The 57,142-nt window shown below is 58.0% G+C and carries 53 protein-coding genes, 2 tRNA genes and 1 pseudogene (1 of these 56 cut by a window edge); 26 read left to right on the plus strand and 30 right to left on the minus strand.

What is annotated here, in order from left to right; genetic code table 11:
• Both H7848_RS06745 and H7848_RS06750 read left to right on the plus strand, forming a co-directional pair.
• Window positions 1-160, plus strand: a pseudogene (locus H7848_RS06745) (IS5/IS1182 family transposase); the annotation flags it as partial.
• 131 nt (window positions 161-291) lie between these two features.
• Window positions 292-531, plus strand: coding sequence for a hypothetical protein (locus H7848_RS06750; protein ID WP_208349260.1), 240 nt, complete (start codon window positions 292-294; stop codon window positions 529-531).
• 10 nt (window positions 532-541) lie between these two features.
• Here H7848_RS06750 and H7848_RS06755 read toward each other — a convergent pair whose 3' ends face one another.
• Window positions 542-1,186 (minus strand): thiamine diphosphokinase, encoded by a 645-nt coding sequence (locus tag H7848_RS06755; RefSeq protein ID WP_208349262.1) that lies wholly within the window; start codon window positions 1,184-1,186, stop codon window positions 542-544.
• Between the two features lie 147 nt (window positions 1,187-1,333).
• Between H7848_RS06755 and H7848_RS06760 the strand changes: the two genes are divergently transcribed.
• The 4 genes from H7848_RS06760 to ettA all read left to right on the plus strand — a co-directional run bounded on the left by H7848_RS06760 (window position 1,334) and on the right by ettA (window position 7,407).
• Window positions 1,334-2,773: a hypothetical protein gene (locus H7848_RS06760; RefSeq protein ID WP_208349264.1), complete on the plus strand. Its 1,440-nt coding sequence runs from the start codon at window positions 1,334-1,336 to the stop codon at window positions 2,771-2,773.
• Window positions 2,774-2,919: 146 nt separating this feature from the next.
• Window positions 2,920-4,713: a gamma-glutamyltransferase gene (gene ggt / locus H7848_RS06765; protein WP_208349266.1), complete on the plus strand. Its 1,794-nt coding sequence runs from the start codon at window positions 2,920-2,922 to the stop codon at window positions 4,711-4,713.
• 85 nt (window positions 4,714-4,798) lie between these two features.
• On the plus strand, window positions 4,799-5,623 hold the full coding sequence (locus H7848_RS06770; protein WP_208349268.1) for a hypothetical protein: 825 nt from the start codon (window positions 4,799-4,801) through the stop codon (window positions 5,621-5,623).
• 128 nt (window positions 5,624-5,751) lie between these two features.
• On the plus strand, window positions 5,752-7,407 hold the full coding sequence (ettA, locus tag H7848_RS06775; RefSeq protein WP_208349520.1) for an energy-dependent translational throttle protein EttA: 1,656 nt from the start codon (window positions 5,752-5,754) through the stop codon (window positions 7,405-7,407).
• Window positions 7,408-8,059: 652 nt separating this feature from the next.
• On the opposite strand, the gene H7848_RS06780 is transcribed toward ettA, so the two are convergent.
• The gene (locus H7848_RS06780; RefSeq protein WP_208349275.1) at window positions 8,060-8,746 is read right to left on the minus strand and encodes a rhomboid family intramembrane serine protease; all 687 of its coding nucleotides are present in this window, start codon (window positions 8,744-8,746) and stop codon (window positions 8,060-8,062) included.
• A 76-nt stretch (window positions 8,747-8,822) separates the two neighbouring features.
• Here H7848_RS06780 and trpS point away from each other — a divergent pair, with 76 nt between their 5' ends.
• Window positions 8,823-9,839 carry a tryptophan--tRNA ligase gene (gene trpS, locus H7848_RS06785; protein ID WP_208349277.1) on the plus strand — a complete coding sequence of 339 codons (1,017 nt, stop codon included), beginning with the start codon at window positions 8,823-8,825 and terminating at the stop codon, window positions 9,837-9,839.
• Window positions 9,840-9,972: 133 nt separating this feature from the next.
• Here the strand turns inward: trpS and H7848_RS06790 are convergent, their stop codons facing one another.
• On the minus strand, window positions 9,973-10,923 hold the full coding sequence (locus H7848_RS06790) for a LysR family transcriptional regulator (RefSeq protein ID WP_208349279.1): 951 nt from the start codon (window positions 10,921-10,923) through the stop codon (window positions 9,973-9,975).
• 118 nt (window positions 10,924-11,041) lie between these two features.
• Between H7848_RS06790 and H7848_RS06795 the strand changes: the two genes are divergently transcribed.
• Window positions 11,042-12,409 carry an aminotransferase gene (locus H7848_RS06795; RefSeq protein ID WP_208349281.1) on the plus strand — a complete coding sequence of 456 codons (1,368 nt, stop codon included), beginning with the start codon at window positions 11,042-11,044 and terminating at the stop codon, window positions 12,407-12,409.
• A gap of 255 nt (window positions 12,410-12,664) precedes the next feature.
• Here the strand turns inward: H7848_RS06795 and H7848_RS06800 are convergent.
• From H7848_RS06800 to H7848_RS06820, 5 genes are all read right to left on the minus strand, one after another.
• A tRNA-Glu gene (locus H7848_RS06800) sits at window positions 12,665-12,739 on the minus strand.
• A gap of 89 nt (window positions 12,740-12,828) precedes the next feature.
• Complete coding sequence (recJ, locus tag H7848_RS06805) at window positions 12,829-14,571, minus strand: single-stranded-DNA-specific exonuclease RecJ (RefSeq protein WP_208349283.1); 1,743 nt, start codon at window positions 14,569-14,571, stop codon at window positions 12,829-12,831.
• Window positions 14,572-14,581: 10 nt separating this feature from the next.
• Window positions 14,582-15,544 (minus strand): class II fructose-bisphosphatase, encoded by a 963-nt coding sequence (gene glpX / locus H7848_RS06810; RefSeq protein WP_208349285.1) that lies wholly within the window; start codon window positions 15,542-15,544, stop codon window positions 14,582-14,584.
• Between the two features lie 39 nt (window positions 15,545-15,583).
• Window positions 15,584-16,870, minus strand: a complete 1,287-nt coding sequence (locus tag H7848_RS06815; protein WP_208349287.1) for a homoserine dehydrogenase — start codon at window positions 16,868-16,870, stop codon at window positions 15,584-15,586.
• A gap of 136 nt (window positions 16,871-17,006) precedes the next feature.
• On the minus strand, window positions 17,007-17,291 hold the full coding sequence (locus tag H7848_RS06820) for a hypothetical protein (protein ID WP_208349289.1): 285 nt from the start codon (window positions 17,289-17,291) through the stop codon (window positions 17,007-17,009).
• 77 nt (window positions 17,292-17,368) lie between these two features.
• On the opposite strand from H7848_RS06820, the gene H7848_RS06825 reads away from it, so the two are divergent.
• Entirely contained in the window at window positions 17,369-17,956 is a 588-nt protein-coding gene (locus H7848_RS06825; protein ID WP_208349291.1) for a TetR/AcrR family transcriptional regulator, read from the plus strand.
• A 98-nt stretch (window positions 17,957-18,054) separates the two neighbouring features.
• Here H7848_RS06825 and H7848_RS06830 read toward each other — a convergent pair whose 3' ends face one another.
• The 13 genes from H7848_RS06830 to H7848_RS06885 all read right to left on the minus strand — a co-directional run bounded on the left by H7848_RS06830 (window position 18,055) and on the right by H7848_RS06885 (window position 32,207).
• Window positions 18,055-20,385, minus strand: a complete 2,331-nt coding sequence (locus H7848_RS06830) for a HAMP domain-containing sensor histidine kinase (protein ID WP_208349292.1) — start codon at window positions 20,383-20,385, stop codon at window positions 18,055-18,057.
• Window positions 20,382-21,287, minus strand: coding sequence for a phosphate/phosphite/phosphonate ABC transporter substrate-binding protein (locus tag H7848_RS06835; protein ID WP_208349294.1), 906 nt, complete (start codon window positions 21,285-21,287; stop codon window positions 20,382-20,384). The genes H7848_RS06830 and H7848_RS06835 overlap by 4 nt, the downstream gene beginning before the upstream one ends.
• Window positions 21,288-21,391: 104 nt before the next feature.
• On the minus strand, window positions 21,392-22,594 hold the full coding sequence (locus tag H7848_RS06840) for a DEAD/DEAH box helicase (RefSeq protein ID WP_208349295.1): 1,203 nt from the start codon (window positions 22,592-22,594) through the stop codon (window positions 21,392-21,394).
• Between the two features lie 324 nt (window positions 22,595-22,918).
• Window positions 22,919-23,806 (minus strand): helix-turn-helix transcriptional regulator, encoded by an 888-nt coding sequence (locus H7848_RS06845; protein WP_208349297.1) that lies wholly within the window; start codon window positions 23,804-23,806, stop codon window positions 22,919-22,921.
• A gap of 8 nt (window positions 23,807-23,814) precedes the next feature.
• Window positions 23,815-23,943 (minus strand): hypothetical protein, encoded by a 129-nt coding sequence (locus H7848_RS20170; RefSeq protein WP_272874387.1) that lies wholly within the window; start codon window positions 23,941-23,943, stop codon window positions 23,815-23,817.
• The gene (locus tag H7848_RS06850) at window positions 23,940-25,241 is read right to left on the minus strand and encodes a c-type cytochrome (protein ID WP_208349299.1); all 1,302 of its coding nucleotides are present in this window, start codon (window positions 25,239-25,241) and stop codon (window positions 23,940-23,942) included. The genes H7848_RS20170 and H7848_RS06850 overlap by 4 nt, the downstream gene beginning before the upstream one ends.
• Window position 25,242: 1 nt before the next feature.
• Window positions 25,243-26,454, minus strand: a complete 1,212-nt coding sequence (locus tag H7848_RS06855) for a formate dehydrogenase subunit gamma (protein ID WP_208349301.1) — start codon at window positions 26,452-26,454, stop codon at window positions 25,243-25,245.
• Between the two features lie 83 nt (window positions 26,455-26,537).
• Window positions 26,538-27,131, minus strand: a complete 594-nt coding sequence (gene fdh3B, locus H7848_RS06860; RefSeq protein WP_208349302.1) for a formate dehydrogenase FDH3 subunit beta — start codon at window positions 27,129-27,131, stop codon at window positions 26,538-26,540.
• A 13-nt stretch (window positions 27,132-27,144) separates the two neighbouring features.
• A complete protein-coding gene (locus tag H7848_RS06865) occupies window positions 27,145-30,039 on the minus strand; it encodes a formate dehydrogenase subunit alpha (RefSeq protein ID WP_208349305.1) in 2,895 nt (964 codons plus the stop codon).
• A 107-nt stretch (window positions 30,040-30,146) separates the two neighbouring features.
• Window positions 30,147-30,338: a ubiquinol-cytochrome c reductase iron-sulfur subunit N-terminal domain-containing protein gene (locus H7848_RS06870; protein WP_208349308.1), complete on the minus strand. Its 192-nt coding sequence runs from the start codon at window positions 30,336-30,338 to the stop codon at window positions 30,147-30,149.
• Between the two features lie 62 nt (window positions 30,339-30,400).
• On the minus strand, window positions 30,401-31,006 hold the full coding sequence (locus H7848_RS06875; protein ID WP_419555497.1) for a TorD/DmsD family molecular chaperone: 606 nt from the start codon (window positions 31,004-31,006) through the stop codon (window positions 30,401-30,403).
• Between the two features lie 44 nt (window positions 31,007-31,050).
• Window positions 31,051-31,644: a DUF3306 domain-containing protein gene (locus H7848_RS06880; protein ID WP_208349313.1), complete on the minus strand. Its 594-nt coding sequence runs from the start codon at window positions 31,642-31,644 to the stop codon at window positions 31,051-31,053.
• Window positions 31,641-32,207, minus strand: a complete 567-nt coding sequence (locus H7848_RS06885) for a DUF3305 domain-containing protein (protein WP_208349314.1) — start codon at window positions 32,205-32,207, stop codon at window positions 31,641-31,643. Before H7848_RS06885 ends, H7848_RS06880 begins: the two co-directional genes overlap by 4 nt.
• Before the next feature lie 328 nt (window positions 32,208-32,535).
• Here H7848_RS06885 and H7848_RS06890 point away from each other — a divergent pair, with 328 nt between their 5' ends.
• The 5 genes from H7848_RS06890 to H7848_RS06910 are packed head-to-tail and all read left to right on the plus strand — an operon-like array spanning window position 32,536 to window position 37,012.
• Window positions 32,536-34,494, plus strand: a complete 1,959-nt coding sequence (locus tag H7848_RS06890) for a 4Fe-4S binding protein (protein ID WP_208349315.1) — start codon at window positions 32,536-32,538, stop codon at window positions 34,492-34,494.
• 54 nt (window positions 34,495-34,548) lie between these two features.
• Entirely contained in the window at window positions 34,549-34,743 is a 195-nt protein-coding gene (locus tag H7848_RS06895) for a DUF6494 family protein (RefSeq protein ID WP_208349316.1), read from the plus strand.
• Between the two features lie 6 nt (window positions 34,744-34,749).
• On the plus strand, window positions 34,750-35,817 hold the full coding sequence (locus H7848_RS06900; protein WP_208349318.1) for an Mrp/NBP35 family ATP-binding protein: 1,068 nt from the start codon (window positions 34,750-34,752) through the stop codon (window positions 35,815-35,817).
• On the plus strand, window positions 35,817-36,527 hold the full coding sequence (locus H7848_RS06905; RefSeq protein ID WP_208349522.1) for a biotin/lipoate--protein ligase family protein: 711 nt from the start codon (window positions 35,817-35,819) through the stop codon (window positions 36,525-36,527). The genes H7848_RS06900 and H7848_RS06905 overlap by 1 nt, the downstream gene beginning before the upstream one ends.
• Window positions 36,524-37,012 (plus strand): DUF6505 family protein, encoded by a 489-nt coding sequence (locus H7848_RS06910; RefSeq protein WP_208349319.1) that lies wholly within the window; start codon window positions 36,524-36,526, stop codon window positions 37,010-37,012. The genes H7848_RS06905 and H7848_RS06910 overlap by 4 nt, the downstream gene beginning before the upstream one ends.
• 364 nt (window positions 37,013-37,376) lie before the next feature.
• On the opposite strand, the gene H7848_RS06915 is transcribed toward H7848_RS06910, so the two are convergent.
• On the minus strand, window positions 37,377-38,597 hold the full coding sequence (locus H7848_RS06915) for an FAD-binding domain-containing protein (RefSeq protein ID WP_336512072.1): 1,221 nt from the start codon (window positions 38,595-38,597) through the stop codon (window positions 37,377-37,379).
• A 171-nt stretch (window positions 38,598-38,768) separates the two neighbouring features.
• Between H7848_RS06915 and H7848_RS06920 the strand changes: the two genes are divergently transcribed.
• From H7848_RS06920 to H7848_RS06945, 6 genes are all read left to right on the plus strand, one after another.
• Window positions 38,769-39,407, plus strand: a complete 639-nt coding sequence (locus H7848_RS06920; protein ID WP_208349321.1) for an ATP-dependent Clp protease proteolytic subunit — start codon at window positions 38,769-38,771, stop codon at window positions 39,405-39,407.
• A 134-nt stretch (window positions 39,408-39,541) separates the two neighbouring features.
• A complete protein-coding gene (gene clpX / locus H7848_RS06925; RefSeq protein ID WP_208349322.1) occupies window positions 39,542-40,807 on the plus strand; it encodes an ATP-dependent Clp protease ATP-binding subunit ClpX in 1,266 nt (421 codons plus the stop codon).
• Complete coding sequence (locus tag H7848_RS06930) at window positions 40,797-41,162, plus strand: Rid family hydrolase (RefSeq protein ID WP_208349324.1); 366 nt, start codon at window positions 40,797-40,799, stop codon at window positions 41,160-41,162. Before clpX ends, H7848_RS06930 begins: the two co-directional genes overlap by 11 nt.
• A 242-nt stretch (window positions 41,163-41,404) precedes the next feature.
• Window positions 41,405-41,788 (plus strand): NADH:ubiquinone oxidoreductase subunit NDUFA12, encoded by a 384-nt coding sequence (locus H7848_RS06935; RefSeq protein WP_208349325.1) that lies wholly within the window; start codon window positions 41,405-41,407, stop codon window positions 41,786-41,788.
• A 14-nt stretch (window positions 41,789-41,802) separates the two neighbouring features.
• Window positions 41,803-42,252: an outer membrane lipid asymmetry maintenance protein MlaD gene (mlaD, locus tag H7848_RS06940; protein WP_208349326.1), complete on the plus strand. Its 450-nt coding sequence runs from the start codon at window positions 41,803-41,805 to the stop codon at window positions 42,250-42,252.
• Window positions 42,249-42,605 (plus strand): DUF2155 domain-containing protein, encoded by a 357-nt coding sequence (locus tag H7848_RS06945; RefSeq protein ID WP_336512073.1) that lies wholly within the window; start codon window positions 42,249-42,251, stop codon window positions 42,603-42,605. The genes mlaD and H7848_RS06945 overlap by 4 nt, the downstream gene beginning before the upstream one ends.
• On the opposite strand, the gene aat is transcribed toward H7848_RS06945, so the two are convergent.
• The 3 genes from aat to accB all read right to left on the minus strand — a co-directional run bounded on the left by aat (window position 42,569) and on the right by accB (window position 45,216).
• On the minus strand, window positions 42,569-43,213 hold the full coding sequence (gene aat / locus H7848_RS06950; protein ID WP_208349327.1) for a leucyl/phenylalanyl-tRNA--protein transferase: 645 nt from the start codon (window positions 43,211-43,213) through the stop codon (window positions 42,569-42,571). The two genes, H7848_RS06945 and aat, sit on opposite strands and share 37 nt — an antisense overlap.
• A 161-nt stretch (window positions 43,214-43,374) precedes the next feature.
• On the minus strand, window positions 43,375-44,721 hold the full coding sequence (gene accC, locus H7848_RS06955) for an acetyl-CoA carboxylase biotin carboxylase subunit (RefSeq protein ID WP_208349328.1): 1,347 nt from the start codon (window positions 44,719-44,721) through the stop codon (window positions 43,375-43,377).
• 9 nt (window positions 44,722-44,730) lie between these two features.
• Window positions 44,731-45,216, minus strand: coding sequence for an acetyl-CoA carboxylase biotin carboxyl carrier protein (gene accB, locus H7848_RS06960; RefSeq protein ID WP_208349329.1), 486 nt, complete (start codon window positions 45,214-45,216; stop codon window positions 44,731-44,733).
• 197 nt (window positions 45,217-45,413) lie between these two features.
• Between accB and H7848_RS06965 the strand changes: the two genes are divergently transcribed.
• Window positions 45,414-46,568, plus strand: a complete 1,155-nt coding sequence (locus H7848_RS06965; protein ID WP_208349330.1) for a FliM/FliN family flagellar motor switch protein — start codon at window positions 45,414-45,416, stop codon at window positions 46,566-46,568.
• A gap of 134 nt (window positions 46,569-46,702) precedes the next feature.
• On the opposite strand, the gene H7848_RS06970 is transcribed toward H7848_RS06965, so the two are convergent.
• Window positions 46,703-47,128: a protein tyrosine phosphatase family protein gene (locus H7848_RS06970; RefSeq protein ID WP_208349332.1), complete on the minus strand. Its 426-nt coding sequence runs from the start codon at window positions 47,126-47,128 to the stop codon at window positions 46,703-46,705.
• 111 nt (window positions 47,129-47,239) lie between these two features.
• On the opposite strand from H7848_RS06970, the gene H7848_RS06975 reads away from it, so the two are divergent.
• The 5 genes from H7848_RS06975 (at window position 47,240) to H7848_RS06995 (ending at window position 53,394) form a co-directional block, all read left to right on the plus strand.
• Window positions 47,240-47,313: transfer RNA gene (locus H7848_RS06975), tRNA-Gly, on the plus strand.
• Between the two features lie 99 nt (window positions 47,314-47,412).
• Window positions 47,413-49,206, plus strand: a complete 1,794-nt coding sequence (locus H7848_RS06980; protein WP_208349334.1) for an ABC transporter transmembrane domain-containing protein — start codon at window positions 47,413-47,415, stop codon at window positions 49,204-49,206.
• A 100-nt stretch (window positions 49,207-49,306) separates the two neighbouring features.
• Complete coding sequence (locus H7848_RS06985; protein WP_208349338.1) at window positions 49,307-51,196, plus strand: acyl-CoA synthetase; 1,890 nt, start codon at window positions 49,307-49,309, stop codon at window positions 51,194-51,196.
• A 102-nt stretch (window positions 51,197-51,298) separates the two neighbouring features.
• A complete protein-coding gene (locus tag H7848_RS06990) occupies window positions 51,299-51,748 on the plus strand; it encodes a thiol-disulfide oxidoreductase DCC family protein (RefSeq protein WP_208349340.1) in 450 nt (149 codons plus the stop codon).
• Entirely contained in the window at window positions 51,745-53,394 is a 1,650-nt protein-coding gene (locus H7848_RS06995) for a saccharopine dehydrogenase family protein (protein WP_208349343.1), read from the plus strand. The genes H7848_RS06990 and H7848_RS06995 overlap by 4 nt, the downstream gene beginning before the upstream one ends.
• 54 nt (window positions 53,395-53,448) lie before the next feature.
• Here H7848_RS06995 and H7848_RS07000 read toward each other — a convergent pair whose 3' ends face one another.
• The 4 genes from H7848_RS07000 to H7848_RS07015 all read right to left on the minus strand — a co-directional run.
• Window positions 53,449-53,562, minus strand: coding sequence for an entericidin A/B family lipoprotein (locus H7848_RS07000; RefSeq protein WP_208349346.1), 114 nt, complete (start codon window positions 53,560-53,562; stop codon window positions 53,449-53,451).
• A gap of 3 nt (window positions 53,563-53,565) precedes the next feature.
• Window positions 53,566-55,380 carry an extracellular solute-binding protein gene (locus H7848_RS07005; protein ID WP_208349348.1) on the minus strand — a complete coding sequence of 605 codons (1,815 nt, stop codon included), beginning with the start codon at window positions 55,378-55,380 and terminating at the stop codon, window positions 53,566-53,568.
• A 276-nt stretch (window positions 55,381-55,656) separates the two neighbouring features.
• A complete protein-coding gene (locus tag H7848_RS07010) occupies window positions 55,657-56,034 on the minus strand; it encodes a hypothetical protein (protein WP_208349350.1) in 378 nt (125 codons plus the stop codon).
• A 115-nt stretch (window positions 56,035-56,149) separates the two neighbouring features.
• Window positions 56,150-57,142, minus strand: the 3' portion of a protein-coding gene (locus H7848_RS07015) for a calcium-binding protein (protein WP_208349352.1). 201 nt of this gene lie beyond the right edge of the window; the window shows 993 of its 1,194 coding nt (coding positions 202-1,194); its start codon lies off the right edge, out of view; the stop codon is at window positions 56,150-56,152.

The following is a 57,142-nucleotide window of genomic DNA, read 5'->3' on the forward strand; positions in this document are numbered from 1 at the left end:
GATGCTCTTTGCTCACCTCAAACGCATTCTGGGACTGGGACGGCTGCGATTACGAGGACCGTGTGGCGCAAATGACGAATTCCTGCTCGCCGCCACCGCCCAAAACCTCCGTAAATTAGCCAAGATCCTTCCCGCACCGCAGCAAACGTGCGAAGCCTGATAGAAAAGGCGCTCGCGCTCTGTTCAGAACCACACTTTCTGCATCAGCAACACGTTGTTTTTCCACAGAATCGGCTCAAGATTATCTTTCGGTATGACGAACTTGCCCCGCACCTGACGGATGTGGATACCATGCGGCAGCGCGGTTTGCTGCGGTTCGTCCGGTTTTTGCCCGCCATTCAAATCGCCCGCGTAATTGCAGCCCTTGGCGGGGCCGAAGACGAAAATCAGCTTTATATGGCTTTGCGGCGCAAAAGGCTGGCGGGACGCTTTGCGCCGTCTGATACTGAAGTGGCTGCGTTACGGACACAGCTCGGGCCAAATCGTCGCCTGACACAACAACTGGATGCGATTTTGGGGGTGGGGCTTTAATTAAATGTAACTATTGCAGGTCGAGACGGATAATATCTTTAAGAGCATTGATCGGCACGACCACCAGCATTTGGTCGGTATCGAACTTAAGCTCAACCGGCCCGGTGGTTTCGTTTGATGTCCCCACGCGACCGCCGGGGGTGAAGTCTATGCCGTCGATCGGCCAGCGCAGGCCGGTGGACTGGCCCTGAACCGGCCCCATTGGAAACAGGGAAAACACTGTACCCGGGGTCAGATCAAGCCTCAGGTGGCGGGGGCTGCGAAAGATGATGTCCTGATCGCCCACCAGAATACAGCCGCCCCGCCGCACCAGAACATTCAGCGTGGCCAGGGTGTGGTCGGTGCGTTTGCCCAGAAAACCGGTGGCCAGCACCAGCGGGGCCGCGATGTTGCGCAGGGCCTTGTCAAAGTCCGTGCTGTCCTGTTCGGCGATGTGGAAAATCCTGTCTTGCGGGATCTGGGCGCGCATCTGATCTGTCAGGCTGTCCATGTCACCGATCACCGCATCGGGCATCTGACCTGATTCCAAAACCGCCTGCGCACCACCGTCTGCCGCAACAATTCGGTTCCCAAACGTCAACAATTGATGCAGAATATGACTGTCAACCTGTCCGCCCCCTACTAAAATAACGGGCTTTTCAGAGGTAATGATCATAGAAGTCCTTATTTTTGGCTGGTATTTTCACGAACTGAACATATTTAGGCCTTGAATTTAGTATCGAATGTATTTGTCGGCGCAATGGCTTTGTTTACCGGTTTTTGCGTTGTGCGCCAGGGGGCGTATTTGAAGAAGAGCTGAACTATGTCGGATAATAAAGCAAAATTGACAGTGTCTTATGGCCCATTCTCTATCGTGTTTGAGGGGTTCGTTGATCCGTTCAAACCGATGACTGCCGTGGCCGATTTCATATCCGATCTGGTCGAAGATCAAAGCCTGCACAGCATCCGTATCGGGGACCATCTGCAGCAGATCACAGCGATCACGCAGCAAATCGCAGGGTTTGAGATTGAAGCCGATGCCACCGGCAACGCCCTGGTTCTGCGTGAAAAGGGCATCATCGGACTGGACGCCATCCTTGCCGATGCAGTGCCCGAACCTGTGGTGCCGGCGCCTGCAAAAAACGATCTGCAGCCCATATTTGGTGCGAGGAAAGCGGCGACACGCCCCAAAGATCCGTCGGTTGATCAGGATATCAAATCGATCCTAAGCGCGATTTCGAAGTCCAAGATTGGGGCAGATGTTGCCCCCGAACCGATTGAGGTACCCGAAGAAGAAGCGCCCAAGACGTTAACCGACGTTGCGACCGATGACTGGACCGCACCAGGTGATTACGGCGACGACGATCAGAATCGGATCGTGTCGCAAGACGCGCCAGCCAAAGCGCCCGCGCCTGGCGACGCGCAGGATGATATGCCAGCAAGCGAACCGGTCGTCGAAGACCCGGCCCCTGTTTCCGAAATCGTGGAAGCCCCCCAAAGCATCGAAGCCCCTGCGGCCGAACAGGTCGAGGCATCGGATACTGCTGCGGAAGCCCAGCCCGTAAAACCGGCACGTCCACGCTTTGATACGATCGATGACGGCGCTGCGCGGGAAGAAATAATTTCACGTCTGTTCAAGACAACTGACCGACAGTTCGATGCCCCTGACACCGGGCGTCGCCAAAATGCACTGGCCCATCTGAAGGCGGCTGTTGCCGTAACCTCGGCCGAACGTGAAGATGGCATCGAATGGGCCGAAGACACCGAAACATTGGATCATTATCGCGAAGACCTGGCCCATGTGGTCGAAGGTAAGGATGATGAGCCGAAAAAGAAAAAACGCCTGGCCCCGCTAAAGCTGGTGGCCGAGAACCGCGTTGACGATACAAACATCCGCAAACCTTTGCGCCCCAGTCGCGCGGCTGTTGATCTTTACGCACGCGTCAACGTGACCGAAGCCGATGCCGAAGGCTTTGCGACCTTTATCAGCGAACTGAACGGGCTTGATCTGCCCGATCTGATCGAGGCCGCCGGGGCCTACATCACCTATGTTCAAAATCAGGTCAACTTCACCCGACCACATGCACTGAAATACGTGGCCCTGCACCTGAAACGTGAAGGTTTTTCGCGCGAAGAGGCCCTGTGCGCCTTTGGCCAACTGCTGCGTGAAGGCAAGATCAGCAAGATCAACGGTGGACAGTTTTCAATTTCGGAAAAAACACGCTTTCGCCCGACCGAACAACACCGCATCGCGGGTGAATAATCATTTGGATATGTGATCCCATCGGTTCACCCGAAACAATCTTCTGTTAATCCCGATGCTCAGAAATACGCGCATCGGGGTTTAACCCCTTCTATTCGCGTGAAACTACGCTACTCTTCCCTCAGTTGAACGTGGGGGACAGCACTATGATAATCAGAAAATTCATCTATCCGTTGGTCATCGGCTGCATGGCCTACTCGGCCCATGCGCAAGAGGCAGCGGATGCGGTTGAACCGGAAACAGCGGCAGAAACCGGCGCAGGGCAGGTGTCGCCCGCGGTTCAGGCCGCACTGGATGCCAAAGCGGCCGGGCAACCGGTTGAGGCCGATACTTGGATGGTTGCGGCGGCCAACCCCCTGGCGGTCGAAGCCGGTGCGCGCGTGCTAGAGGCTGGCGGGTCCGCCGCCGATGCCATGGTCGCCGTGCAGGCGGTTTTGGGTTTGGTTGAACCCCAGTCGTCCGGTCTGGGCGGCGGCGCGTTTCTGGTCTGGTATGATGCCGCATCGGGCGAGGTGACCACACTGGATGGCCGCGAAACCGCGCCACTGGCCGCGACGCCCACACTGTTTCAGGATGAAAACGGCGAACCGCTGGCGTTTTTCGATGCGGTGGTCGGGGGCCGGTCCGTTGGCACACCCGGCACACCCGCACTGATGGAGGAAGCCCATCGTCGTTGGGGCCGTGCCGATTGGGCGGGGCTTTTTGACGACGCGATCCGTCTGGCGGATGAGGGGTTCGAGGTTTCGCCGCGTTTGGCATCTATGGTTGCAGGCGGGGAAGAACGGCTGTCGCGGTTTGCGCCCACCCGCGATTATTTCTTCCCGGGCGGGCAGGCGATTGCCGAAGGTGACACGCTGATAAACGCAGCCTATGCCGACACCCTGCGCACGATTGCGGCTTTGGGGTCTGAGGCTTTCTATACTGGACCCATCGCCGAGGATATCGTGAAAACCGTGCGCACCGCGCCTGGTAATCCCGGTGTGCTGGCGCCTATTGATCTGGCGATCTATCAGGTCCGTGAACGCCCCGCCGTTTGTGTCGAATATCGCGACCACGATGTTTGTGGCATGGGTCCGCCGTCATCCGGCGCGCTGACTGTGGGGCAGACACTGGGGATGCTGAACAGCTATGATCTGGCGGCCTTGGGGGCTGACAGTGCCGAGGCGCTGCGCCTGATCGGCGATGCCTCACGCCTCGCCTTTGCTGACCGCGGTCGTTATATGGCCGACAGCGATTTTGTTCCGATGCCGACGCAGGGGCTGGTGGACCCGGACTATCTGTCTGGCCGGGCCGAGCTGCTGTCGGGCGATGATGCCTTGCCCGAGGTCGCACCGGGTGAACCGGAATTCGACCACGCGCTGAACTGGGCCGATGATCAGTCGATCGAATTCCCCTCGACCTCGCATATCTCGATCGTCGATGCGGAGGGCAATGCGCTGTCGATGACGACGACGATTGAAAACGGCTTCGGGTCGCGCCTGATGGTGCGGGGGTTTTTGCTGAATAATGAGCTGACCGATTTTTCCTTCCGCACCCATGCCGATGGTGTGCCGATTGCGAACCGGTTGGAACCGGGCAAACGCCCAAGGTCCTCGATGTCGCCCACGATTGTGTTGCGGGATGGCGAACCGGTGCTGGTCGTCGGATCGCCCGGCGGCAGCCGGATCATCGGCTATGTGACCAAGACGATCATCGCCCATCTGGACTGGGGTCTGGACGTGCAACAGGCCGTCGACCTGCCCCATTTCGTGAACCGCTTCGGCACCTATGATCTGGAACAGGGCACGCCTGCGGCGGAACAGCAGGCCGCGTTAGAGGGCCTGGGGTTTCAGGTCAACATCCGCGCTCTGACATCCGGTCTGCACGCAATCTCAATCGGTGAAGACGGACTACGCGGCGGTGCCGACCCGCGGCGTGAGGGGATTGCATTGGGACAGTAACTGCGGCAGGAACCGCTTGCGATGCTGCCGCAGCCGTGGCAGCATTTCAAAGCAGCTATCTATCTTAAGTTCTTGTGATGCAATCATGAAATTAAGATTTAGGAATTTAGTCTATTTTGGGATTGGCGCTGCTTTCGGTATGTCTGTGGCGGTGTTTGCAACGATTTTGGCGCAGTCATATTTATTTGGCTCTTCGAAGCGCAATGATGTTTTGGTCTTGAGATTGAATGAAGCAAATCAGGTAATGACCACGGAGCAAATTCTAGCCGAGCACGGAACATCAATAGAACAGTTGCAGGACCAAGCCGCCAATTTTACCCGTTGTATGCTTGAAGGTGGGCCAGACTGTGAAGTACAGCCAATTCGTCAAATAGAACCTCCTGATATAGAAATACCAATTGTTACACAACCTTTACAACCAATCGAAAGGCGAGAAACGCACAGACTATTGTCTGGTCCACCTTGGCCAGAATGCCTTGCAATACGAGATATTCCAGAATGGACATCACCAATCGAAATTGCCGAAATTACAATAGGATGTACGAAAGCCGAAGAATGGAAAAAAGCAGCGCATCTGCGTCACTTTCTTAATGAGCTTATAATGTACGATGCGGAACGTCTGAAGCTACATCCAAATATTGAACTCATTGAAGAAGTTGAAAATCAGACAAAGCAACAAGAAAGAGAAGCGATGCGTCCTATCTGGCGGGCGATTGCACAAGGCGAGGAGAACCCTACAGAACTCTTTGAGCTATGTCTGGAAATACGTTTCTTTGGTATACCGAGGCATCCGCCAGAATGGATGTATATGAATAATTGGACAGACTTACCCGAGAATCATATTGAATCAGAAGTTATCGATTGGTTTGATTTTCTGAGAGAACCATCATCCTTGCGCTGCAGTTTTTAAGCTAGCAGTCCCACTTTGGCAGTCTTGCAAAAAGCTGAAATCACTCTAACCGCCCGTTGTCTGCCCCCGCCGAACCGGCTATCTAGCGCAGCAACACACACGATACACCTATGCAGGAGATCCCCCCGATGGCGGCTTATCAGTATGTCTACCACATGGACGGCGTGTCCAAGACCTATCCCGGTGGCAAAAAATGCTTTGAAAACATCCGCCTGTCCTTCCTGCCGGGCGTCAAGATCGGCGTTGTGGGGGTCAACGGCGCGGGTAAATCCACCCTGCTGCGCATCATGGCGGGCATCGACACGGATTTCACCGGTGAGGCCTGGGCGGCCGAAGGGGCACATGTGGGATATCTGCCGCAGGAACCCGAACTGGACCCGTCACTGGACGTGCGCGGCAACGTCATGCTGGGGGTGAAGCCCAAGAAAGACATCCTGGATCGCTATAACGAACTGGCGATGAACTATTCCGATGAAACGGCCGAGGAAATGGCCGAACTGCAGGACAAGATCGACGCGGAAAACCTGTGGGATCTGGACAGCCAGATCGATGTCAGTATGGAGGCCCTGCGCTGTCCCCCCGATGACGCCGACGTCACGACCCTGTCAGGTGGCGAAAAGCGCCGCGTCGCACTGTGTAAACTGCTGCTGGAACAGCCCGATATGCTGCTGCTGGACGAACCGACCAACCACCTGGACGCCGAAACCATCGCGTGGCTGCAGCAGCATTTGATTGATTACAAAGGCACAATTCTGATCGTCACCCACGACCGCTATTTTCTGGATGATATTACGGGCTGGATTCTGGAACTGGATCGCGGCAGCGGTATTCCGTATGAGGGCAACTATTCCGCCTGGTTGGAACAAAAGGCCAAGCGTCTGGAACAGGAAGCGCGCGAGGATAAATCCAAGCAGAAAACGCTGGAGCGCGAACTGGAATGGATGCGCCAGTCGCCCAAGGCGCGGCAGGCCAAATCCAAGGCCCGGATCAACGCCTATAACGATCTGGCAAACCAGTCGGAAAAGGAAAAGCTGAGCCGCGCGCAGATCATCATCCCCAATGGCCCCCGTCTGGGCGGCAAGGTGATTGAGGTTGAGAACCTGAAAAAAGCCATGGGCGACAAGCTGTTGATCGAAGATCTCAGCTTTGCGCTGCCGCCCGGTGGTATTGTCGGCGTCATCGGCCCCAATGGTGCGGGCAAAACCACGCTGTTCCGTATGCTGACAGGGCAAGAACAACCGGACGAAGGCACAGTGACCTATGGTGACACGGTGCAGTTGGCCTATGTCGATCAGTCCCGCGATGCGCTGGATGCGAATAAAACCGTGTGGGAGGAAATCTCGGGCGGGGGCGAGGTGATCCAACTGGGTGATGCGCAAATGAACAGCCGCGCCTATTGCTCGGCCTTTAACTTCAAGGGCGGCGACCAGCAGAAAAAGGTGGGGCTTTTGTCTGGCGGGGAACGCAACCGGGTGCATATGGCGAAACTGCTGCGATCGGGCGGGAATGTGCTGCTGCTGGACGAACCGACCAACGACCTTGACGTCGAAACCCTGCGCGCCCTGGAAGACGCGCTTGTCGATTTCGCGGGCTGCGCCGTGGTTATCAGCCACGACCGCTTTTTCCTGGACCGCATCTGCACGCACATCCTGGCATTCGAGGGCGAGGCCCATGTGGAATGGTTCGAGGGCAATTTCGAGGACTACGAAGAGGATAAAAAACGCAGGCTTGGTCCCGATGCGGTCGAGCCGAAGCGGATCAAGTATAAGAAGTTTGCGAGGTGATTTGCTGTCAAGGGGTTGCGATTTTCTGTTTTGTAGCTACTATATAGAGCATGGCGTAAGCAGGCCCTCCAAAGTAGTCTTTGGGCGCACCCACTTACGAGGTAGCGCTTAGCAGCGCTGTGTGGAACTTAGCTAAGTTCTGCTAAGGTCGTCCGGGTAAACCCTTACTCTTTAGTAAGGACAATTATAGCGGGTAGCGATCGAGGCTATATCCAATCGGCCGTAGAGATATAGCAAACCGCCGTTTAAGGGGCGGTATATAAGTACTGAGCGAATTTTAATCGCTCAACCGGTTGAGCTTCGCAATGGAGAAACCCATGCGAAAATTGACCCGAATATTGGGCAATATGTCCTATGGCGATGCCATCGGTACAATTGCTTTAGTACTAACAATTATAGGATTTTTCCTATAATTTGGGCGGTCAATAGACCGCCCTTTCTATTAAATAACTAACGATTGTGGTCAGAGAAACGTCCGTCAAATAATCAGGCTGGTCGTTCCGTTGTGTACTGTAGCATATAAAATACACAGGACCACGTCGGCCCGAGGGTGGCGCAAACGCGCCGCCCTGGGGGGCGGGTCGGCGCGGCCCGGCGGTGCCCACCGGGCGGATGGGTTGGTGTCTTTGGTTTTACAGGGTTGAGTGGATATCTAGTCCCTGCGGATGCGGGCCAGCAGTTCGGACCAGCCCCCCGGTTTCAGGACGAACGACAGCAAAAATCCGAACACGAACCCTGCGATATCGGCGATCCAGACCACGGTGCCTCCGAACATCAGCGCGAAGATCAGTTTGATGCCCATCAGCACGCCGATCAGGCGAAAGGCGGCCAGTTGGTTTTGGCCCAGACTGTCCAACCTGATCCACAAAATATAGGTGAATGCTCCGATCAGACCGTAGGCTCCGGGAAAGGCGCCCGCCAGCGGGACGGCCGAATTCAGCAGCAGCCCATAGACAAAAGCGCCCCCGATGGCGGACCCGAAAAACACCGCCAGCACGGATAGGGGGCGAAAGATCTCACCCACGTATTTCCCAAGCGCGGCGATGAAGACGCAGCCAAAGACCGCGCTGGTGAAGTTGTAGTGGATGAACGAATAGGTGAAAAACCGCATGATCCGGTCCAGATCAATCTGCCCGCGGAACAGCAGATCGTCGACGATCTGGCCGTAAAACCCGTAATCCTGAATGGCCTGCAACCGCCACCCGATCGCGGCAGGCCAGGGCAAAATGCGTGAGGCACCAAGGCTGAAGATCGCCTCATTCACGATCATGATCAGCAACAAAACCATGACCACGGGGGGCAGCGGATTGACGGGGCTGATCTGGGGCGGTCTGCTCATCTACGGGCCTTCCTTGACGCGGGCTTTGCCCATCGTTAAGCCAGCCGGGCTAATAAATCCAGCCGGAGCGGCCCCCATGTCGGACACAAAATTCACCCCTCGCGTCTTTTCAGGCATCCAGCCGACCAACCATCTGCAACTTGGCAATTATCTGGGCGCGGTGAAGCGGTTTGTCGAGATGCAGAATTCCGGGGTTGAAACGATCTATTGCATTGTCGATCTGCATGCGATCACCGTCTGGCAGGACCCTGCTGATCTGACCCATGCGACGCGGGAACTGGCCGCCAGTTACATCGCCTCGGGTCTTGATCCTGCGAAATCGATCCTGTTCAACCAGTCTCAGGTGGCCGAGCACGCTCAGCTTGGCTGGATCTTCAACTGTGTGGCGCGGATGGGCTGGATGAACCGCATGACGCAGTTCAAGGACAAGGCGGGGAAAGATCGCGAAAAGGCCAGTGTGGGGCTGTTCAGTTATCCCACGCTGATGGCGGCGGATATTCTGCTTTATCACACGACGCATGTGCCGGTGGGCGAGGATCAGAAACAGCACCTTGAGCTGACGCGCGATATTGCGATGAAGTTCAATAATGACTTCGGCGTCGATTTTTTCCCCTTGACCGAACCCGTGATCGAAGGTGTCGCGACGCGCATCATGAGTCTGCGGGATGGGACCAAGAAGATGTCGAAATCCGATCCGTCGGATATGAGCCGGATCAACATGACCGATGATGCCGATACGATCGCCAAGAAAATCCGCAAGGCCAAGACGGACCCTGATCCCTTGCCTGAGGCTTTGGAGGGGCTGGATGACCGACCCGAGGCGCGGAATTTGGTCAATATCTACGCCGCTTTGGCGGAAAAACCGGCCGAGGATGTGATTGCCGAATTTGCCGGTCAGCAGTTTGGCACGTTCAAGCCCGCGCTGGCGGAACTGGCCGTCGAAAAACTGGCGCCCATTTCATCCGAGATGGACCGCCTTATGCAGGACCCCGCCGAAATTGACCGCATCCTGGCCCAAGGCGCCGCCCGCGCCCGCGAAATAGCCGCGCCCATTCTGGCGAAAACCTATGAGATCATCGGGATGGTGCGGTAAATTGTTATCCCATGGGTATAAGGGATAAACGCACAGATCAGAGGGCAGCGACCGTCCGCGGGTGGGCGGTCGGACGCTGCCCGGTGGTGCCCACCGGGCCTGACCTCTGAGTAATGCGCTGTCATTGCGCTGCTTAATCCTGCAACGGCTTCAAATTGCCCTCTAACCACGGATAGGCCGCAACAGCGGGTTCCACCACCAGATCCTGCAATAAGGGTCGCAGGCGTCCTGCTACGCTGCCGGGCATGTCGGCCAGGATACCGCTACGCGCGTTCAGGGAAATGGTTCGGGTCAGCGGATCATAGGGCAGGGGGATCAGGTCGACCTGATCGCGGAACCGTTGCGCGCGCATCCAGCCCAATGGTGTCAGGATCGTCCAGCCGCGACCCTCGGCCACCATGGCCATGATGGCATGATAGCTGTCCAGCTCAAAGCGATGGGACAGGGACAGGTTCTGCCGCGCCAGATGTGCGGCGATCTGGCGGCCCATGAAATGCCGCTGTGTGTATTGGATCAGCGGCAGATGATCAGGGGCATGCCTGTCGCCATGGGGTACCGCCGCGACAAAAGGTTCCTGCAACAGGGGGTGCACCTCCATCCAGTCCGCCGTGGCCCCCATATCAGCCGCCACGACCACATCCAGCGCGCGGGCGTCCAGCTGGTCGAACAAACGATGACTGGGGCCGGTTTCCAGCAGAAACTGACAGTCTTCCAGCATCACCGACATTTCAGACAGTAGCCCCGGCGTCACATCGGCATCGAAATCCTCGATCATACCTAGGCGAAAGCGGGTCAGGGCGGCCATATCCGACCGGGCCAGTTCGGCGCGGGCCAGGGCGGCCTCATTCAAAATCGACTGCGCGCGTTTGCGAAAGATCTCGCCCGCCGGGGTCAGGCGGACTGGGCGCGAGTTACGGTCCAGCAGGCGCACGCCCATCGCGGCCTCAAGATTGGTCAACTGCTGGCTGATCGTCGCGGGGCTGGCCCCCAAACGACGGGCGGCAGCGCTGATCGAGGCCTCTTCGGCGGTGGCGACGAACACTTCGATCCCCCATAGCGTGAAGCGGTCCGTTACATGTGCCATTTCGCTGCCCTTGACGTTAGTTGCGCCGCTGACGCTAGGCTGAATTCAGGGCCAGTGCAATGATCGCGATTGATCCGCCCTGCACCGCAGGATAGCTTTGCGATCAAGGAGGCCACCGATGACCGAACACAGCCCGAACAGTTGGGAAGCGCGCGCCGATGCGAACAGTTTTTACGGGTTTACCGACCTGCCCACGGTTCATGATCGTGGCACGGTCGTGCTGACCCACGGCAAGGGGCCCTATATCTATGATGTGCACGGGCGCGAATATTTGGACGCAAATTCAGGGCTTTGGAACATGGTCGCGGGGTTCGATCACCCCGGCCTGACCGCGGCGGCCAAGGCGCAGTACGATCGGTTTCCCGGCTATCACGCTTTTTTCGGGCGCATGACGGATCAGACCGTGATGCTGAGCGAACGGCTGATCGACGTGTCGCCCTTTGACCGCGGCAAGGTGTTTTACACCAACTCGGGGTCCGAGGCGAACGATACGCTGGTCAAGATGCTGTGGTTTCTGGCCCGGGCCGAGGGGCAGCCGCAACGGCGCAAGATTCTGACGCGGGTCAATGGCTATCACGGGGTGACGGTGGTGTCGGCTTCGATGACGGGCAAACCCTATAACGGCTTGTTCGGTCTGCCGCTGGACGGGTTCATCCACCTGACCTGCCCGCATTATTGGCGTGAGGGACAGCCGGACGAGACTGAAGCGCAATTCACTGCCCGCCTGGCGCAGGAATTGGAGGATACCATCGCACGCGAAGGGGCCGATACCATCGCCGCCTTTGTGGCCGAACCGGTTATGGGTGCCGGCGGGGTGATCCCGCCCTCGCAGGGCTATTTTCAGGCCATCGCGCCGATCCTGAAACGGCACGGCGTCCCGCTGGTGGCCGACGAAGTGATCTGCGGTTTCGGGCGCACGGGCGATGTCTGGGGCTGCCAGACCTATGATTTCATGCCCGACGCGATCATTTCGTCCAAAGCCTTGACCGCAGGGTATTTTCCCATGGGCGCCGTGATCCTGGGCCCCGATCTAAGCGACCGCCTGCAGGCCGCCAGTGAAGCGGTCGAGGAATTTCCCCACGGTTTCACCGCCTCGGGCCATCCTGTGGGCTGTGCGATCGCACTGAAGGCAATCGACATAATCCTGAACGAAGGACTGCTGGACAACGTCCGCGCCCTGACACCGGATTTTGAGGCCGGCTTGGCTGATCTGGCCCAGCATTCAAACATCGGTGAGGCCCGCAGCAAAGGCCTGATGGGCGCGCTTGAGGCCGTGTCAGACGAAGCCAGCAAAACACCCTTTCCTGCAGACCTGAGCATCAGCGAACGCATCGCGAATACCTGCACCGATCACGGCCTGATCTGCCGCCCCCTGGGCCAATCTATCGTCCTCTGCCCGCCGTTTATCATGACACCCGCGCAGATGGACGAGATGTTCGGCAAACTGCGAAAAGCACTGACGCAGGTTTTTAAAGATGTGACTTAGAACGCTGATGTTAAGCCTAAATATTCGGCTCAGTGCCAAAGGTCCGCCACGCAGCTAAGCTTTTGAATTATGAGTATTTGGACCAAGAAGAAGGACAAATAAACGCGTTGTTGTTCCAAAAATACTCACACTCGATCTGTCCAATTTTCCACCATCACGGACTGTAGAACATAAATTTCCACTATGCTGACTTAAAAAGACTTTCGTTTCGGTAATCTGCACTTCGTCAAACTTAAATATTCAGGGCAGATAGAATGGCAGCCCGTAGGGGAATCGAACCCCTCTTTCCAGGTTGAAAACCTGGCGTCCTAACCGATAGACGAACGGGCCATGCCGAAGCGTGAGACGCTAATTAGGCAATGCGGGCGATAAGGGCAAGAGGATTTTTGCATAACCCCGCGGAAAATTTTAAAGCGGCGTCAAAGAACGGGTGCGGCGTCTTCCAGGCGTAATTGGACGCTTTGCCGTCCGCCCCAGGTGTTCAACTCTAAGCGCCCGGCCAGATGAAAGCGTTGGCCCGCATGCTGCGTCAGTGCAGGGCCAAGTGCTGTTTCAAAGGCACCGAAGCAAATGGCGTCGATCCGGCTGTCTGGTGCGTTACCCAGGGTCAGTTTCAAATGGGTTTCGCCCACCTGCTTGGCGAAATGAACCTGCATGTCGGGGAAGGCATATCGCGGGGCAGGGGCGCCAGCACCAAAGGGGCCAGCGGATTCGATCCGATCAATCAGATCGACCGTTGCGGCGCCGGGCATCAGAATGCTGTCCAGCCTCAGATCAGCGGGGCCCGCGGTGCCCGCGCCTTGTTTGGCCAGCAGATCAGACAGCCGGGCCATCGCGTCTTCCAATTTGTCGCGGGCCACTGTCAGCCCCGCGGCCATCTTGTGACCGCCACCCTTGATCAAGTGACCCTCGGCCGCCAGACGCTGGATGGCGGCGCCCAGATCGACACCCGAGACGGATCGTCCAGACCCTTTGCCTTCGTCGTCATCCATCCCGATCACAACGGCGGGGCGATTGGTGGCCTCTTTCAAGCGCGCGGCCACGATGCCCACAACGCCGGGATGCCAGCCATCGCCCGCGGCCCAAACCAGTGGCGCATCCAGGCCCCGTTCTTCGGCCTGGGCCATTGCCTCGGCGCGAACGCGCTGCTCGATGTCGCGTCGGTCAGTGTTCAGCTGATCAAGGCGTTCGGCCAGTGCTGCGGCCTCGTTCGGGTTATCGGTCGCCAGAAGGCGTGCGCCCAGATCGGCCTGACCGATGCGCCCGCCTGCATTCACGCGCGGGCCAAGCAGGAACCCCAGGTGATAGCTGTTGGGGGCACTGTCCATGCGGGCGATATCAGACAGGGCCACCAAACCGGGGCGTTGACGGCGCGCCATAACGGTCAGCCCCTGCCGCACCAGCGCGCGGTTCACACCGGTCAGGGGGGCCACATCGGCGACGGTGGCCAGGGCGACAAGATCCAGCATTGCCATCAGATCGGGGCCTTTTTGTCCGGCCTCGCGCATCTGGCGGTTGACCTCGACCAGCATCAGGAACACGACCGCGGCGGCGCACAGATGGGCCAGATCGCCGGGCTCATCCTGTCGGTTCGGGTTCACCACGGCCAGCGCGGGGGGCAGGGTTTCGCTGCCCAGATGGTGATCCAGCACAACGACGTCAGCGCCTTTGGCCGCCGCAATCGCGTCATGGCTTAGCGTGCCGCAGTCGACGCAGATGATCAGATCATGGGTTTGCGCCAGATCAGCCATCGCGGACGCATTCGGGCCGTAACCTTCGTCGATGCGGTCGGGGACATAGAGCGTCGCGGCCAGCCCCATCTGCCGCAGCCATGTGATCAGCAAGGCGGCCGAGGACCCACCATCAACATCATAATCGGCAAAAATCGCGATGCGCTGGCGGTTCTGCACCGCCTGCAGAAAGCGCGCGGCGGCTTTTTCCATATCGCGCAATGACCGCGGATCGGGCAGCAGATCGCGCAACTGAGGCGTCAGGTATTGCTGCGCCTGATCTGCGGGCACGCCAAGCCGCGTCAAGGTGCGGCAGAGCGCATCAGGCAGGCCGGTTTGTTGCACCATGGCCTGTGCCAGCCTGTCCTGATCTGCGCTCAACCCCACCCAACGTCGCCCGGTCAGGGAAGATGTGACGCCCAAAAAACTCAAATCGGCAAGCTCAGGTCGGGTTGCGATAGGTCATGCGCCGCACCGATCCGGTTTTTGACCGCATCAGGATCGTGGTGGCGGTCAGATAGCCGACCTCGCGCTTGATGCCGGGCACAATTGATCCATCCGTCACACCTGTTGCGGCAAAGATCACATCCTGCGTGACCATATCATCGCGGCCATAAATCCGATCCAGATCGGTGATCCCGGCCTTTTCGGCGCGGCCACGTTCATCGTCATTGCGGAACATCAGCTGGCCGTAAATCTGCCCGCCCATGCATTTCAAGGCAGCGGCGGCCAGCACGCCCTCGGGTGCGCCGCCGGATCCCATATACATATCAATGCCGGTGATGTCAGCTTCGGCGCAGTGCATCACGCCGGCCACGTCGCCGTCGGTGATCAGACGGATGCCCGCGCCCGTGCTGCGGACCTCGGCGATCAGGTCTTCGTGGCGGGGGCGTTCCAGAATGCAGACGGTGATATCTTCGTGGCCGCAGCCCTTGGCTTTGGACAGAGCATCGATGCGTTCAGCGGGCGTCATGTCCAGCGTCACGACCCCCTGGTCATAGCCCGGACCGATGGCCAGTTTATCCATATAAACGTCAGGCGCGTGCAGCATGGACCCGCGCGGACCCATCGCGATCACAGCCAGCGCGTTGGGCATGTCCTTCGCGGTCAGCGTCGTGCCCTCCAGCGGATCAAGGGCGATGTCCACACCCGGGCCGTCGCCCGTGCCGACATTTTCACCGATGTACAGCATCGGCGCTTCGTCCCGTTCGCCTTCGCCGATCACGACCACGCCGTCGATATCCAGCATGTTCAGCTGAGTGCGCATCGCGTCGACAGCGGCCTGATCCGCCGCCTTCTCGTCGCCGCGTCCGATCAGCTTGGCCGAGGCCATCGCGGCGGCCTCAGACACGCGCGCCAGTCCAAGCGATAACATCCGGTCGTGAAATTCTACGGTGCCAGCCATATCAGTATCCTGTGTAAGTCATTGAAAGGGTGAGATTTCTCAAAGTGCTTCGATCCGCAGAGAAACCGGATCGCCCACAATCACATCGGTTTTCCGGAACCCGGCGGTCGCCTGATCAAGCGCTGCGGACGTCGTTTTGTGCGTCACGATCAACACCGGGGCCGTCGCATCAGCGTGTCCATACTGGCGCATCCGGTCGATTGACACGCCCGCCTCGCCCAGGATAGTCGCAACCTTGGCCAATGCGCCGGGTTTGTCCTGCAGCTCCATCCGCAGGTAATAGGGGGCGGGCACGGCTGACCCGGACACGGGCGCGTCTTTCAGCGACGCCGCCGGTTGGCCGAATGTCGACACCCGGATGCCGCGGGCAATGTCGGCCACGTCGGACATCACGGCACTGGCCGTTGGGCCTTCGCCCGCACCGGGACCGCGCAGCACGATCTGTTCGACGCTGTCGCCTTCCAGGACGACCATATTCGTTCCGCCCTCAAGCTGACCCAACGGTGAAAGCGCAGGCACCAGGCAGGGCGTCATGCGTTGTTCCAGCCCGCGCGCTGTCAGTTGTGCGACGCCAAGCAGCTTGATGCGAAAGCCCATGTCAGCCGCACGGGTGATATCATCCAGGCTGATCCGCTGGATGCCTTCCAGCACAACCTTGTCAAAACTGACCTTGGTGCCAAAGGCGATTGAGGCCAACAGCGCCAGCTTATGGCCTGCGTCAATGCCGCCGACGTCCAGATTGGGATCGGCCTCCAGATAACCCAGTTTGTCGGCCTCTTCAAACAGGGCGTTGTACCCCTGACCGGTGGCCTGCATCCGCGTCAGGATATAGTTGCAGGTGCCGTTCATAACGCCCATGACGCGGGTGATTTCATTGCCCGCAAGCCCTTCGGTCAGGGCCTTGACCACAGGGATGCCCCCTGCGACGGCGGCCTCAAACCGGATCACTGCCCCTTCGGCTTCGGCGGCTTCGGCCAGGTGCTGACCGTGAAGGGCCAGCATGGCCTTGTTGGCGGTCACCACGTCTTTGCCCGCAGCGATCGCTGTTTCAACGGCGGCCTTGGCCGGGCCATCGCTGCCCCCCATGAGTTCGACAAAAACATCCACATCGCCTCGCCGCGCCAGGGCGACCGGATCGTCTTCCCATTCGTATCCCGACAAAGAAACACCGCGATCCTTGTCGCGGGTGCGGGCCGAAACAGCGGTGATCACGATGTCACGGCCCGTGCGCTGTTGCAGCAGTTTCGCGTGTTTGCGCATAATCCGTACGACGCCGACACCAACGGTCCCCAGACCAGCGATACCAAGGCGTAGGGGTTGGGGCATGGGGGTCTCCGTCATCTGTCGTTCGACTGTCCTTTACCCCCATTCGCCCGGGGTCGCAATCATAGGGTTGGTGCTGTGGCCAGCTTGTGCCGGTCCCTGTACAATCATTTGCCAAGCTGCTGAGATTTTGGGATAATCAGGGACGATCCTTGATCTGCTGCTGCATATCCTGCCGCAGTGGGCGATCAATGACAGGGCGCGACAAGCGATCCGCACGGGCGCGCAGACTTTCGACGCGGGTTTCCATATCAGCAGTGAAATCCGGGGTGATCTGGGTGGTTTCGGACTGCGATATGATTTCATTGATCGGTAACACACGGGGGAAAGGGGCTGCATCGGCTTCGCTGACCAATTCGTCATCGAAATCGGGATAGCTGGCACAGGCCGCCAGGGTCAGGCAAAGTAAAATCAGTCGAACCATAGGGGTTCTTAGTCACACAGGTGGCCCCGACGCAAGCAAACCATTGCACTGAACGCCCGTTCAGTTAATTTATGCCAATGGCACGTAAACAGGGATCACATTCCGAAATCACCGGCCCGCGGGTTCACAGCGCGGCATTGCGGCTGTTTGCGCAGCATGGGTTTGCGGCCGTATCAATGCGTCAGATCGCGTCGGACGTGGGCGTGCAGGCGGGGGCGCTTTACAACTATACCCCTGATAAACAAAGCCTTTTGTTCGATCTGATGAAGGGCCATATGGATGAATTGCTGGCCGCCCATTCACAAGCCGACATCAGTGGCGATCCCTTGCAACGGCTTGAGGCCTTTACCCGTTTTCACATCGACTTCCATCTTGAAAGGCCCGATCACGTCTTCATTTCGTATATGGAGCTGCGCAATCTGACGACCGAGAATTTCACAGTGATCGAGGAATTGCGCCGCACCTATGAAAACGCGCTTGAAACGATCCTGCGCGATGGTGCTGCGCGGCGGGTGTTTGTTTTGAATGACACCAAGATCACCGCGCTGGCCCTGATCGCAATGTTGACGGGCGTGACAAGCTGGTACCGTGCCACCGGTCGACTGACCCAGAACGAGGTCGCCGATCTATACTGGGAATTGGTGAAAAATACTGTGGGCGCTTAGATGTATGGTCTCTGAGCCGATCAAATTGATTTGCCGCTCAATGATTTAGGCGTTGTCTTTGGTATTTTCGTCTATCGGGTGCCTGAGGGGTGCTGCATCTATTGCGCGGCGTAAGCCTTTGTAGGGGAAACGAAATTATCGATAACTTCAATCAACTGCTCTTTTCGCAGGGGTTTCGAGAGATAGTGGTTCATACCAGCATCAAGGCATCGTTTTTGATCCTCTTCCAGAACATTGGCCGTCAAAGCAATGATTGGAACAGGCTGGCGTTCATTCTGGGCCTCAATCTGCCTGATATGTTTCGTGGCAGACAAGCCGTCAAGTTCGGGCATTGAGATATCCATCAAGATCAGATCAGGCTGCTCTTTTTCAAAGATATCAATCGCTTCGTGACCATTCTGAGCCGTCATGATGTCGAAATTCATATTTTTCAGCATTGCTTTCACGATCGCCTGGTTTGTCAGATTATCGTCTGCTAAAAGAAGCCGACCACTGATTTTGCTGAACGCATTGTCCGACTTATTCTTGGTTTGTCGGGGTCTATTGTTCGATACCATCGACCGAATGCGTGAAGGATGCAGCGGATTGCGTATCACAAAGATACCGGGCCTCTCTGCATAGGACGTCAGTTGGTTAACCAGCATCGCGGGGGCCGCAATGGCAAGGCTGGAACCGGATTCTTGGATCGCTGTAATTAAACGATCAAACAATGGGTCTGAGCTGAATTGATGGTGGCAGACGATCAAGCCCCGCTTGTTTACTGATGCATCCATATGCTGTAGTGCGGCCTGCATAGTCGAAACAACCGTGGCCCTGATACCAAGATGGTCAAACTGCCGCACGGCCGCATTGGCCGAGATATCACAGCCCATGATCAGAAGTGCTGCATGATATCTGATATCTAGTGGGCTGGCCTTTTGTTCAAATGGCATATCTATCGTGACGCTAAAGTTCGATCCTTGCCCTTCCACTGACGTCACATCAATATGTCCGCCCATCAGTCGCGCAAGGCGCATCGCGATGGTCAGACCAAGTCCAGTGCCGCCATATTTGCGACTAACGGCACCGTCAGCTTGTTGAAACGCATCGAAAATCTTGTCGATGACCGTGTCCGGAATACCTACTCCGGTGTCCTGAACCGAAAAAGTCAGACCTATTTTGTCGCTATTGAGTATGCCTTCAACCGATAGTTTGACATAGCCGGTGGCGGTAAATTTAATGGCATTGCCGATCAGGTTGATCAGAATTTGTCGCAGACGCCCATCATCTGCGGTGACAAATTTGGGTAGTCGTGGGTCAATATCTATTATGAACTCTATGTTTTTTGCGTCAGCTTCGATCGCCAGAAGATCACCAATATCCTCGATAAGTTCACCAAGTCTAAAGCGACGGGGGGCCAGTTCAATCTGTCCGGCTTCCACTTTCGATAGGTCAAGAATATCGTTGATAATACCCAGTAGGGCCTGCCCTGAACTTGAAACCGTTTTGACGTAACATCTCTGTTCGTCACTTAAAGGCGTCTCAAGAAGCACGTTAGACATCCCCAAAACGGCGTTCATCGGCGTTCTGATTTCATGGCTCATCGTGGCCAAAAATTCCGACTTCGCTTTCGCGGCTGCCTTGGCGTCCTGCAATGCCACCGCCAGGTTTTTTTCCCGTTCAGCCAATTTCGCCGTCCGTTCGCGTACTTTCTTTTCAAGCGAAATGGTCAAGGCCTGACGTTCCTGCAGCAATGCCGAAAGACGTGAAACCATAGCCTGAATTGATCGGCCCAATTGCCCGATTTCATCTTGACCGGCTACTGGAATATCGGTCATCAGGTGGCCATCGGACACGAGATCGGCGGCATGTGTCAAACGAACGACGCGGTATGAAATGCGCCGCGCCAGAACCCATGCCCCTGCGCAGACAGGCAACAGACACAATAGCGCCAAAAGGATCGACTCGGTCATCTGCTTGCTGACGCGTTCCTGTAATTCGATCGACGAACGCGCAATCAACACATGCCCAATGGCCGGCGCCCCGCTGGTTACTAGGGGAACGGCGGCAAATGAATATTGACTGGCTGCCATTGTTACAGGCTCAACGCGACTACAGGCATCCTTGGCAAAGTCGGCGTATGTTTTCCAGATACTGGGGTCGCCCGCCTGAACCAGCACTTGTCCTTTTTCATCGACAATCATGATGCTGATCATTGCATGGTTAGCCATCACACTATTGGCCAGTCGTTCAAGCCCCCGGAAATCGAAGTTATAGGCCGCGTCAAAGGCGGAAACGGCGGCCGAGTCCGCCATTGTCGCCGTTTGTCTTTGAAAGGCCGACGCCGCACGTTCCCGATCCAAAATGATCGAAACCGTTGCCATAGACCCCGCCACCAGCAAAACGCAACATAGCGTAAAGGTCAGGATGGTGGTGCCAAGTCGCTTCATGTCCCCGGGTTTGCCATCAGCATCTGCAATTCATCCTGAATGCGATCCATGAATGCGCGATCCTCAGCAGGAATTTCATCAAATTCCACGGTGCCATCAAAGGCCATCATGACACCAAGACCGTCTTTCGATGTGCCAAGCGACATGAAAACCGTTTTCAGAAAAGCAGCATCTTGGTCGTTAACGGTGGGCGAAAAACTGACGACATTACGCGGTATGTAAGGGGTCATATGGATCGCGCGCAGCTTTTGATCTGAGGACTTATTATGCGAAATCAGATCGTTTTCGGCGCTAAAGCCAGCCTCGGCCCGGCCCCGTACGACCCATTCGATCGTGTTGTCTTCGTCACCGGAAACAGCATAGCCAATCTTGTCAGTGGGCCGCGGTGCACGCAGGTCTTGAACCTGTTCGAACACATAACCATCATCGGCCAAAGACAGACGCGGCAGCAGATATCCGGTCGTGGCATAGAGATCTTCCACGCCCACCAGCTTTCCGGTCAGGTCCTGCACCGACTGAATATCGCTGTCTTCGCGCACGAAAACGACCGACCGATACTGCGCCACGCCCCGCTTCCAGCGGCGCAGCACCATCTTGCCACCTGATTTTGTGTTGACAACCAAGGACTTCAGCGCGCTGTCGATATAGATATCAATATCGCCCTGTTTCATGGCCATGACCATCTGAGGCACATCGGGGAACATCACGACTTCGACCCGATCATAGCTTGACCCTGGCAGTTGCCCCTCAAGATACGTCGCAAAGGGCACATAATCACGGATTTCGTTGCTGGGTTCATCCGATATTGTTCCGATGCGCAGCGGTTCGGCGACCACTGCGGCCGCCATGACAAAGATCGTCAGCAGTGGTGCCAATACCATTCGGATCAACGTTATATACATAATTCCCCCTTTTTCCGATCATTTGCAGTCCTGTTCACGAACATATGCGGAACAGTCTTGCGAAATCGTAAACGAGGAAGGGGGCCGCCGGCAGATTTTTTAGACTATGCTGCCTTGCGGCGGTTGGGACGTCGTTTCCGGTTGGGCCGCGCTGGCTTTTGACGGGTGTCGCCAGACGGACCCCATCTTGTGCCGCCCAAAACCGGTATGTCGCGCCCCATCGTCTTTTGGATCGCCTTCAATTCTGACATTTCAGCGGGTGCACAATAGGCCACTGCACTGCCATCGCGCCCGGCCCGTGCCGTACGACCGATCCGGTGAACATAGTTGTCGGGCACATTCGGCAGATCAAAGTTGTAGACATGGCGCACGTCGGGAATATCAAGCCCACGGGCGGCGACATCAGTGGCCACAAGAACATTCAACTGACCCTTGCGAAATTCTTTAATCGCCCGTTCCCGCTGGCCCTGGGATTTGTTGCCATGTATCGCAGTGACCTCAAAATCATGCTTCAAAAGAGCTTTCGTCAGCCGGTCTGCGCCATGTTTGGTACGGGTAAAAACCAGCGCTTTGTCTTTCGGATGTGCGTTCAAGTGTTTTATCAAAAGCGCGGTCTTGTCGGATTGTTCAACGAAATGAAGACCCTGGACAATCTTTTCGGCGGGCTTTCCGGGGGGCGATACTTGAACCCGCACAGGATCGGTCAGATAGGTCGCGGCCAGTTCAGACATCTGCTTGGGCATTGTGGCCGAAAACAACATGGTCTGACGATCAGCCGGCAAAAGAGGAGCAATCCGGCGCAGGGCATGAATAAAACCCAGATCAAGCATCTGGTCCGCTTCATCCAGAACCAGAAACTGTGCCACATCCAAACGCACGGCCTTGCGGTCCAACAGATCGATCAGCCGCCCAGGCGTGGCCACCAAAAGGTCGCTGCCCCGCTGCAGCCTGTTGATCTGAGCATTGATGGATGCGCCGCCCACCACAAGATTAACCTTGATATGAGAGCCTTTGGTATAATCTGTAACGTTATCAAAGATTTGTTTGGCCAGTTCGCGGGTGGGGGCCAGGATAAGACCGCGCACTGTCTTTAGGTCCGGTTTGGTGCCTGCCTGCATCAAATGCTGCACCATGGGCAGACTGAAGGCGGCGGTTTTCCCGGTGCCGGTTTGGGCAATGCCCATGACATCCCGGCCGGTCAGGGCAAGGGGAATGGCCTTTTGCTGAATAGGGGTGGGATCTGTAATGCTTTGTGTTTTCAAGGTCTTAACGATGCGGGGGTTAAGTCCCAGTGTTTCGAATGTCATAACTCTGTTTGTCCTATCGGTGCCACAGATGTGAGCCGCAGCAAAAAGAAATCGCTGCCGTGCCATGCAGGCCAACGGGCGATATCGGGTTGCGCGACGCCTAAGCCTCAGACCGCATTGTCTGACGGGCCGTCACCGCGCTGGACCCCCGCGTGAAATGGGAAACCTTGGTAAAACCGGAGTTCTGGAGCGTCTGCAAATTGCAGGATCGCATCTGCTCACGCGGCAGAGAACATCCTGAGCGGCATATGAACGCCAGCTATTGATAAGTCAACAGTATAAAGTCGGTAGGGTGTTATTAACGCCAAACATGGTCAAAACACGTCACAGGACCGGCGCGTTATAGTGTATACGGCCCAGGCCGGATATATCGTAACCACCCATTTCTGCTGCCCGATTTTTAAAGTCAGGACTACCAAGAAATTTCATAAACATTTGAAAAGGCTGATCAAAATAAGCACTGCGCCAGATCAGGATATCGAAGCGTTCGTCGACAACGGGGATGAAATCCAGCTTGAACTGCGCGGCCACGGCGGCGATGCCAAAGCCCACGTCGGCGCGCCCTTCGGCAATGGCGGCTGCGATATCCTGTTCGGTGCGGGCAGGGGTCGCCATTTGATCAAGGCTGCTCAGATCAAGGCCCTGGTCCGCCGCCAGATGTTGCAGCAAACGCTGACTGGCGGCACTGTCCTGACGTTGGGCCAGCCGGTGGCCCTTGATCTGGGGCAGGGTCGTGATGCCATGCGGGTTGTCGGGCGCAGTCAGTATCCCGCGCTGGCGACGGGCAAATTCGATCAGCACGACCGGGCTGTCGGGTACCTGACCTGCCACGGTTTGGCTGTTCCAACCATCCGGTTCGTGAATGTGCAGCCCGCAAGCGATGGCCTGCTGGCCCGCAAGCCGGTCCAGCCCATCGTGGCTGCCGTCAAAGAAACCGGCAATGCCGCTGCCAGATGCGCGCAAGGCCCAGTCCAGCAAAGGGTCATGGCTGCCCACAAAGATATTCGGCAAAACGATGGATGCACTGTGCGGGCCAGAGCGCGCCGAATGCAGCCAGGCCCGGATTTCTGCACGTGGAAACAACAGCTTACCAACCACCCGAACGCAGGGCACATCCCCGTTTGCGGCCATATCATAGACCTTGCGTTCCTTGATGCGCAGCAGATCAGCCAGTTCCCTGGTTGTCAGATATTCGGCACTGTGATCCTGCATGCGCTGATCTAGTCGTCCAGGCGAACGGCCGCTCCTGTGCCCTGTTCGGCTGCAGAAAATCCGATCAGGTCAAGGGCATACCATGCGCCCACCGAAATCACGGCGGTTGCGGCAAAGGCGATCAGCATGGTTTTCATTGTTCTTGTGTCTCCGTTTCTGTCGCACGTTTCAGGAATGCGATCAGATCGTCGCGGTCCTGTTGTTGTGTAATCCGTTGCATCGGCATTTTCGACCCCGGAATGTAATGGTCGGGGCCTTCGTCGAAAAGGGCATCAATGGTGGTTTTATCCCAAATGATGTCGGAATTCGTCAGCGTGGGCGAATAGCTGTAGTCGCTAACGGTGCCAGCCTTGCGCCCGAAGACGCCGTGCAGCGTCGGTCCCGCACGTCGCGCACTGCCGGGGGTCAGCGTGTGACAGATGGAACATTTGCGGGCAAACTGACGTTCACCGTTTTCCATCGTTTCGGGGTCCTGCAGAAAGCTGCGGTCGGCGGTTTGCATCGGGCCGATCTCATCCATCTGGGCGATGGGCCAGGAATACATCGTATCGTCCAGCCCGCCTGCGTGGATATTTTGACCGTTCTGCGAAAACGCCAGCGCCCAGATGGGGCCTTTCAGCGTGGCCCGGAAATCGCGCACAATCTGCCATTGGGCGGTGTCGATGATCATGATAAAGCCCTCGCCATCGCCCACGGCCAGCCGGGTCAGATCGGGCGATGGCACCATGGCCAGAATAGGTCGCCGGTCCAAGGTAAAATCGGCGATGCTATCCGCGTTTCGGGGATCAACAATGCGGGTCACGCCATCGACTGCACCATAGGCCAGCCATCCACCGGTTTCGTTCAAGACCAGCGTATTAATCCCGAAGCCATTAGACAGCAAAACGCGGATTTCGGTATCGGCGCTTAGATCCCATTCCCGGATCGATCCGTCAGCCGACGCGGTATAAAGTCTTTGACCATCGTCTGAAAAAACCACAGCGTTCACGCCTGCGCTATGTCCGGTCAGCACTCGGGCGGCACCGTCGTCCATAGACCAAAGCCCGATGGTGCCGTCCCAACTGGCCGAGGCGATCCAGGCGCCATCCGGCGACACCGCCAAGCCGGCGATCTTGCCCTGATGCTGACCTAAGACGCGCGACTGGCCCGTTTCAGTATCCCACAGAAGCACCTGAAAATCATCGCCCGCGGACACGATCCGGGTGTCATCCACAAACAGAACGGATTTCACCGCAGCTTCGTGACCGTCCAGCCATTGCGGTGTTTCGCCAGACCACAAGCCAACGGCGTTATCAAAGCTGGCCGTCGCGATCTGGCCCGATGGCGAAACGGCGATCCCCATGACGGGGCCGCCGTGACCTTTCAGTGTAAAGAAGTCCTGCGCCAGCGCCCCGCAGGGCAGAAGTACTGCGCAAAGTACTGCGATCAGACGCATGCTATTCGGCAGGCGTTGCACTGGCCGACAGTTTTTCCTGCTCTTTTGCTTTGACTTCCTCAACCCACAGACCGTGGTGTTCCTTGGCCCATTGTTCCTCGACTTCGCCCGATCCCATAGCGTCAAAGGCACCTTCCATCCCGACCGAGCCGATATAGATATGCGCCAGAATGATCGCCATAAAGACAAAGGCCACGATCGAATGCCAAAGCTGGGCGTATTGCATTTCTTCGTGTGGGGCCATGACCTCGGGCAGGGTGCCCAGACCCACAAGCTGGGGCAGGCCGGTATCGTTCAGGATGGCAAAGGTCTTGGCAAACATCGGCATCTCGAACGGGAACAGCAACGACAGGCCCGACAGCGAAATCGAGACGCCCAAAAGCACCACGGACCAGAAGATCATCTTTTGCCCCGCGTTGAACTTTTTCGCAGGCGGGTGCACATCCTTGCTGAACAGACCCCCTCCGACAGCCAGCCATTTCAGGTCGGTGCGGTTGGGAATGTTGTGCAAAACCCACATCACGAAAACCATCACCAGACCCAGCATAAAGGCCCAGGCGACGTTGTTGTGGATCCATTTGCAGGCCGTGGCGATCACCGCGAAAGCCTCATGCCCGAACAGCGGAATAAAGGCCACGCGCCCGAACAGCGACACAAGGCCGGTGATCCCAAGCAGAATGAACGACCCGGCCAGCAGCCAGTGGCCAAAGCGTTCAACGGCTTTAAATCGCGTGATCGTGCGCCCGGTCTTGGGGCCATCAATCCGAATACGCCCGCGCAGAACGTAGAAGAGTGTCAGCAAACCAAGTGTGGCCAGCAGCAGATAACCGCCATAGGTCAGCAATGGTCCTTCGCGGAACTGCACCCAGCCCATACCGGCGTCCTGGATCAGAACCTCGGCGGCCGGTCCACGGGACGATACGGTGACATCGGCCGTGCCATAACGCAAGGCGCGGTAAATCTCGCTATCAGAGGTGCCCCCAAGAGTGCCCAGGGGGTCATTCATACCCGCAGCATTGTCGGGATTGCCTATGGCATCGCTGCGGAAACTGTCATCAATCTGTTCGCCCCTCTGACGCGCCAGAATATCTTCTAGCGTCTGTGCCCCGCCGGTTGCAGAACGATCAACGGGGGCAGGGGTCTCGGCGTCTTGTGCGGCCACGGGCATCATCAGCGTGACGGTCAGAAGCAAGGCAAGGAAAGAGCGAAACATGGAAAGATGATCCTTGTTTATATCAATGGGTCAAAGGACGGCCCCGAAAGGCCGCCCCTGGATCTTGACGAAGCTGAAGGCGCTTAGCCGCCTTTCTGGTCGTAGGCCGTGCCCCAGCCCCAGGCGCCTGATCCGAAACCACGGGCAACGACACGTTCGCGATAGATATCGGATACCGTATCACCGTCACCGGCCAGCAGGGCCTTGGTCGAACACATCTCGGCGCAGATGGGCAGCTTGCCCTCGGCGATCCGGTTGCGTCCGTATTTCTGGAACTCGGCCTCGGAGTGGGTTTCCTCGGGGCCACCGGCGCAGAAGGTACATTTGTCCATCTTGCCGCGCGATCCGAAGTTGCCCGCCTGCGGGTACTGCGGCGCGCCGAAAGGACACGCATAGAAACAGTAGCCACAGCCGATGCACAGGTCCTTTGAGTGCAGGACCACACCTTCTTCGTTCTGATAGAAGCAGTCCACAGGGCAGACTGCCATGCAGGGCGCGTCAGAACAGTGCATACAGGCGACCGAGATCGACCGTTCACCGGGTTTACCATCATTGATGGTCACCACCCGGCGGCGGTTGATGCCCCAGGGCACCTCATGTTCGTTCTTACACGCTGTGACGCAGGCGTTGCATTCAATGCAGCGTTCGGCGTCGCAGAGAAACTTAGCTCTTGCCATTCTTATTGCTCCCTTAAGCTGCAGTGATTTTGCAAAGAGTCGCCTTCGTCTCTTGCATCTGTGTCACTGAATCGTAGCCATAGGTCTGGGCCGTGTTGGTCGATTCACCCAGGACATAGGGGTCAGCCCCATCCGGATATTTCGACCTTTGGTCCACACCTTCGAAATGACCACCGAAGTGGAAGGGCATGAAGGCAACGCCTGCGCCCACCCGTTCGGTGACCATGGCCATCACCTTGACGCGGCCGCCCTCGGGTCCTTCGACCCAGACTTGCGCGCCGTCCCGCACACCAAGGTTATTGGCATCACGCGGGTTGATTTCGACGAACATGTCCTGCTGAAGTTCGGCCAGCCAGGGGTTTGACCGGGTTTCATCACCACCGCCCTCATATTCGACCAGACGGCCGGAGGTCAGGATGATCGGATAATCCTGGCTGAAGTCCTTTTTCTGGATCGACGCATAAAGGGTCGGCAGACGATAGGCCTGGCGGTCCTCATAGGTTGGATAATCCGCCACCAGATCACGCCGGTTGGTGTAAAGCGGCTCGCGGTGCAGCGGTACCGGATCGGGGAAGGTCCAGACCACAGCGCGGGCCTTGGCGTTCCCAAATGGCGCACACTCATGCTTGATGGCCACCCGCTGGATACCGCCCGACAGGTCGGTCTTCCAGTTGGTTTTCGGACCGGCCACAGCGTCAATTGCGGCTTTTTCTTCCGCGGTCAGGTCGCTGTCCCACCCCAGATCCATCAGCATCTGCATGGTGAACTCAGGATAACCGTCCTGAATTTCCGAACCGGCACTATAGACGCCCTCGGCCAGCAGATTGTCACCGTCACGTTCCACACCAAAGCGGGCACGGAAGGTCAGGCCACCCTGGCTGACAGGTTTGGACATATCGTAAAGGTTCGGCGTCCCGGGGTGACGCATTTCCGGCGTGCCCCAGCATGGCCATGGCATACCGTAATAGTCCCCGTCAGCAGGTCCACCCACAGCCTGCAGCGTCGTTTTGTCAAACGTGTGCTGGTTGGCCATGTGCAGCTTGATCCGCTCTGGCGATTGACCGGTGTAGCCAACAGTCCACATGCCAGCGTTAAACTCACGCGTGACGCTTTCGATGTTGGGTGTCTCGGCATCTTCCATCTCGATATTGCGGAAGAGACGATCCCCAAACCCGAATTTATTGGCGAATTTCGCGATGATCACGTGATCTGGCAGCGATTCAAACAGCGGGTCCATGATCTGATCGCGCCACTGGATCGACCGGTTCGATGCCGTGACAGATCCACGGGTTTCGAACTGGGTCGAGGCCGGCAGCAGGTAAACGCCATCGGTGCGGTCATGCAACACGGCAGACACGGTGGGGAAGGGGTCAACCACGACAAGCGTGTCGACTTTTTCCATCGCCGTCTTCATTTCCTTCATTCGTGTCTGCGAATTCGGGGCGTGACCCCAAAGTACCATCGCACGCACGTTGTCGGGCTGGTCCATGTTGCCCTTGTCTTCAAGAACACCGTCGATCCAGCGCGATACCGGAATGCCCGACGAATTCATCAGGTTCTTGTCCTTGCCATCGGCGGCTTTGACCGTCTGGAACTGACCTTTCAGCCAGTCGATGTCTTCGCCCCAAACACGGGACCAGTGGGCCCATGCACCGGCAGACAGACCATAGTAACCGGGCAGGGTGTGACACAGAACGCCAAGGTCTGTCGCGCCTTGCACGTTGTCGTGGCCGCGGAAGATGTTCGTGCCGCCACCGGTCGTGCCCATGTTGCCCAATGCCAGCTGCAGAATGCAGTAGGCGCGGGTGTTGTTGTTGCCGTTGGTGTGCTGCGTACCACCCATACACCAGATCACGGTGCCGGGACGGTTGTTGACCAGGGTAAAGGCCACACGGCGCAGCTGCGATCCGGGGGTGCCGGTCACACGCTCGACTTCATCGGGCGTCCACTTGGCAACTTCTTCGCGTATCTGGTCCATCCCCCAAACGCGGGTGCGGATGAATTCCTTATCCTCCCAGTCGTTTTCGAAGATATGCCACAGAATACCCCAAACCAGCGCCACGTCCGTGCCGGGACGGAAGCGGACATATTCGTCCGCATGGGCCGCGGTCCGTGTGAAACGCGGGTCACAGACGATGACGGGTGCGTTGTTCTGTTCTTTCGCTTTCAGAATGTGCTGCAGCGAAACAGGGTGTGCCTCGGCCGGATTGCCGCCGATCAGGAAGATCGCCCGGCTGTTGTGGATGTCGTTGTAGCTGTTGGTCATGGCGCCATAGCCCCATGTGTTCGCAACACCCGCAACGGTGGTTGAATGGCAGATACGCGCCTGGTGATCAACGTTGTTTGTGCCCCAATAAGCAGCAAATTTGCGGAACAGGTAGGCCTGTTCGTTGTTGTGCTTGGCCGATCCCAGCCAATAGACGCTGTCAGGTCCGCTTTCTTCGCGGATTTTCATCATCTGGTCGCCGATTTCGTCAATGGCCTGATCCCAGCTGATGCGGACCCATTCGCCATTTTCCTTTTTCATCGGATATTTCAGACGACGTTCCCCGTGGGCGTGTTCACGCACAGCCGCACCCTTGGCGCAGTGAGCACCCAGGTTGAAGGGGCTGTCCCAGCCGGGTTCCTGCCCGACCCAGACACCGTTCTTGACCTCGGCGATGACCGTACAGCCAACCGAACAGTGCGTACAAACTGATTTAACTGTCTCAACCGCGCCGCTGGCAGCCGTGGCCGCCGAAGCCTGGGTGACCGTGCCACCCGTGGCGCTGATTGCGGCCAGACCACCAATGGCCAGACCCGAGCCGCGCAAAAACGTACGGCGATCAACCGATTTCTCGGCTGTATTGGACAGGATACTTGTCCGCTGGGGGCGTCGCGCAACCCCGTTGGTCTTTTTCCTTAGCATGTTCTCTCTCCCTTGCTGGCACCCTTCCCAAAAGGGGCTTGCGGGGTTTCGTGGAACCGACCGTCGGGCGTCACGCAACCATTGGTCGGCTTTGTATCAGTGTCCGATCAGAACCGGGCGCTGTCGTAGTAGGCGCGGGTGTGCGCTGTGTCCTGGATGCGGGTTTCGCCTGTGACGACCTCGGCCGCCTCTGCCTGAGTGCCCGTCAGTGTTGCAGCAGCAACGGCAGCCGGGGCTGAAACAGAAGCCAGCTTCAGAAAGTCACGGCGGCTTGCACCCTCTTCTTTCTTCTTGCTCATTTGGGACCATTCCCTTTCTTCGTGTTTGGCCGCAGATCGCGACCGGTGAGTGCAGACATCGGTCAGTCTGCGGCCATTCGGAAAGCTTCGCGTTCGATTTCCATGAAGGTCCGGCCAACCGATGCGACCGAGGCATAGAAAACCGAATTTTTCGCGCCTTCCAAATCTGAATAAAAATGTGCAGCCCAGGGGCCGATGTGCTTGTTAAAGAACGCCTTTTGATCCGCGATACTTGCGGGATGCCCAAAGCGCCCTGTGATCATGCCCGCCATCATCTCCATCAGCGATGCGATGTTGTCTTCGGGTTCATAGACGTTTTCCGCCCGTGTGATCCGGCGCGCCGCCATGTCATTGCGCAACTGCGCCAAAGGCTTTTCGTTCAGAAACCCGGTCAGATAATAACTGGCATAGGGCAGCAACTCACCCCGACCCAGACCGATGAACAGCGCGTTGAACTCGGACGTGACAGCTTTTTCATTCGTCACTTTCGATACACGGGCCAGCGACGTGATGCATTGACCCAGATCAGTTTCATTGCCGGTCAGACCCGCGGCATGTCTCAACAGATCCGCACTGGGCGGGCGGGCCAGCAAAAGACCAAGGAAATCATAAAGATCGGCACGCAGCTGATCTTCTTCTGCAATCTGAGGCATTTCCGATGCCATCATCATTTCGTTCCCTTCCGGCCTTTCAGGCTCTTGTTGGTCTTTGGCTACGTTTCAAACTCAAAACGCATCCGACGCCGTGGCAAGGCGTCTGGTTCCACATCGTCAGCTTCGACCGGTACGTCGGTCAAAGCCAGTTCTTGCACGTCATAGTTGTCAAATAGTTGCGTCTCAGCAACTTCTATTTCAGCTTCCGTGGCGTCAATGATTTCATCCTCATCCGCCGTCTCGTCAGACTGTACTTTTTCCATCTCGCGGACATGGGCCAGCAGCCCCTTGCCCACCTGATAGGTCGTCTGCAGATTTTCCACCACACAGGACGCATCGGTGAAATCCTCACCGTAGTCGATCAACTGATCCAGATTGGCCAGAACCGGGTTCGAGGTCCACAGACGCCGCAGCGCCCGGCGCCTGATCCGTTCGGGCACGGCCTGTTGCAGGAAAGCCTTGAAATCATCGCCCGACTGCAGCGTATCGGGGTCGGGCAGCTTCAGATCAGCCAGAATTTCGTCGTCTGATTTTTCTTCTAGAGCTGCCTGAGTTTCGGCCACATCTTCGGCCACGCGGGCCTTGGCCTGCGCTTCGGCTTCCGCTTGCACCTTCGCCTTGCGGCGGGACCAGAAATCGCTCTGTTGGCTCAATGCATCTTTTCTCGTTTTACTGTGGGCGCGCGGTACACATCGGACAATTGTGAAATGCGCGCATCACCCTTGCCATCTTCTTTCAGGTCAACCCGTTTGCGATCCCGGCGGCGCTTCACGAACTGTTCTTCCTCATGATAGGCCTCAACAAAATCGCGCACCCAGGCGACCAGTCCTTCGGGCATCGACACTTTTTCAACCTGATCTTCGGCCCCATCCGTATAATCCTGCGCCTCATAGGGCGAGGCGGTGGCCAAAACCATCTCAAACGGCTTTTCATCGTCATGGGCGGGCCGCATGACCACATAAATACAAGGCACTTGCGCAGACAAAGCGGCCAGATACGCCTCGGTATCGGATGCCCACAGGGTCAGGGGCAAAGTGGCCGCGTGATATTCAGTGATATCGCCATCGCTGCGCAGAACCGACCAATCGGCCGCTTTCGCGCCGGGCAACACACCAACCGCCTTCCAAGACCATTTCGCCCACCGAGTCACACCCGGCGCACGGCGCAGAACAACACCGACCGGTAAAACGGCATGACGTGCGGCAGCAGTTGCCAAAGAGTGCCTCCCAAAAACCCCAGTTTACAGGACATGTGTCCGGCAAAAATCCAATCGTATGCCATAGCATGCGGCAAAAACGGGGGGGCTGCCAAGGGTGTAAGTGTCACATCCGACTTTGGTCGTAGGGTCAACTTGAATGCTGCAATGCGGCAACCTGTTATAATCACGGATTTTCAAGATTACCACCTTCCAGTTGTGTCGATTTGACGCACCCATGAGTTGATTGCAACATTCCCTTGGGATAGGGCTTTACCCTGTTTCAGAAATCGGCTTTGCTTGGGCGCCATCAGCCAGCATGTACCGCTGCCAGCAGATCGAGAGCAAGATGTCCAAAAAAATACTGTTATGCGACTGTATGGGATCACAGTCGGTTAACCCGGATACGATCGAGGCGGGCTGTGGTATCAGCTGTTCCAAGGTGCATACCGCGCTCTGCACGACCCAGATCGAAACAGCGACCAAGGCGATGGCCGAGGGTGATGTGATAATCGCCTGCCAGCAGGAACGCGCCCGGTTCGAAGAGCTGGCAGCTGATCTGCAGATAGATCCGCCCGTCTTCGTCGATATCCGCGACCGCGCGGGCTGGACGGCAGAAGGCCAGAATGCAACGCCCAAGATGGCCGCACTGATCGCCGACGCGCAACTTGCCCCACCGCCGTCGAAGGCGTTCGACGTGGTGTCCGAGGGGCTGTGCCTGATCGTGGGTGCATCTGACGCTGTTTTGCCTGTGGCCGAACAATTGTCCGAGGCGCTGAATGTCACCGCGTTGTTGACCGACGACGCCGATCTGCCGATCGACCGGCGCTTTGACATCGTCCGTGGGCGGCTGAAAACGGTGCAGGGCGCCTTTGGCCGGTTTGAGCTGAGGATCGACGGTCTGCAACAGCTTGTGCCCGGCGGGCGTGGCGCGTTCCAGTTGACCGATCCCAAAGATAGCGCAAAGTCGCACTGCGATATCCTGATCGATCTGACCGGCCAGCCCGCGATGGTGCCCGCACCGCAGAAACGCGACGGCTATCTGCGCGCCGATCCGCGTGATCCGGGCGCGGTGGCCAAGGTGGCCTTTGACGCAGCGCAGATGGTCGGTACCTTTGAAAAACCGTTCTATGTGCGGCTTGAGGACTCGCTCTGCGCCCATTCCCGCGCGGGGCAGGTGGGCTGTTCGAACTGTCTGAACATATGCCCCACCGGCGCGATTACCCCCAACGGTGATCATGTGGCGATTGATCCGATGATCTGTGCGGGCTGCGGGGCCTGTTCGGCGCTGTGCCCGTCAGGTGCGATCACCTATGACGACCCGCCTGTCGATTTCCTGCTTCGCCGGATGGACACACTGGCGCGCACCTTCCGCCAGGCTGGCGGCGCACAGCCGCGCCTGCTGGTCACCGACCGCGATTTCGGGGCCGAGATGATCCAGCTGGCCGCCCGTTTTGGCCGGGGCCTGCCCGCTGATGTGATCCCACTGGATATCGAAACCCTGTCCGGTTTCGGCCACTCTGAAATGCTGGGGGCCCTTGCATCCGGCTTTGCCGCCGTTGACCTGCTGCTGTCCCCCAAAACTGAACGTGAGGCGCTGACCCGCGAATATGCCCTGGCCGAAGCGATTGCGGGGGCAGGGCGCATTCGTCTGCTGGACCTGTCTGATCCCGATCACCTTTCCGACGCGCTTTATGATCAGGACACCGCCCCGGCTCTGGCCGACCCCGTTCTGTCCATGGGCACCCGCCGTCAGGTCGCGCGTCTTGCGGCCAAGGCGCTGAACCCCGATGCCGACGCGCCGATCCCACTGCCCGAAAACGCCCCCTATGGCGCGGTTCTGGTCGACACCGATGCCTGCACGCTGTGCCTGTCCTGCGTGTCGCTTTGCCCCTCGGGTGCGCTGGTCGACAATCCCGACCTGCCGCAACTGCGCTTTCAGGAAGACGCCTGTCTGCAATGTGGGCTGTGCGCCAATATCTGCCCCGAAACCGCGATCACGCTGCAGCCCCAGATTGATACCTCGGACGCGGCCTTTGACCAGCGTGTGCTGAATGAGGAAGAACCCTTTGCCTGTATCGAATGCGGCACGTTGTTCGGGGTGAAATCGACGATTGAGAAAATCACTGAAAAACTGGCGGGCAAGCATTCGATGTTCGGCAGCCCAGATGCCGTGCGGATGATCCAGATGTGCGACAATTGCCGGGTGCAGGCGCAGTATCATTCGGAAAACAATCCCTTTGCCGGGGGCGAACGTCCGCGCGTGCGCACCACCGATGACTACTTCAGCAAGCGCCGGGATCACTAGGGCTTTGACACTGAGCCGCAGGCGCTCAACCATCTAACAGGGGAGGAAACCAAAATGAGCGACGATTTCAACATGAGCATGCGCAAGTTTCTCAAGCAGGTCGGCGTGACCTCGCAACAGGCGATTGAAGACGCGATGCGCAACGCGGGCGACACAGGCGGCAAGACGTTTGAAGCCAAGATGATACTGACCATTGACGGGCTGGATCTGGAACATACCGTCACCGGAAAGATCGAAGGGCAAGGGTAGCGTCTGGTGTCAATTACACGTGATAAGGTGCTGGAAACATTGAAAACTGTTTCCGATCCGATTGGCGGGCAGGATATCGTCGCGGCGGGCATGGTGCGTGCGCTGAATGTCGATGACGGCAATGTGCGGTTCGTTCTGGAAATCGACCCCGCCCGCGCCAAGGCGCTGGAACCCGCGCGGGTTGAAGCCGAAGAAAAGCTGAAGGCGCTGGATGGCATCGGGTCGGTGTCGGTCGTCATGACGGCTCACAGCAAACCCGCCGCGCCGCCCGAACTGAAACCGGGGCGTCAGGCCGAACCGCAGGGGCCGCAAAAAGTGCCTGGTGTTGATCGGATCGTCGCCATCGCCTCGGGCAAGGGCGGTGTGGGCAAGTCGACCGTTTCGGCCAATCTGGCCTGTGCCCTGGCCGCAGAAGGGCGCCGGGTTGGTCTGCTGGACGCCGATGTCTACGGCCCCTCGCAACCGCGGATGCTGGGGGTTTCGGGGCGTCCGGCCTCGCCCGATGGCAAAACAATCCTGCCCATGCGCAACCACGGCGTCACGATGATGTCGATCGGTCTGATGACGAACGACGATCAGGCGGTCGTCTGGCGCGGTCCGATGCTGATGGGCGCGCTGCAGCAGATGATGAACCAGGTGCAATGGGGCGCGCTGGATGTGCTGCTGGTCGATCTGCCACCGGGCACGGGCGATGTGCAGATGACCCTGACCCAAAAATTCGCCGTCGACGGCGCGGTGATCGTGTCGACCCCACAGGATGTGGCGCTGATCGATGCGCGCAAGGGTATCGATATGTTCAACCAGATGAAAACGCCGATTTTCGGCATGATCGAGAATATGTCGACCCATATCTGCTCGGCCTGCGGGCATGAAGAACATGTGTTTGGCCATGGCGGCGTCGCGGCCGAGGCTGAAAAGCTGGGCGTGCCCCTGCTGGCCGAAATCCCGCTGCATCTGGATATCCGGCTGGCTGCCGACGGGGGCGCGCCGATTGTGGTGTCGAAACCCGACAGCGCCCAGGCGGCAGGCTTCCGTCAGGTGGCGCGTGATCTGATCAAGGCGGGCCGCGCATGATGGGTGAGCCCACCTTCCCCCCGCTGTTGCAGGGGTATGGTGTCACCGGCGCCATGGATCCCTTTGATCAGGCCCAGGCGCAGGCCGCACTTGGCTGCGACGCGGGGTTGGTGGTGCATAACGTCCAGGCCGACCGGCTGCGCGCGGCCATGGTCTTTGCCCCCGAGGTGCCGCTGGATCAGGCGATGGTCATGCTGCCTGCCTGCGGCATCGGGTTCCAGAACGCCCTGGGGGCCCTGGCCCCGCCCGAGGTCGCCGTGCATTTGGAATGGGCCGGCGGCATCCGCGTCAACGGCGCATCTTGCGGATTTTTTCAGGCCGCCAGTTCCGGCACCGATGGGTCCCAGGCCCCTGATTGGCTGGTCATCGGGCTTGAGGTGCCGTTCATTCAACCCAGTAACGCACCCGGTTTGACCCCTGATCAAACCGCGCTTTATGACGAAGGCTGTGTTGACATCGATCCGGCGCAGCTGCTGGAAAGCTGGGCGCGGCACATGCTGGTATGGATCAACCGCTGGTCGGACGAAGGCACAGGCCCGCTGCACCGTGAATGGATGGGGCTGGCCCATGGCGTGGGCGAGGCCGCGACAGTGGGCGATCAGGCGGGCACATTCGTCGGCGTCGATGAACACTTTGGAATGCTTTTGCGGGATGATAAAACAACGCATCTGATCCCGCTGCGCATGATTTTGAAAGGACATGCCCCATGAAACTGGCCCGCGCCATCCATTTCGACGAAAGCGATATGCGCGTCTTTCACAATCCCGCACGCACGGGCGAATGGGCCGTTAGCGGTGGGTTTGAGTTTTCGAACTGGGGCGAAGCCGACCTGACCGGCAAAGCACGGCAGGCGTTTTCCAACGGCTGGCTTGGGGTCGAAACCTTTGGCCGGGTGACTTTTGTGGCGGTCACGCAGATCGAACAGGGGGAATATGACTCGCTGGCGCAAAATCTGGCGCAGCATTTTGTCGATATCTACGGCGCCCCGTCTTTTGAGGCTGCATTGGACGTCGCGCGTGAGGAATTGGACCACATGCGTGAGCTGTGCGAGGATCAGGACACCAATATTCTGTTGACCGTACAGCGCGACCTGACCGAAGCGGGCGTCAAGGAAAGCTTCCGCACCATCGCCCCTCAGGACGCAGGGATGGAGCAATTCGCGATCCACGGATCGCTCGATGACCATGAGCATTAGCGGGTGGCTGATTTCGGTGTCGTGAGTATTTGGACCAAGAAGAAGGCATAAAGAGCACCCTACCTGCTTCTTCTTGGCAAAAATACTCAAATCCGACCGTACGCAGCTGCAACCGGACGTTAGCATCTCTCGCCTACAACCCCATCTCACGACGTCGAACAAAGAAATGGTTTTCCAGAACTTGTGTTTTGGCTTGGAACCCCAAGACATAAAGCCGCCTGAAAGATCATGCATGAGACAAAAGGTGGGGGGCTTGCGACCCCTTTCTGGCTAAACCAACCCTCAAGACGGTGGCGCCACCTTTCTTATCAGATCAGACCTCAGACCCTGCCACCCAAAGGTGATGCGGGGCAAAGGTGTTTGGTCAGGCCGCACGGATGCCTTTCAGATCGGCGAGGAACTTGGGGATTTTCTCTTTGAATTTGAAAAACCCATGCGTGGCATGGGGCCAGCAGTGTGCATCGTAGTTGCGCAGGGCGCGGATCAGAGCGATCTGTTTTGATGTCAGATCGGCCTCCAGCTGCGCCACCGCATCCGCCGCGGGACCGACCGGTGCGTAGGGTGTCACAATCTGATCCAGCCCGTTTTCGGCGGCCCAAACCGCCACATCCGATCCCGCAGCAAGAAACCTCACATCGCCCAGTTTATCCCCATATCTGGCCACCGCATCGTCGATCGCCCCGCGCGCGAACGCCGTGACGCCGTCGGACACAGTCAGCGGCGATCTGCCTTGGACCGACAGCAACACCGCCGTGGCCTTTGGCCGCTTTTGTCCGTTCAACAGATAGCCGGGGCTCAGGTCCTCTTCCGTCAACAGCACGCCGGTCCGATCCGTCATCTGCCAGGCCGCAGGTTCGGGCGCGGCCATCCGGGGCGGGTGCGGCGCGTCGGGTAGGGGGGCGGCTTGTTGTGCCAGCCCCTGCGGCCGAAACCGGCCTTCGGTATATCTTTCTATGTTGTCAGCCCGTGCCAGATAGGTTTTGCCGATAGTCTGCAGCCCGCCGACCCACCGCCACCCAAGCGTATTGGACGCCGGATCACCATCCAGCAGGTGCCGCAGAAAGAAATCCGCACCCAGTTCCCACGGCAATCGAAGCGTGAAAATCCAGATCGAGGCAAACCACATCCGCGCGTGATTGTGCAGATATCCGGTGCGCCTCAACTCTTGCGCCCAGTGGTCAAAGCAGTCGATGCCGGTTTCGCCCCTGCACGCTGCTTCCCAATCGCGGCGCAACCCGCTTTCGGTTTGCACCCGGTTCAGCGCGGCCTGCAGACCCATCTGATAATCCCGCCAGACCTGTGGGCGCAGTTCCAGCCAGCCCTTCCAATAGGTCCGCCAATACACCTCTTGCACGAATTTTTCAGCTGTGCTGAGCGAAAACCGGCCCAAAATCGCCTGCAGCACCTCTTCCTCGGTAACCAACCGGTGCCGCAGATAGGGCGACAGCCCCGACACATGCGGGTGCCCCTGATCGCCCAGATCATAATTCCGCTTGGCCGCGTAATCCCGCCCCGCCTTCGGCAAAAAATCATTCAGTTTTTCCAAAGCTGCGGCCCGCGTTGGCGGAAATGTGATGTTTGGCACGATCTGATCCCTTTCAACTTGGCAGAAAGGGTAAATCGGCCCCCCAGCCTTTCAAGTGTCGTCCCAAACAGATGATTTCTGTACTTGACCTTGCGGCCATATTGCTGCGGCACTAAGACTCCGTTAGCACATTCGTCTTAAGTGTGCAGTTGATCAGCCGAGGCAGAGTTTATGAAAGACCCATACGAACACTATATGAATAACCTGGTTCCCATGGTGGTTGAGCAGACCAGCCGCGGTGAACGCGCCTATGACATCTTCTCGCGTCTGCTGAAGGAACGGATCATTTTTCTGAACGGCCCGGTGCATGACGGCATGTCATCGCTGATCGTCGCACAGCTTTTGCATCTTGAGGCTGAAAACCCGTCGAAAGAGATTTCGATGTATATCAACAGCCCCGGCGGCGTCGTGACCAGCGGTCTGTCGATCTATGATACGATGCAGTACATCAAACCCAAGGTCAGCACGCTGGTGATCGGGCAGGCGGCATCCATGGGGTCGCTTTTGCTGACGGCGGGTGAACCCGGCATGCGGTTTTCACTGCCCAACAGCAGGATCATGGTGCACCAGCCGTCGGGCGGGTATCAGGGTCAGGCGACCGACATCATGATTCACGCCGAAGAAACGCTGAAACTGAAACAGCGTTTGAACGAAATTTACGTCAAACACACCGGCCAGACGCTGAAAAAGGTCGAGGCCGCGCTGGAGCGTGACAATTTTATGTCGCCTGAGGATGCAAAAGAATGGGGCCTTATCGACGAGATCGTCGAGAACCGTGTAAAAACGGAAGATGACTCGTCAGGGTCGTAACGCTGTGTCGTTGGAATTACGGCACATTTTGAAGTTGTAGATGGGTATGGGCTGGCCTAAGCTGCCAGGCAGGGCAGCCCGATCCGAGCGAGTATTCGGAATGCACAGCGGGCCAAGCGCCCAGAGGATATGTGATGGCAAATAACTCTAGCGGCGATGGTAAGAACACTTTGTACTGCAGCTTTTGCGGCAAAAGTCAGCATGAGGTCAGAAAACTGATCGCTGGCCCCACGGTGTTCATCTGTGACGAATGTGTCGAACTTTGTATGGATATCATCCGGGAAGAGACGAAATCAGCCGGTTTGAAATCGTCCGATGGCGTGCCCACACCGAAAGAGATTTGCGATGTCCTGGACGATTATGTGATCGGTCAGTCTTTTGCGAAACGGGTGCTGTCGGTGGCGGTGCATAACCACTACAAACGCCTGAATCACGCATCAAAATCCGGTGACATCGAACTGGCGAAATCGAATATTCTGCTGATCGGCCCCACAGGTTGCGGCAAGACCTTGCTGGCGCAGACGCTGGCGCGGATTCTGGATGTGCCATTTACCATGGCCGATGCGACGACATTGACCGAAGCCGGTTATGTTGGTGAAGATGTTGAAAACATTATTCTAAAATTGCTTCAGGCCAGCGAATACAACGTCGAACGCGCGCAACGCGGCATCGTTTATATTGACGAGGTCGACAAGATCACGCGTAAATCCGACAATCCCTCGATCACTCGTGATGTGTCGGGCGAAGGGGTTCAGCAGGCGTTGTTGAAGATCATGGAAGGTACTGTGGCCAGCGTGCCGCCCCAGGGTGGGCGCAAGCATCCGCAACAGGAATTCCTGCAGGTCGACACGACCAATATCCTGTTTATCTGCGGCGGCGCTTTTGCGGGTCTTGATAAGATCATCGCGCAACGCGGCAAGGGCTCGGCTATGGGGTTCGGTGCGGATGTGCGTGACAATGATGATCGCGGGGTTGGTGATCTGTTCAAAGAGCTTGAACCAGAGGATCTGTTGAAATTCGGCCTGATTCCCGAATTCGTAGGCCGTCTGCCCGTCATTGCGACGCTTGAGGATCTGGACGAAGACGCCCTTGTGACGATTCTGACAAAGCCCAAGAACGCCCTGGTCAAGCAATATCAGCGGCTCTTTGAACTGGAAGGTGTTGCTCTGTCATTTACCGAAGATGCGCTGTCGGCCATTGCGAAACGTGCCATCGAACGGAAAACCGGTGCCCGCGGGCTGCGGTCGATCATGGAAGATATCCTGCTGGATACAATGTTTGATCTGCCCGGTTTGGAAAGTGTCAGCGAAGTGGTCGTAAATGACGAGGCCGTCAAGACCGAAGCTGCACCCCTGATGATCCACGCCGATCGTAAGGAAGAACCCGCGAGTGCCGGATAAAGACATCCGGCGCATTTCCTCGGGCGGGGAATACGAACAGGTTGCAGGATACTGCCGCGCTGTTGTGGCAGGTGGATTTGTGCATGTGGCGGGCACTGTCGGACCGGGTGAGACAACCTTGGACCAATGTAAGAACGCGCTGCAAATTATTGAAACGGCTTTGAAAAAGGCGGGGTCGGGTTTTGATAAAGTGGTTCGGGTGACGTATTATCTGGTGGATAAGGCCGAATTTGAAACCTGTCTGCCAACATTGCGCGACATCTTCGGTCAAAACCCACCCGCCGCGACCATGATCGAATGCCGGTTGATTGACGACGTTCATCGCATCGAAATCGAAGTTACCGCACTGGCTTAAGGGGCGTTGCCCCTCGGCCCGTTGGGCCTCACCCCAGAGTATTTTGGACCAAGAAGAAGAATAGAGACGAATAAAGCCTTCTTCTTGGCTTGAGCTCCGCCCGTTCGGGCCTGAAACCGTCCACCGGACGGTTTCTGTATCGGCCCTCACACTCTCGCCGAAGGCCACGCTCTGCAAGAGCGTTCCTCTGGACCTTGTCAGCAGAATGGGTCATATCCCATCATAAGAACAGGAGGTGCCGGATGGGCATTCTAAGAACGATCTTTCGCGCGATAACGTGGTGGGACAGCCAGACCATCGGTACCCAGCTTTTTACCTGGCGCAAGGGCGTGAAGGTGGGCGAGGACGATCAGGGGAATATTTTCTATGAAACCCGCGACGGCAAGCGCCGTTGGGTGATTTATGCGGGCGAGACCGAGGCCAGCCGGATCGGCCCGGAATGGCACGGTTGGCTGCATCGCACCTGGGATGAACCGCCCACAAAAAAACCGCTGCCGCGCAAGACCTGGGAAAAGCCGCATCAGGAAAATCTGACCGGCACCGTCATGGCCTATGCGCCCGCCGGGTCGATCCGCCAAGCACAACCGAAAGAGCGTCAGGATTACGAAGCCTGGACGCCGGAATAACCGAGGCAAAACAGATGTCACACAGTTCAACAGAAGTCATGGTGGGGGGCGCCGTTCTTGCCGCCGCTGCGGCTTTCATGATCTATGCCGCGCAATTCACCGGCTATACACGCGACACCGGATCCTATGATCTGACCGCCAGTTTCCGGTCGGCCGAGGGCATAAGCGTCGGCACAGATGTCCGGTTGGCGGGTGTCAAGGTGGGTACGGTGTCTGCGCTGGATCTGAATCCGCAGACCTTCCGCGCCGATGCCACAGTTTCCCTGAACAGCAGCATCGAACTGCCCGACGACAGCATTATCCTTGTATCGTCCGAGGGGCTGTTGGGTGGCAATTTCATTGAAATTCAGCCCGGCGGATCGCCCTTTAACTACGAGCCGGGGGATGAGATTCTGGACACCCAGGGCGCCGTCAGCCTGATATCGCTGCTGCTGAAATTTGTGGCAGGCAAGGGCGAAGAGTGAGGTGGACCGCCACCCTGTTGGCCCTGATCCTGCCTGGCGTTTTGGTCGCGCAGGAAACGACGAATGCCCAGGCGGCCATGGTTCGGGCGTTGGATAAGATGACAGGCGCGGTGGTCGATCTGGAAATCCCCGCCGGTCAGGTGCAGCGCTTTGGCCGGATCGAAATCACGGTGCAGGAATGCCGTTTTCCGACCAATAATCCGGCGGGTGATGCCTATGTTCTTATGAACATTCGAGAAATTGACGATCAGGATGCCGCGTTTTTCGGCTGGATGGTCGCATCTTCGCCCGCGTTGAACGCGCTTGATCATGCGCGTTATGATGTCTGGGCGTTGCGCTGTATCACGTCTTGAGCAGCGGGCGCGCCGTCCTGTTTCAGAAAATCGGCATCCAGCTTCAATGCCGCTTGCAGGCGTTTGTGATACTCGGCCCGGCTGATTTCCACCGCGCCCAGTGACGCCAGATGCGGCGTCAGGAATTGCGTGTCAAACAGTTGAAATCGCCCGATCTTTAGCCGATCCATCAGATACGCCAGCGCGATTTTCGATGCATCCGTCGCCCGGGAAAACATGCTTTCGCCAAAGAACGCCCCGCCAATGGCGACGCCATAGACGCCGCCGATCAGGGCACCGTCGCGCCAGACCTCAAGCGAACGCGCATAGCCTGCGTCGAAGACCGCCATATAGACATTCAGAATACGCGCGTTGATCCATGTTTCGTCCCGATCAGCGCAGCCTTGGACCACGCCCGCAAAATCCCGATCGACCGTAATCTGATAATTCTGCCGCAACAAAGCCCGCCGCAGCGAGCGTGATATATGAAAAGCGTCCAGCGGAATGATACCCCGGCGGGTGGGGTCGACCCAGAACACCTCATCTTGGTTGCGCCCTTCGGCCATCGGAAAGATGCCGTTGCAATAGGCTTGCAGCAGCAGTTCAGGCGTCAGTGGCGGTTCAGACATGACCCTTTTGGATAAAGAGAGCGAGACGACAACGCTTTAATGCAGAGGGCGGCGCCGGCCCGAGGGTGGCGCAAACGCGCCGCCCTCGGGCCGGCGCGGCCCGGTGGTACCCACCGGGCGAGTCTAATTGGTCAGGCAATCCCGATTTAATTGATAGCATTTCAGCCCACATTTTCCGCCAGCCATTTTTCCAGCCAGTGGATGTTGTAATCGCCGGTGTGGATATCCTTTTCGGCCAGCAGTGCGCTGAACAGGGGGATCGTTGTGTCGATGCCATCCACGATCAGCTCGCCCAGGGCGCGGTTCAGACGGGCCAGGGCTTCGGGCCGGTCGCGGCCATGCACGATCAGCTTGCCGATCAGACTGTCGTAGTAAGGCGGGATCGAATAGCCGTCATAAAGGGCTGAATCCATCCTTACGCCCAGACCACCGGGCGCGTGATATTGCGTGATCCGACCGGGGCATGGTGAAAAATTAGGCAGTTTTTCCGCGTTGATCCGCACTTCGATGGAATGGCCGTTGATCGTCAGATCATCCTGCCCGAAAGACATCGGCAGGCCCGCGGCCACACGAATCTGTTCGCGCACCAGATCGACGCCAAAGATCGCCTCGGTCACCGGATGTTCGACCTGCAGGCGGGTGTTCATCTCGATAAAATAGAACTCGCCATCTTCATATAGAAACTCGATGGTGCCGGCGCCGATATAGTTAATCTGAGCGACCGCATCCGCGCACACCTTACCGATCCTGGCCCGCGTTTCCGCGTCGATGGCGGGGCCGGGGGCCTCTTCAAACACTTTCTGGTGACGGCGCTGCAGCGAACAGTCGCGTTCACCCAGGTGGATCGCGTTGCCCTTACCATCGCCAAAGACCTGAATTTCGATGTGGCGGGGTCGGCCCAGATATTTTTCGATATAAACTTCGTCGTTGCCAAAAGCCGCTTTGCCCTCGGCCCGCGCGGTAAAGAACGCGCTTTCCAGATCCTCGGCAGTTTCAGCCAGCTTCATACCGCGCCCGCCGCCACCCGCGGTGGCTTTGATGATGACCGGAAAACCGATGTCAGCGGCCACCTTTTTCGCGGTGTCCAGATCGGGCACACCCCCGTCTGAGCCCGGCACGCAAGGCACGTCCAGTTTTTTCATCGTGTCCTTGGCGGTGATCTTGTCACCCATGACGCGGATGTGTTCGGCGGTGGGGCCGATGAAGGTCAGATCGTGATCTTCGACTATCTGCACGAAATTCGCGTTTTCAGACAGAAAACCATAGCCAGGGTGAATGGCCTGAGCGCCGGTGATTTCGCAGGCCGAGATGATGGCCGGGATCGACAGATAGCTGTCTGGGCTGGGCGGCGGGCCGATGCAGATCGCCTCATCCGCCATACGCACATGCATCGCGTCGGCATCGGCAGTGGAATGAACGGCGACCGAATGAATGCCCATTTCGCGGCACGCACGGATCACCCGCAGCGCGATCTCACCCCGGTTCGCAATCAGGATTTTATCAAACATCTGAACGCCTTATTCGATGACCATCAGGGGCGCGCCGAATTCAACGGGTGTGCCGTCTTCGACCATAATACGCTTGACCGTGCCCGACCGGGGCGCGGGGATGTGGTTCATGGTTTTCATCGCCTCGACAATCAGCAGGGTGTCGCCTTCGCTGACGCTTTGGCCCACGCTGACAAAGGGCGATGCGCCCGGTTCGGGTTGCAGATAAACGGTGCCCACCATAGGCGATGTGACAGCACCGGGCAGGTTGGCGGGGTCTTCGATGGGGGCCTCGACCGCAGGCGCTGCCGCGGGGGCCTGGGCCGGTGCGGCTTCTTGCATGATGGGGGCCGCAACTGTGGCGGCGATCTGCTTGGCGCGGCTGACGCGGACGCGCAGGCTGTCGGCCTCGGCATAATCCCGCTTGACCTCAAGCTCGGTCAGATCGTTTTCCGCCAGCAATTCGGCCAGTGCCTTGATAAAGGCAACGTCGTTATCGTGGTTCGTCTTCGCCATGCCGTCCTCATGTCCCTTTTCGCCCTGTCTGATGCAGGGGCTGTTGCAGCATATATATCCTATGCCTTGTGAAGCGAAAAGTGGTGCCATGCAAGTGGGCTGCGCGATTTCCTGTTGAGCCGTGATCTGTTAACCTTGGTTATCAACCTATTGGTAAGAATTTTCGGCCAAAACTGCCCAAAGGGACAAGGCAGCGAATGACGATGGATCAGAACCCGCAGTCGATATTGCGACGCATGGCAGCGGTTGGCCGTGCCACGATCGAGGCGCAGACAATGACGCCCGCGCGCGCCATTCGGCTGGCCTGTTCGAAGGGTGCGGAAGAGCAGCTGGATCTGCCTTTGCGGGTTTTGGGGGTCGAGGATCAGAAACTGGATCTTGAGGCGCTGTGCGATGGGCTGCCGCAGGATCATCTGCTGATGACGCTGACGGGGCCGGGCGATGGGCCGGGCCTGGTGGTGGCCGATTTGCAAAGCCTGTCCGCCGTGACCGAGGTTCAGACAATCGGGCGCGTTTTGCCGGGCCCTGCCGATAATCGCGCGCCGACGCGGATCGATGCCGCAATGTTAGAGCCGCTTTTGAACGAGATTTTGCAGCGCTTCGGTCAGGAACTGCATGACGAGGCCGGCATCGAATGGGCGCTTGGCTATCGCGCCGGCGTGGTTCTGGAAAGTGCCCGTCTGGCCGGTCTGGTGCTTGAGGACGTGTACTATAACGTCCTGCGCCTGACGCTGGATTTCGGCAATGGTTCGAAAGAGGGGCAGATGATCATCGCCCTGCCATCGCAGCCTGCGGGTGCACAGGATCACGGGGCCGAGACCGCGAAAGAGCAGTGGCAAGCAGGCCTGCAGGCCCGCGTGCTGCAGGGCGAGGTCGCGCTGAACGCCGTTCTGGCGCGCGTGGCGCTGCCGCTGTCGGCGCTGACGCGTCTGCAGCCGGGCGATGATATTCCCATCCCCATCAGCGCTGTGGGCGGTGTCCGTTTGGAAGGCCCCGATCGCAAGGTCGTCAGTTATGCACGCTTGGGGCAGTTGAACGGCGCGCGGGCGGTGCGGTTGCAGGAAAACCGCACGGTCAGCTATGTGGCCGACAGTGACGCCCTGGAAGAGATGCCGCTGGCGTCGGGGCCAATGCCTGCGGTCAATGATATGCCCGCGGTCGCGCCACCCCCGATCGATATTCCCGCCAGCCCCTTGCCCGATACATCCGATTTGCCGGGCCTGGATGATCTGCCCGCGATGGACGATCTGCCGGAACTCAATATCGATACAGATCAGACCAGCGATCTGCCGGATTTCCCGTCACTCGACGATCTGCCCGAACTGGCGGATTTTCCGCAAATACCGGACTGATGACGCCACTCTGACAAAACACGTGTTGAGACATCTCAACATGAGTATTTATGGAACAATAAAGATAAGACCTACCTTTATTGTTCCATAAATACTCTAAGGCCGCAGGCCATGCTGCGTCAGCAGCGTATCTTCTAGCGTTTGGCCAGGGCGTCGATATGGGGGCGCAGGTCTTCGATCTGGTAGCCGCCACGGGCGGCGGCGGCGATGATATCGTCAGTCGGCATCTTGCCCGCCTGTGACAATGCCCAGACCCGGCAGGACCGCGTGCCTGACGCGCAATAAGCCAGCACAGGGGCGGCGGAATTTTCGACCAGGTGATCCTGTTCCGTCACGTGATCCATCGACATCATCGGGCTGGGAAAGGGGTTCAGTTTGAACGACAGCCCCGCCTGATCTGCTGCGGCCTGCATCTGATCGATATGCAGGTCTGCGGTGTTTTCGGCGTCGGGCCGGTTACAGATCACGGTTTTGAACCCCGCCGCGGCGATGGCGGGCATGTCGTCTGGGGTGATTTGTGGGGACACGGCGTAGGTGTCGGTCAACTGTCTGATATCCATGGGCCAAGACTTACGGCACCCGTGCCGCGGCGTCCAGCGCAACCGGGTCGCTTTTGTAGCACTTGGATTCTTGACGCCCCCGACGCGGTGCCCTAAACACCAAAGTCAGGCGCGGGCATGGTGAAATGGTATCACACGAGCCTTCCAAGCTCTTGGTGCGGGTTCGATTCCCGCTGCCCGCTCCAATCCCAAGACATGACGCTATGCCGCAAGCTGCAACATCTTGTTGCCGCCGTTCGGTTTGATTATGAACAATGAAATCAAACGAACAAGGGCGACAGGGAATGGCGGCGGCGCCGGTACCAAGCGAAGAAGAACGCGAAAAATCAAAACAGATCGGGGCGCTGAGGGCGCTTTGGCCTTTTATCTGGCCGTATAAAGGCCAGTTGGCGCTGGCCATTCTGGCACTGGTACTGACGGCGGCGGTGTCGCTGGTGCTGCCAATGGCCGTGCGCCGGGTGGTCGATAATTTCAACGTCGAAGATTCGGCCATTCTGGACCTGTATTTCTTTGCCGCCATCGGGATTGCGGCGCTGTTGGCCCTGGGAACGGGGCTGCGGTATTATCTTGTCACGCGGCTTGGGGAACGGGTGGTGGCCGATATTCGCAAAGCAGTCTTTCAACGGGTCGTCGGCATGTCGCCAGCGTTCTATGAAAAGATCATGACGGGCGAGGTCTTAAGCCGGATCACCACAGACACCACGCTGATCCTGTCGGTGATCGGGTCGTCGATTTCGATCGCCCTGCGCAACGCGCTGATCCTGGTTGGCGGACTGGCGCTGATGATGCTGACCTCGGCCAAGCTGACGGGGCTGGTGTTGCTGATCGTGCCTGCGGTGATCGTTCCGATCATCGTTTTGGGCCGCAAGCTGCGTGTGCTGAGCCGCGAAAATCAGGATTGGATCGCTGCGTCATCGGGTAACGCGTCCGAGGCTTTGGGGGCGATCCAGACCGTGCAGTCCTTCACCCATGAAACGCAAAGCCGCGTGGCCTTTGACGACCTGACCGAACAAAGTTTTGGCTCGGCCCGCAAGCGGATCGGGACGCGGGCCATCATGACGATGATCGTGATTTTCCTGATCTTTTCGGGGATCGTCGGCGTGTTGTGGATCGGCGCGAATGATGTGCGCACGGCGGTGATGACGCCGGGCGAACTGGTGCAGTTCCTGATCTATTCGGTTATGGTGGCGGGTGCCGTTGCCGCGCTGTCGGAAATCTGGGGCGAGTTGCAGCGCGCGGCGGGGGCGACGGAACGGCTGGTTGAGCTTTTGAACGCCGAAGACAACGTGCTGGACCCGCTGGCGCCGCGGGCGCTGCCGGATGTGCAGAAGGGCACCGTGACGTTTGAGGACGTGACGTTCCATTACCCCTCGCGCCCCGCGCAGGCTGCATTGGATGGCGTCAGTCTGCATGTGAATCCTGGTGAAACGGTGGCGTTGGTCGGGCCGTCGGGGGCGGGAAAGTCGACGATTATTCAGTTGCTGCAGCGATTTTATGACCCCGAACAGGGGCGCGTGACGCTGAACGGTGTCGATCTGCGCGATATGGCGCGGCACGAATTCCGTAAGGCGATTGCACTGGTGCCACAGGAACCGGTGATCTTTGCCGCCAGTGCGCGGGAAAACATCCGCTTTGGCTGGCCCGAGGCCGCCGATGCCGACGTCGAAGCCGCCGCCAAGGCCGCCGCCGCGCATGACTTTCTGACCGCTTTGCCCGATGGCTATGACACCTATGTTGGTGAACGTGGCGTGATGTTATCGGGCGGACAGAAACAGCGGATCGCAATCGCCCGCGCCATTTTGCGCGATGCGCCGGTGCTGCTGCTGGACGAGGCGACCTCGGCTCTGGATGCGGAAAGTGAACAGGCGGTGCAGCGCGCGGTTGAGGACCTGAGCGCCGACCGCACAACCCTGATCGTCGCGCACAGACTGGCCACGGTGAAAAAGGCCGACCGCATTCTGGTCTTTGATCAGGGTCGAATCATCGCCGAAGGCACCCATGACGAACTGGTCGCCGAACAGGGTCTTTATGCACGGCTTGCAAGGCTGCAATTCACGGATGGCGTAGCGGCACAATAGCATTTTTGCCCGATTAGGGGATTGTCAGACCCCCTCTTTCTGATCATTTTCCTTACGGAACAATACTGGTCACACCAGACAATAAGGGGAGGAGTTCGGCGTGGAGTACAACACGATCGAAGACAAGAAACGTATCGAGAGCGAAAAAACCTGGGAAGAGCAGGGCCTGCCCGTTACGGTCTATGAAATGCTCAGTCAGACGACCAGCACCCATGGCAATCGTCCTGCAGTATCGTTTCAGTTGTTTTCCGATCCGGGCGCCAAGGCCGAAACGCTGACCTGGTCCGAATTTCACGCCAAGACGACACAGGCCGCGAATATGTTTCGCAGTCTGGGCGTGGGCGAACAGGACACCGTCGCCTATATGCTGCCCAATTGTAACGAGGCGAATATCACTCTGATCGGTGGTATGGTTGCGGGGATCGTCAATCCGATCAACCCGCTGCTGGATGCCGAACAGATCGCGGGCATTTTGCGCGAAACCAAGGCCAAGGTGCTGGTCACGCTGAAGGGTTTTCCAAAGACCGACGTCGCGCAAAAGGCCGCTGAAGCCGTCGCGATGGCCCCGAATGTGACCCATGTGGTTGAGGTCGACCTGCTGCGCTATCTGACGGGTCTGAAGAAATTCATCGTGCCGCTGATCCGACCCAAGGTCGATGTTCAGCATCAGGCCAAGGTGCTGAGTTTCAACGCTGAAATCGCCAAGCACAACACCACGCTGGACTTCCCCGACAGCACCACCGACCGCGTTGCGGCCTATTTCCACACCGGCGGCACGACCGGCACGCCCAAGGTCGCGCAGCATAAATATTCCGGCATGGTTTATAACGGTTGGGTCGGGTCCAGCATTCTGTTTACCGAAAAAGACACGATCATCTGCCCCTTGCCGATGTTCCACGTCTTTGCCTGCTATCCGATCTTCATGGCGATGATCCGCAGCGGGGCGCATGTGGTGTTTCCCACGCCTCAGGGCTATCGCGGTGAAGGGGTGATCGACAATTTCTGGAAGCTGATCGAACGCTGGCAGGTGACATTCATGATCACCGTGCCCACGGCGATTTCGGCGCTGATGCAAAAGCCGGTGAATGCCGATGTGTCGACCCTGCAGACCGCGTTTTCGGGGTCGGCGCCCCTGCCGGTTGAGCTGTTCAAGCGGTTCGAAAAGGCGACCGAGGTGACGATTGTCGAAGGCTACGGCCTGACCGAGGCGACCTGCGTTGTGTCCTGTAACCCTGTGAAAGGCGAAAAGAAAATCGGGTCCGTGGGTCTGCCGTTCCCTTATACGGATGTGAAGATTCTGACGCAGACGGCGGATGGTCCGGTGGAATGTGGTGTGGATGAAGTGGGCGAGATTTGCATTGATGCCCCCGGTGTCTACGAAGGGTCAACTTATACCGAAGTCGACAAGAACCACGACCTGTTCCACCACGATGTCTATCTGCGCACCGGTGATCTGGGGCGCATCGACGCCGATGGCTATATCTGGATCACGGGCCGCGCGAAGGACCTGATCATTCGCGGTGGTCACAACATTGACCCGGCCGAGATTGAAGAGGCGTTGGCAGGGCATGAGGCCGTGGCCTTTGTCGGCACCATCGGTCAGCCTGACCCGCATGCGGGTGAGTTGCCGTGTGCCTATGTTGAACTGGTCGATGGCGCCGATGTGACCATCGACGCGCTGATGGAGTATGCCAACGAACACGTCCACGAACGCGCCGCGCATCCAAAATATATCGAGATTGTGGATGAGCTGCCCAAGACCGCTGTGGGTAAAATCTTTAAGCCTGATCTGCGGAAAATGGCGATCACACGGGTTTATAACGGCGCGCTGGACAAGGCCGAGGTGCACGCCCAGGTCGTTTCCGTCGTCGATGACAAAAAGCGCGGGCTGGTTGCCAAACTGTCGAAGACCGGCGATGTGACGGATGACGCGGTGACAAATGTACTGGGCAACTTCGCCCGGCCCTGGGAATGGGCTGACGCCAGCTAGGTCGTAAAAATGATGTCAAAGCCCCCTCGTGTCATTCTGGCGCAGGGGGCTTTTCCTTTTGTGTCAACGAATTACACTGTATTGCATGATATGAGGTGTCCGATGGCACAACCCTATAGTTACCGCGCCGATCCGAAGGTGCCCGATTTTGATGATAGCCAGCCGATTGCTTTTATGGACAGCAATTGCGCACTTTGCACCTTTGGGGCGCGGGCCATCCATTTTATGGACAAATCCGGTGATATTCGCATCTGCCCCGTGCAAACGTCCTTTGGGCAGGCGGTTTTATCGCATTACGGATTTCAGATGGATGATCCCGAAAGCTGGCTGTTTCTGGAAGATGGGCAGGCCCATACCGGGTTTGACGCGATGATCCATGTCGGGCTGCGATCCGGTGGGTGGGGGCGACTGCTGGCGGCGCTGAAAATCCTGCCACGGCCGCTGCGTGATTGGCTTTATATCCGCATCGCGCGCAATCGGTATTCGGTCTTTGGGCGCAAAGATATGTGCGCGGTGCCTGATCCGGGCCTGCGCGCACGGCTGATGCAATGAAGGTTGTCGTTCTGGGCGGCTACGGCGTTTTTGGGGAACGTGTCGTACATTTGCTGTGCCGCGATGGGCATGATGTTGTCATCGCGGGGCGCAACCTGAACAGCGCGCAGGCGTTGGCGGGGCAGGTGGGCGCAACCGCGTTGCAGTTGGATCGGACCGGTGATCTGGGCCCGCTGTTCGATTTGGCCCCCGATGTGGTCGTCGATGCCGCGGGGCCCTTTCATGCCTATGGCGATGATCCCTATGGCTTTGCCCGCGCGGTGCTTGAGCGCGGGATGCACTATCTGGATCTATGCGATGATGCCGATTTCTGCAAAGGGATCAGTGCCTTGGATGATCTGGCCCGCGACAAGGGCTGCTTTGCGCTGTCGGGATTGTCCAGCGTGCCTGCGGTGTCGTCGGCGGCCGTGGCGGCATTGGCCGACGGGTTAGAGGAGATCGACACCATCGAAAGCGCCATCCTGCCGGGCAATCGTGCGCCGCGTGGCAAATCGGTCATCGCCAGCATTCTGTCGCAGGCCGGACAACCGATGCAGATTTGGCGCGGTGGGCAGTGGGATCAGATGCGCAGTTGGTCGGACCCGGTGCGTTATCAATTGGCACCGGGGTTGCGGCGGCAGGGCTGGGTGATCAATGTGCCTGACCTGCAGCTTTTCCCTGAAGCCTTCGGTGCGCGTACGGTGATGTTCCGCGCGGGCCTGGAACTGGGTGTGATGAACTATGGCCTGGGCGCGTTTTCATGGGCGCGCGGCAAGCTGGGGTTTCCGGTGGGTGAACCGCTGTTTTCCCTGACGCGAGCGGCGGCGCAGATGCTGTGGCCCTTTGGCAGTGACCGTGGCGGCATGGTTGTGCATGTGACCGGACGCGAAGGGGTGCGATGGATACGTCGCAGTTGGTATCTGGTCGCCGAACAGGGCGAGGGGCCGTTTATCCCCGCCGTTGCCACCCGCGCGGCTTTGCGGGCGCCGGACCGGATCACGCCAGGTGCGCGGGCCGCAGTGGCGAGCCTTGATCTGGCGCAGATCGAAGATGCCATAAGCGATCTGGCCGTCGAGACCCTGCGTAAAGAGCAGGATATTATCCCGGCCTTTCAACAGGTTCTGGGCGATAGTTTCCATGATCTGCCAGAACCAGTGCAGGCCTCGCATCAGACGGTTGGTACATTGCGGATGGTCGGCACATCTCAGATTTCACGCGGCACGCATCCGCTGTCGCGCCTGACTGGGTGGCTGTTTCGCTTTCCAAAGGCCAATGACGATATCCCGGTCGAGGTCATCAAAACCCGCCAAGGCAAAACCGAGGTTTGGGAAAGGAACTTTGACGGTCACCGCTTCCGGTCTTACCTGACGCCGGGTGAAAACGGGATGATCGAGCGGTTCGGACCGATCAGCTTTCTGTTGGGCCTGCATGTCAAAGACCGCGCGCTGCATTTTCCGGTGCTGTCGGCGCGGGCCTTTAATCTGATCCCCATTCCGAAATGGCTGCTTCCGATCAGTGTGGCGACGGAAAGCGCTGAAAATGGTCAATTTCGGTTTGACGTAAAGCTGTCCGCACCCATTGGCATCGGGTTGGTTGTCCACTATCGCGGGCAGTTGCGGAGTGTTGGGCAGGGTTTGGCCGATCAGGACGTGGCCCGATCGGCCTGAGCAGATTTCTGCCGCTGAAATGAGTGAATTTCGCGGCAGAAACCATTGTTTACATTAGAGATTCGAAATCGAATCCCCGGCACTTTTTATATCCTGTCCCATACCTTCGACCGTATTACAGGCCGCGAGGCTCAACAAAATAAGGGTTATTGCAGCAGCTTTTTTCATGTTTTACTCCTCGTACCACCAAACATGTGGTTGCCAATCAAACCAATCTCCATAGATCGGTATATATTCTGGATATTTGAGCTGACGCGCGTGCGCAATCCGGCTGACGTTCCACTGGTAATTCGGAATGACATAGCGACCTGCAGTCAACACACGGTCCAATGCGCGGGTGGCGGTGATCAGGTCATCGCGCGTTTCCGCGGCCAGCATATGGTCGATCATCGCTTCGGCGACGGGGTCGTTCACGCCCATCCAGTTGCGCGTGCCGGGCTGGTTCACCCCCTGACCGCCCCAATAGGCATATTGTTCGTTGCCGGGCGACAGGCTGAGGCCGACCTGATAGTTCGTCATGTCGAAGTCATAGTTGTTCGTGCGGTCGGTGTATTGGGCGTCATCGACAGTGACGATGGTGGCCTTGATCCCCAGACGTTCCAGCGCTTGCACATAGATGTTCATGATGGCGGTGTTTTCGGTGTCACCCTGTTTCAGCAGGATCTCGAATTCAAAGGCGCGGCCCTCGGCATTGCGCAGGATGCCGTCCTGCACGGTCCAGCCCGCGGCCTCAAGCTGGGCCACGGCATGGCGCAGGTTTTGGCGGTTGCGCAGGGTACCGTCGGATACGGGCGGGCTATAGCCGTCCAGCATGCCCGGCAACAGGATATCGGCAAAGGGTTCCAGCAGGTCGCGTACGCGCCCTTCGGCCGGGCCATCGCGCATACCCAGTTCGGAATTTGAGAAATAAGACGTGATCCTGGGTTGCAGGCCGCCGGTGATCGACTGGTTGATGAATTCGAAGTTGAACGCATGGATCAACGCATCGCGTACCCGCCAGTCGGAAAACAGGCTGTGGCGGGTGTTCATGACATAGCCGGTCATGCCCGAAGGCCGCTGATGCGGGATTTCCGATTTCACGACCTCGCCCGATTGCACACGCGGGAAATCATACTGCACAGCCCAGGCCTGGGGGTTGCTTTCGCGGTGGGATGTGATGATGCCTGCTTTCAGGGCCTCGAGTATCGCATTTGAATCGCCGAAAAATTCGATACGGATCGTTTCCAGATTATAAAGGCCCTGGGTGAAGGGCAGGTCGGCGCCCCAGTAGTCGGGGTTTTTCGTCAATTCCACATAACGGCCCGCGCGAAAATCGGTGATGACATAAGGCCCGGTGGTGATCGGGATATTATCCAATGTCGATTGTGTGAAATCCACGCCATCCCATTGGGCCTTTTTCAGGATGGGCCGCATGCCGATCAGCATCGCAAGTTCGGGATCAAAGCTGTTGAAGCTGAACCGGACCGACCGGGGCCCGGTCTGTTCCATGCTTTCCACCTTGCTCCATAATCCCAGATAGCGGGGGTGGCCCTGGGTGCTGAGTGTTTCATAGGACCACATCACGTCTTCGATTGTGACCGGGGTGCCATCGGAAAACTGCGCCCCTTCGCGCAGGGTGAATTCGGCCCATTCGCGGTCGGGTCCGACCTGAATCGATTCGGCCAAAACACCGTAGAGCGAGAAGGGTTCGTCCCAGTTTCGGCCCATCAGACTTTCCGAGACCAGAAAGCGCAGCTGCCACGGAGCGCGCCCTTTGAAGATGAACGGATTGAGACTGTCAAAGCTGCCGCGTTCCGCCAGAACGATCCGCCCACCCTTGGGCGCATCTGGGTTTACATAGGGCAAAGACACAAAATCCGGTGGCAGGGCAGGGTCCCCATACATAGCTATGCCATGCTGGGGCTCTGCCGCGGCGAATCCCAAGCTGCAAAGGACAGCAGTGATGAGGCCCAAAACCCTGGCTGTGGGGAAACAGATTGATTTCATTTTGTGAACAATTCCTGATCGACCTTTTTCGTTAGGCGATATCGTACGCAGGCTTTTCAACCTTTTCAAACTTTTAGCTTGGACCGCAGCGCCGGATTGCTTATAAAGGGATCACTGCTCGATAGGTTTCTTGCCTGTATGAAACCTGCCTCAATAACTCAACGCCAGCTTCGTGCTGGCGTTTTTTTTGGCTATCAGGTTACGGTCTTTTCGGTGTGTGGGATTTATGAGGTCCCGGATCAGGTCCGGGACTGCGCAGATGTCAACAAATCAGTGTCACGCGTCTTTTTTCGCTAGCAGGAAAGGCGCGGACAGGTCGCGGTAGTCGCGGGCGTTGATGACGCCGACGAAGCTGCGGTCGTCTTTCAGTGTGCAGATAAAAGTGACCTCATTCCGTTTGCCGCCAATAAACCCAGCGGCCAGCGCGCCCAGGGGGCCCGCGACAAAGGCGCCGGCCAGTCCCCATCCGAATGACCCGGTGATGGAACGCGAATCGTCAGCCGAGACCTCCTCGATCTTTTCGATCTGGTTCGTGTCGATGATTTCGCGGTGAATGCGGTCGGCGGATTTCAAACACAGTTTCCCGTCGCGAAACTGATGCCCCGATGCGTGCTGAAAATCACCTGCGATGATTCTGAAAAGTCCAAAAGCCATGCCTGAATATCCCGAATTTTCTATACATTCTTATATATATGAACTGAAAATCAGGGCGCAACGCCGGTGGTGGCGATCCCCCGCGACTGTTGCGCGGGGGACGTTGTTTTGCAGATCAGATACCGGTCGTCAGGGACGTATCGGTGAAGTTGTCGACCGTCAGATCCAATAGGGCCAGATCTTCGAACGTGACGACATTTCCGGTATTGCCGCCCGTCCAGACGACGTCGCTGCCGACCTGAGTGGCCTCGGCCAGGAACTGATCGAACTGATCCTGGGCGCTGCCTGTGTTGCCGATAACGATGATATCGTCTTCAGCGACGGAAAAGTCGGTAACAGATGCCGCGCCGCCAGCACCCAGGGCCGTGCTGTCGGAAAAGACAAAGACATCGGCATCAGCGCCACCGGACAGCGTCGCAGTCCCGCTGTAGAAGGCCAGCGTATCGGCGCCGCTTTCGCCGCGCAGCGTGTTATCGCCCGCAGCACTGATCAGGGTGTCGTTTCCTGTGCCGCCTGTCAGGACATCGCTGCCGGAAAAGCTGACGATGCGGTCATTGCCCGCGCCGCCGAGCATGGTGTCATTGCTGGCCGTTGCCCCGCGTTCTGAACTGAGGATCGTGTCATTGCCGCTGCCGCCGTCGATAAAGTCAGCACCGCCATCGCCATCCAGAAAGTCGTCGCCCGCGCCACCGAAGACAGTGTCTTCGCCTGAACCGCCGCGCACGGTATCCGCGCCAGCGTCACCAAACAATATGTCATTGCCCGCGCCGCCTTCGATCTGGTCATCGCCCGATTTGCCACCGATGCGGTCATTGCCGTTCTGCCCGAAGATGGCATCATTGCCACCGCCGCCGCGCATGATGTCGTTGCCTTCGCCGCCGAACAGCACGTCATCGCCAAAACCGCCGTCGATCAGGTCGTTACCAGCCTGACCGTCCAGACGGTCATTGCCGCCTTCGCCAAGCAGGGTGTCACCACCGCCGCCACCGCGCAGCAAATCGTCGCCATCGCCACCTTCCAGTGTGTCATTGCCGTTATCGCCGAACAGGGTGTCCTGGCCATTGCCGCCGTCGATAAAGTCATTGCCATCGCGGCCACCGATCCGGTC

Origin of the sequence: Pseudaestuariivita rosea, from assembly GCF_017592335.1 — a bacterium.
Classification (GTDB): Bacteria; Pseudomonadota; Alphaproteobacteria; order Rhodobacterales; family Rhodobacteraceae; genus Parasulfitobacter; species Parasulfitobacter rosea.

Excerpts from the sequence above, each read along its gene's own strand:
- H7848_RS06865 (WP_208349305.1), bottom strand. The coding sequence starts at position 30,039 with ATGCTAAGGAAAAAGACCAACGGGGTTGCGCGACGCCCCCAGCGGACA.
- H7848_RS06755 (WP_208349262.1), bottom strand. The coding sequence starts at position 1,186 with ATGATCATTACCTCTGAAAAGCCCGTTATTTTAGTAGGGGGCGGACAG.
- H7848_RS06905 (WP_208349522.1), top strand. The coding sequence starts at position 35,817 with ATGGGTGAGCCCACCTTCCCCCCGCTGTTGCAGGGGTATGGTGTCACC.
- H7848_RS06895 (WP_208349316.1), top strand. The coding sequence starts at position 34,549 with ATGAGCGACGATTTCAACATGAGCATGCGCAAGTTTCTCAAGCAGGTC.
- trpS (WP_208349277.1), top strand. The coding sequence starts at position 8,823 with ATGTCGGACACAAAATTCACCCCTCGCGTCTTTTCAGGCATCCAGCCG.
- H7848_RS06990 (WP_208349340.1), top strand. The coding sequence starts at position 51,299 with ATGGCACAACCCTATAGTTACCGCGCCGATCCGAAGGTGCCCGATTTT.
- H7848_RS06875 (WP_419555497.1), bottom strand. The coding sequence starts at position 31,006 with ATGATGGCATCGGAAATGCCTCAGATTGCAGAAGAAGATCAGCTGCGT.
- H7848_RS06750 (WP_208349260.1), top strand. The coding sequence starts at position 292 with ATGCGGCAGCGCGGTTTGCTGCGGTTCGTCCGGTTTTTGCCCGCCATT.
- H7848_RS06935 (WP_208349325.1), top strand. The coding sequence starts at position 41,405 with ATGGGCATTCTAAGAACGATCTTTCGCGCGATAACGTGGTGGGACAGC.
- H7848_RS06855 (WP_208349301.1), bottom strand. The coding sequence starts at position 26,454 with ATGTTTCGCTCTTTCCTTGCCTTGCTTCTGACCGTCACGCTGATGATG.
- H7848_RS06760 (WP_208349264.1), top strand. The coding sequence starts at position 1,334 with ATGTCGGATAATAAAGCAAAATTGACAGTGTCTTATGGCCCATTCTCT.
- H7848_RS06850 (WP_208349299.1), bottom strand. The coding sequence starts at position 25,241 with ATGCGTCTGATCGCAGTACTTTGCGCAGTACTTCTGCCCTGCGGGGCG.
- fdh3B (WP_208349302.1), bottom strand. The coding sequence starts at position 27,131 with ATGGCAAGAGCTAAGTTTCTCTGCGACGCCGAACGCTGCATTGAATGC.
- mlaD (WP_208349326.1), top strand. The coding sequence starts at position 41,803 with ATGTCACACAGTTCAACAGAAGTCATGGTGGGGGGCGCCGTTCTTGCC.
- H7848_RS06780 (WP_208349275.1), bottom strand. The coding sequence starts at position 8,746 with ATGAGCAGACCGCCCCAGATCAGCCCCGTCAATCCGCTGCCCCCCGTG.
- H7848_RS06920 (WP_208349321.1), top strand. The coding sequence starts at position 38,769 with ATGAAAGACCCATACGAACACTATATGAATAACCTGGTTCCCATGGTG.
- H7848_RS06835 (WP_208349294.1), bottom strand. The coding sequence starts at position 21,287 with ATGTATATAACGTTGATCCGAATGGTATTGGCACCACTGCTGACGATC.
- H7848_RS06770 (WP_208349268.1), top strand. The coding sequence starts at position 4,799 with ATGAAATTAAGATTTAGGAATTTAGTCTATTTTGGGATTGGCGCTGCT.
- H7848_RS06870 (WP_208349308.1), bottom strand. The coding sequence starts at position 30,338 with ATGAGCAAGAAGAAAGAAGAGGGTGCAAGCCGCCGTGACTTTCTGAAG.
- H7848_RS06790 (WP_208349279.1), bottom strand. The coding sequence starts at position 10,923 with ATGGCACATGTAACGGACCGCTTCACGCTATGGGGGATCGAAGTGTTC.
- H7848_RS07000 (WP_208349346.1), bottom strand. The coding sequence starts at position 53,562 with ATGAAAAAAGCTGCTGCAATAACCCTTATTTTGTTGAGCCTCGCGGCC.
- H7848_RS06980 (WP_208349334.1), top strand. The coding sequence starts at position 47,413 with ATGGCGGCGGCGCCGGTACCAAGCGAAGAAGAACGCGAAAAATCAAAA.
- H7848_RS06825 (WP_208349291.1), top strand. The coding sequence starts at position 17,369 with ATGGCACGTAAACAGGGATCACATTCCGAAATCACCGGCCCGCGGGTT.
- H7848_RS06845 (WP_208349297.1), bottom strand. The coding sequence starts at position 23,806 with ATGCAGGATCACAGTGCCGAATATCTGACAACCAGGGAACTGGCTGAT.
- clpX (WP_208349322.1), top strand. The coding sequence starts at position 39,542 with ATGGCAAATAACTCTAGCGGCGATGGTAAGAACACTTTGTACTGCAGC.
- H7848_RS06890 (WP_208349315.1), top strand. The coding sequence starts at position 32,536 with ATGTCCAAAAAAATACTGTTATGCGACTGTATGGGATCACAGTCGGTT.
- H7848_RS06995 (WP_208349343.1), top strand. The coding sequence starts at position 51,745 with ATGAAGGTTGTCGTTCTGGGCGGCTACGGCGTTTTTGGGGAACGTGTC.
- H7848_RS07010 (WP_208349350.1), bottom strand. The coding sequence starts at position 56,034 with ATGGCTTTTGGACTTTTCAGAATCATCGCAGGTGATTTTCAGCACGCA.
- H7848_RS06840 (WP_208349295.1), bottom strand. The coding sequence starts at position 22,594 with ATGACATTCGAAACACTGGGACTTAACCCCCGCATCGTTAAGACCTTG.
- accC (WP_208349328.1), bottom strand. The coding sequence starts at position 44,721 with ATGTTTGATAAAATCCTGATTGCGAACCGGGGTGAGATCGCGCTGCGG.
- glpX (WP_208349285.1), bottom strand. The coding sequence starts at position 15,544 with ATGGCTGGCACCGTAGAATTTCACGACCGGATGTTATCGCTTGGACTG.
- ggt (WP_208349266.1), top strand. The coding sequence starts at position 2,920 with ATGATAATCAGAAAATTCATCTATCCGTTGGTCATCGGCTGCATGGCC.
- H7848_RS06970 (WP_208349332.1), bottom strand. The coding sequence starts at position 47,128 with ATGGATATCAGACAGTTGACCGACACCTACGCCGTGTCCCCACAAATC.
- H7848_RS06815 (WP_208349287.1), bottom strand. The coding sequence starts at position 16,870 with ATGCCCCAACCCCTACGCCTTGGTATCGCTGGTCTGGGGACCGTTGGT.
- aat (WP_208349327.1), bottom strand. The coding sequence starts at position 43,213 with ATGTCTGAACCGCCACTGACGCCTGAACTGCTGCTGCAAGCCTATTGC.
- accB (WP_208349329.1), bottom strand. The coding sequence starts at position 45,216 with ATGGCGAAGACGAACCACGATAACGACGTTGCCTTTATCAAGGCACTG.
- H7848_RS06820 (WP_208349289.1), bottom strand. The coding sequence starts at position 17,291 with ATGGTTCGACTGATTTTACTTTGCCTGACCCTGGCGGCCTGTGCCAGC.
- ettA (WP_208349520.1), top strand. The coding sequence starts at position 5,752 with ATGGCGGCTTATCAGTATGTCTACCACATGGACGGCGTGTCCAAGACC.
- H7848_RS20170 (WP_272874387.1), bottom strand. The coding sequence starts at position 23,943 with ATGAAAACCATGCTGATCGCCTTTGCCGCAACCGCCGTGATTTCGGTG.
- H7848_RS06830 (WP_208349292.1), bottom strand. The coding sequence starts at position 20,385 with ATGAAGCGACTTGGCACCACCATCCTGACCTTTACGCTATGTTGCGTT.
- H7848_RS06965 (WP_208349330.1), top strand. The coding sequence starts at position 45,414 with ATGACGATGGATCAGAACCCGCAGTCGATATTGCGACGCATGGCAGCG.
- H7848_RS06795 (WP_208349281.1), top strand. The coding sequence starts at position 11,042 with ATGACCGAACACAGCCCGAACAGTTGGGAAGCGCGCGCCGATGCGAAC.
- H7848_RS07005 (WP_208349348.1), bottom strand. The coding sequence starts at position 55,380 with ATGAAATCAATCTGTTTCCCCACAGCCAGGGTTTTGGGCCTCATCACT.
- H7848_RS06910 (WP_208349319.1), top strand. The coding sequence starts at position 36,524 with ATGAAACTGGCCCGCGCCATCCATTTCGACGAAAGCGATATGCGCGTC.